General features: G+C 63.4%; 50 protein-coding genes and 2 pseudogenes (1 of these 52 running past the window's edge). 20 read left to right on the forward strand and 32 right to left on the reverse strand.

The features are described from left to right. Window positions 1-273, forward strand: a 273-nt coding sequence (locus tag AB4Z38_RS09415) for an HNH endonuclease (protein WP_441429461.1), incomplete at its 5' end; no start/stop codon positions are given. 66 nt (window positions 274-339) lie between these two features. Continuing rightward, window positions 340-1,095 (forward strand): ArsR/SmtB family transcription factor, encoded by a 756-nt coding sequence (locus AB4Z38_RS09420; RefSeq protein WP_284981318.1) that lies wholly within the window; start codon window positions 340-342, stop codon window positions 1,093-1,095. Between the two features lie 28 nt (window positions 1,096-1,123). Here the strand turns inward: AB4Z38_RS09420 and AB4Z38_RS09425 are convergent, their stop codons facing one another. Both AB4Z38_RS09425 and AB4Z38_RS09430 read right to left on the reverse strand, forming a co-directional pair. After that, entirely contained in the window at window positions 1,124-1,477 is a 354-nt protein-coding gene (locus AB4Z38_RS09425; protein ID WP_441429462.1) for a GNAT family N-acetyltransferase, read from the reverse strand. A 116-nt stretch (window positions 1,478-1,593) separates the two neighbouring features. After that, entirely contained in the window at window positions 1,594-2,430 is an 837-nt protein-coding gene (locus AB4Z38_RS09430) for a pullulanase X25 domain-containing protein (RefSeq protein WP_441429463.1), read from the reverse strand. Between the two features lie 239 nt (window positions 2,431-2,669). On the opposite strand from AB4Z38_RS09430, the gene AB4Z38_RS09435 reads away from it, so the two are divergent. Further along, window positions 2,670-3,092 carry a YybH family protein gene (locus tag AB4Z38_RS09435; protein ID WP_441429464.1) on the forward strand — a complete coding sequence of 141 codons (423 nt, stop codon included), beginning with the start codon at window positions 2,670-2,672 and terminating at the stop codon, window positions 3,090-3,092. A 45-nt stretch (window positions 3,093-3,137) separates the two neighbouring features. On the opposite strand, the gene AB4Z38_RS09440 is transcribed toward AB4Z38_RS09435, so the two are convergent. Then, window positions 3,138-4,163, reverse strand: coding sequence for an adenosine deaminase (locus AB4Z38_RS09440; RefSeq protein ID WP_441429465.1), 1,026 nt, complete (start codon window positions 4,161-4,163; stop codon window positions 3,138-3,140). Window positions 4,164-4,296: 133 nt separating this feature from the next. On the opposite strand from AB4Z38_RS09440, the gene AB4Z38_RS09445 reads away from it, so the two are divergent. Next, window positions 4,297-5,202, forward strand: coding sequence for an MSMEG_6728 family protein (locus AB4Z38_RS09445; protein WP_441429466.1), 906 nt, complete (start codon window positions 4,297-4,299; stop codon window positions 5,200-5,202). Between the two features lie 87 nt (window positions 5,203-5,289). Here the strand turns inward: AB4Z38_RS09445 and AB4Z38_RS09450 are convergent, their stop codons facing one another. The 3 genes from AB4Z38_RS09450 to AB4Z38_RS09460 all read right to left on the reverse strand — a co-directional run bounded on the left by AB4Z38_RS09450 (window position 5,290) and on the right by AB4Z38_RS09460 (window position 10,073). Next, window positions 5,290-5,463 carry a hypothetical protein gene (locus AB4Z38_RS09450; RefSeq protein ID WP_441429467.1) on the reverse strand — a complete coding sequence of 58 codons (174 nt, stop codon included), beginning with the start codon at window positions 5,461-5,463 and terminating at the stop codon, window positions 5,290-5,292. 468 nt (window positions 5,464-5,931) lie between these two features. Beyond that, window positions 5,932-7,251, reverse strand: coding sequence for a sensor domain-containing phosphodiesterase (locus AB4Z38_RS09455; RefSeq protein WP_441429468.1), 1,320 nt, complete (start codon window positions 7,249-7,251; stop codon window positions 5,932-5,934). Window positions 7,252-7,595: 344 nt separating this feature from the next. Continuing rightward, window positions 7,596-10,073 carry a Tex family protein gene (locus AB4Z38_RS09460; RefSeq protein WP_441429469.1) on the reverse strand — a complete coding sequence of 826 codons (2,478 nt, stop codon included), beginning with the start codon at window positions 10,071-10,073 and terminating at the stop codon, window positions 7,596-7,598. A gap of 98 nt (window positions 10,074-10,171) precedes the next feature. Between AB4Z38_RS09460 and AB4Z38_RS09465 the strand changes: the two genes are divergently transcribed. Then, window positions 10,172-10,468 (forward strand): hypothetical protein, encoded by a 297-nt coding sequence (locus AB4Z38_RS09465; RefSeq protein WP_269998052.1) that lies wholly within the window; start codon window positions 10,172-10,174, stop codon window positions 10,466-10,468. A 78-nt stretch (window positions 10,469-10,546) separates the two neighbouring features. Here the strand turns inward: AB4Z38_RS09465 and AB4Z38_RS09470 are convergent, their stop codons facing one another. From AB4Z38_RS09470 to chvE, 6 genes and pseudogenes are all read right to left on the reverse strand, one after another. Next, window positions 10,547-10,984: a CBS domain-containing protein gene (locus AB4Z38_RS09470; RefSeq protein ID WP_441429470.1), complete on the reverse strand. Its 438-nt coding sequence runs from the start codon at window positions 10,982-10,984 to the stop codon at window positions 10,547-10,549. Window positions 10,985-11,116: 132 nt separating this feature from the next. After that, on the reverse strand, window positions 11,117-11,575 hold the full coding sequence (locus AB4Z38_RS09475) for a nucleoside deaminase (RefSeq protein WP_441429471.1): 459 nt from the start codon (window positions 11,573-11,575) through the stop codon (window positions 11,117-11,119). Between the two features lie 42 nt (window positions 11,576-11,617). After that, a pseudogene (locus tag AB4Z38_RS09480) lies at window positions 11,618-12,882 on the reverse strand (IS110 family transposase). Between the two features lie 302 nt (window positions 12,883-13,184). Then, window positions 13,185-14,450, reverse strand: a complete 1,266-nt coding sequence (gene mmsB / locus AB4Z38_RS09485) for a multiple monosaccharide ABC transporter permease (protein ID WP_059388110.1) — start codon at window positions 14,448-14,450, stop codon at window positions 13,185-13,187. After that, window positions 14,450-15,982 (reverse strand): multiple monosaccharide ABC transporter ATP-binding protein, encoded by a 1,533-nt coding sequence (gene mmsA / locus AB4Z38_RS09490; RefSeq protein WP_441429472.1) that lies wholly within the window; start codon window positions 15,980-15,982, stop codon window positions 14,450-14,452. Before mmsA ends, mmsB begins: the two co-directional genes overlap by 1 nt. Window positions 15,983-16,073: 91 nt before the next feature. Further along, window positions 16,074-17,189 carry a multiple monosaccharide ABC transporter substrate-binding protein gene (chvE, locus tag AB4Z38_RS09495; RefSeq protein WP_441429473.1) on the reverse strand — a complete coding sequence of 372 codons (1,116 nt, stop codon included), beginning with the start codon at window positions 17,187-17,189 and terminating at the stop codon, window positions 16,074-16,076. Between the two features lie 165 nt (window positions 17,190-17,354). Between chvE and AB4Z38_RS09500 the strand changes: the two genes are divergently transcribed. Next, window positions 17,355-21,047, forward strand: a complete 3,693-nt coding sequence (locus tag AB4Z38_RS09500; RefSeq protein WP_441429474.1) for a TM0106 family RecB-like putative nuclease — start codon at window positions 17,355-17,357, stop codon at window positions 21,045-21,047. 26 nt (window positions 21,048-21,073) lie between these two features. Here the strand turns inward: AB4Z38_RS09500 and AB4Z38_RS09505 are convergent, their stop codons facing one another. From AB4Z38_RS09505 to AB4Z38_RS09550, 10 genes are all read right to left on the reverse strand, one after another. Then, entirely contained in the window at window positions 21,074-21,889 is an 816-nt protein-coding gene (locus AB4Z38_RS09505; protein ID WP_441429475.1) for a triose-phosphate isomerase family protein, read from the reverse strand. After that, a complete protein-coding gene (locus AB4Z38_RS09510) occupies window positions 21,840-23,189 on the reverse strand; it encodes an MFS transporter (protein WP_441429476.1) in 1,350 nt (449 codons plus the stop codon). The genes AB4Z38_RS09505 and AB4Z38_RS09510 overlap by 50 nt, the downstream gene beginning before the upstream one ends. 62 nt (window positions 23,190-23,251) lie before the next feature. Continuing rightward, window positions 23,252-24,019, reverse strand: coding sequence for an SDR family NAD(P)-dependent oxidoreductase (locus AB4Z38_RS09515; protein ID WP_441429477.1), 768 nt, complete (start codon window positions 24,017-24,019; stop codon window positions 23,252-23,254). A gap of 25 nt (window positions 24,020-24,044) precedes the next feature. Beyond that, window positions 24,045-25,031, reverse strand: a complete 987-nt coding sequence (locus AB4Z38_RS09520) for a 3-hydroxyacyl-CoA dehydrogenase family protein (protein ID WP_441429478.1) — start codon at window positions 25,029-25,031, stop codon at window positions 24,045-24,047. Window position 25,032: 1 nt separating this feature from the next. Beyond that, the gene (locus AB4Z38_RS09525) at window positions 25,033-25,515 is read right to left on the reverse strand and encodes a ribose-5-phosphate isomerase (protein WP_441429479.1); all 483 of its coding nucleotides are present in this window, start codon (window positions 25,513-25,515) and stop codon (window positions 25,033-25,035) included. Further along, window positions 25,512-27,266 (reverse strand): dihydroxyacetone kinase subunit DhaL, encoded by a 1,755-nt coding sequence (gene dhaL / locus AB4Z38_RS09530; protein ID WP_441429480.1) that lies wholly within the window; start codon window positions 27,264-27,266, stop codon window positions 25,512-25,514. The genes AB4Z38_RS09525 and dhaL overlap by 4 nt, the downstream gene beginning before the upstream one ends. Window positions 27,267-27,270: 4 nt before the next feature. Beyond that, a complete protein-coding gene (locus AB4Z38_RS09535) occupies window positions 27,271-28,293 on the reverse strand; it encodes a sugar phosphate isomerase/epimerase family protein (RefSeq protein ID WP_441429481.1) in 1,023 nt (340 codons plus the stop codon). Window positions 28,294-28,482: 189 nt separating this feature from the next. Continuing rightward, window positions 28,483-30,192: an MFS transporter gene (locus tag AB4Z38_RS09540; protein ID WP_441429482.1), complete on the reverse strand. Its 1,710-nt coding sequence runs from the start codon at window positions 30,190-30,192 to the stop codon at window positions 28,483-28,485. Window positions 30,193-30,330: 138 nt separating this feature from the next. Beyond that, window positions 30,331-31,029: a GntR family transcriptional regulator gene (locus tag AB4Z38_RS09545; protein ID WP_441429483.1), complete on the reverse strand. Its 699-nt coding sequence runs from the start codon at window positions 31,027-31,029 to the stop codon at window positions 30,331-30,333. A 144-nt stretch (window positions 31,030-31,173) separates the two neighbouring features. Further along, on the reverse strand, window positions 31,174-32,244 hold the full coding sequence (locus AB4Z38_RS09550) for an alkene reductase (RefSeq protein ID WP_441429484.1): 1,071 nt from the start codon (window positions 32,242-32,244) through the stop codon (window positions 31,174-31,176). Between the two features lie 563 nt (window positions 32,245-32,807). Between AB4Z38_RS09550 and AB4Z38_RS09555 the strand changes: the two genes are divergently transcribed. Genes AB4Z38_RS09555 through AB4Z38_RS09575 form a run of 5 tightly spaced genes read left to right on the forward strand, consistent with a single transcriptional unit; the run spans window position 32,808 to window position 36,184 of the window. Beyond that, a complete protein-coding gene (locus AB4Z38_RS09555) occupies window positions 32,808-34,346 on the forward strand; it encodes an alpha/beta hydrolase (protein WP_441429485.1) in 1,539 nt (512 codons plus the stop codon). Continuing rightward, window positions 34,241-34,924, forward strand: coding sequence for an alpha/beta hydrolase (locus AB4Z38_RS09560; protein WP_441429486.1), 684 nt, complete (start codon window positions 34,241-34,243; stop codon window positions 34,922-34,924). Before AB4Z38_RS09555 ends, AB4Z38_RS09560 begins: the two co-directional genes overlap by 106 nt. Further along, complete coding sequence (locus AB4Z38_RS09565; RefSeq protein ID WP_441429487.1) at window positions 34,921-35,580, forward strand: hypothetical protein; 660 nt, start codon at window positions 34,921-34,923, stop codon at window positions 35,578-35,580. The genes AB4Z38_RS09560 and AB4Z38_RS09565 overlap by 4 nt, the downstream gene beginning before the upstream one ends. Then, window positions 35,580-35,828 (forward strand): hypothetical protein, encoded by a 249-nt coding sequence (locus tag AB4Z38_RS09570; protein ID WP_441429488.1) that lies wholly within the window; start codon window positions 35,580-35,582, stop codon window positions 35,826-35,828. The genes AB4Z38_RS09565 and AB4Z38_RS09570 overlap by 1 nt, the downstream gene beginning before the upstream one ends. Continuing rightward, on the forward strand, window positions 35,828-36,184 hold the full coding sequence (locus tag AB4Z38_RS09575; RefSeq protein WP_441429489.1) for a hypothetical protein: 357 nt from the start codon (window positions 35,828-35,830) through the stop codon (window positions 36,182-36,184). Before AB4Z38_RS09570 ends, AB4Z38_RS09575 begins: the two co-directional genes overlap by 1 nt. Before the next feature lie 87 nt (window positions 36,185-36,271). Here AB4Z38_RS09575 and AB4Z38_RS09580 read toward each other — a convergent pair whose 3' ends face one another. Next, window positions 36,272-38,062, reverse strand: a complete 1,791-nt coding sequence (locus AB4Z38_RS09580; RefSeq protein WP_441429490.1) for an NAD(P)/FAD-dependent oxidoreductase — start codon at window positions 38,060-38,062, stop codon at window positions 36,272-36,274. 185 nt (window positions 38,063-38,247) lie between these two features. Between AB4Z38_RS09580 and AB4Z38_RS09585 the strand changes: the two genes are divergently transcribed. Then, entirely contained in the window at window positions 38,248-39,564 is a 1,317-nt protein-coding gene (locus AB4Z38_RS09585) for a GAF domain-containing protein (protein WP_441429491.1), read from the forward strand. Between the two features lie 10 nt (window positions 39,565-39,574). Here AB4Z38_RS09585 and AB4Z38_RS09590 read toward each other — a convergent pair whose 3' ends face one another. Both AB4Z38_RS09590 and AB4Z38_RS09595 read right to left on the reverse strand, forming a co-directional pair. Next, entirely contained in the window at window positions 39,575-40,510 is a 936-nt protein-coding gene (locus AB4Z38_RS09590) for a hypothetical protein (protein ID WP_441429492.1), read from the reverse strand. A gap of 6 nt (window positions 40,511-40,516) precedes the next feature. Continuing rightward, window positions 40,517-41,155: a DUF6318 family protein gene (locus AB4Z38_RS09595; RefSeq protein ID WP_441429493.1), complete on the reverse strand. Its 639-nt coding sequence runs from the start codon at window positions 41,153-41,155 to the stop codon at window positions 40,517-40,519. Window positions 41,156-41,518: 363 nt separating this feature from the next. Between AB4Z38_RS09595 and AB4Z38_RS09600 the strand changes: the two genes are divergently transcribed. After that, a complete protein-coding gene (locus AB4Z38_RS09600) occupies window positions 41,519-41,971 on the forward strand; it encodes a DUF488 domain-containing protein (protein WP_441429494.1) in 453 nt (150 codons plus the stop codon). On the opposite strand, the gene AB4Z38_RS09605 is transcribed toward AB4Z38_RS09600, so the two are convergent. Both AB4Z38_RS09605 and AB4Z38_RS09610 read right to left on the reverse strand, forming a co-directional pair. Continuing rightward, entirely contained in the window at window positions 41,968-42,927 is a 960-nt protein-coding gene (locus tag AB4Z38_RS09605) for a hypothetical protein (protein ID WP_441429495.1), read from the reverse strand. The two genes, AB4Z38_RS09600 and AB4Z38_RS09605, sit on opposite strands and share 4 nt — an antisense overlap. Window positions 42,928-43,087: 160 nt before the next feature. Continuing rightward, a complete protein-coding gene (locus AB4Z38_RS09610; protein ID WP_441429496.1) occupies window positions 43,088-44,839 on the reverse strand; it encodes a purine-cytosine permease family protein in 1,752 nt (583 codons plus the stop codon). Between the two features lie 234 nt (window positions 44,840-45,073). Between AB4Z38_RS09610 and bioB the strand changes: the two genes are divergently transcribed. The 6 genes from bioB to AB4Z38_RS09640 all read left to right on the forward strand — a co-directional run bounded on the left by bioB (window position 45,074) and on the right by AB4Z38_RS09640 (window position 50,645). Further along, window positions 45,074-46,102, forward strand: coding sequence for a biotin synthase BioB (bioB, locus tag AB4Z38_RS09615; protein WP_441429497.1), 1,029 nt, complete (start codon window positions 45,074-45,076; stop codon window positions 46,100-46,102). Window positions 46,103-46,236: 134 nt separating this feature from the next. After that, window positions 46,237-46,344 carry a biotin synthase auxiliary protein BsaP gene (bsaP, locus tag AB4Z38_RS09620; protein WP_441413097.1) on the forward strand — a complete coding sequence of 36 codons (108 nt, stop codon included), beginning with the start codon at window positions 46,237-46,239 and terminating at the stop codon, window positions 46,342-46,344. Next, window positions 46,341-47,651, forward strand: coding sequence for an adenosylmethionine--8-amino-7-oxononanoate transaminase (locus AB4Z38_RS09625; protein ID WP_441429498.1), 1,311 nt, complete (start codon window positions 46,341-46,343; stop codon window positions 47,649-47,651). The genes bsaP and AB4Z38_RS09625 overlap by 4 nt, the downstream gene beginning before the upstream one ends. Before the next feature lie 8 nt (window positions 47,652-47,659). Then, on the forward strand, window positions 47,660-48,850 hold the full coding sequence (locus tag AB4Z38_RS09630) for an 8-amino-7-oxononanoate synthase (RefSeq protein WP_441429562.1): 1,191 nt from the start codon (window positions 47,660-47,662) through the stop codon (window positions 48,848-48,850). Further along, the gene (gene bioD, locus AB4Z38_RS09635) at window positions 48,847-49,545 is read left to right on the forward strand and encodes a dethiobiotin synthase (protein ID WP_441429499.1); all 699 of its coding nucleotides are present in this window, start codon (window positions 48,847-48,849) and stop codon (window positions 49,543-49,545) included. The genes AB4Z38_RS09630 and bioD overlap by 4 nt, the downstream gene beginning before the upstream one ends. Continuing rightward, window positions 49,542-50,645: a cytochrome P450 gene (locus tag AB4Z38_RS09640; protein ID WP_441429500.1), complete on the forward strand. Its 1,104-nt coding sequence runs from the start codon at window positions 49,542-49,544 to the stop codon at window positions 50,643-50,645. Before bioD ends, AB4Z38_RS09640 begins: the two co-directional genes overlap by 4 nt. 177 nt (window positions 50,646-50,822) lie before the next feature. Here the strand turns inward: AB4Z38_RS09640 and AB4Z38_RS09645 are convergent. Further along, a pseudogene (locus AB4Z38_RS09645) lies at window positions 50,823-51,142 on the reverse strand (winged helix-turn-helix domain-containing protein); the annotation flags it as partial. Window positions 51,143-51,239: 97 nt separating this feature from the next. Here AB4Z38_RS09645 and AB4Z38_RS09650 point away from each other — a divergent pair. After that, complete coding sequence (locus AB4Z38_RS09650) at window positions 51,240-51,707, forward strand: very short patch repair endonuclease (protein WP_441429501.1); 468 nt, start codon at window positions 51,240-51,242, stop codon at window positions 51,705-51,707. Here AB4Z38_RS09650 and AB4Z38_RS09655 read toward each other — a convergent pair. The 4 genes from AB4Z38_RS09655 to AB4Z38_RS09670 form a co-directional block, all read right to left on the reverse strand. After that, window positions 51,649-51,885, reverse strand: coding sequence for a PLDc N-terminal domain-containing protein (locus AB4Z38_RS09655; RefSeq protein WP_441429502.1), 237 nt, complete (start codon window positions 51,883-51,885; stop codon window positions 51,649-51,651). The two genes, AB4Z38_RS09650 and AB4Z38_RS09655, sit on opposite strands and share 59 nt — an antisense overlap. Before the next feature lie 81 nt (window positions 51,886-51,966). Further along, window positions 51,967-53,157 (reverse strand): 5-methylcytosine restriction system specificity protein McrC, encoded by a 1,191-nt coding sequence (locus AB4Z38_RS09660; RefSeq protein ID WP_441429563.1) that lies wholly within the window; start codon window positions 53,155-53,157, stop codon window positions 51,967-51,969. A gap of 91 nt (window positions 53,158-53,248) precedes the next feature. Beyond that, window positions 53,249-55,483: an McrB family protein gene (locus AB4Z38_RS09665; protein ID WP_441429503.1), complete on the reverse strand. Its 2,235-nt coding sequence runs from the start codon at window positions 55,481-55,483 to the stop codon at window positions 53,249-53,251. 142 nt (window positions 55,484-55,625) lie between these two features. Continuing rightward, on the reverse strand, window positions 55,626-57,059 hold the 3' portion of the coding sequence (locus AB4Z38_RS09670; RefSeq protein ID WP_441429504.1) for a DUF5107 domain-containing protein. Its footprint extends 498 nt past the window's final position; the window shows 1,434 of its 1,932 coding nt (coding positions 499-1,932); its start codon lies off the right edge, out of view; the stop codon is at window positions 55,626-55,628.

Raw genomic sequence — 57,059 nt, forward strand, 5'->3', positions numbered from 1 at the left:
GCCATCATCGCCCGCGACCAAGGCTGCGCCTTCCCCGACTGCACCATCCCCGCACCCTGGTGCGAAGCCCACCACATCACCTACTGGTCCAACGGCGGCACCACCGGAACCGAGCAAGGCACCTTGCTGTGCAGCCACCACCACCACGTGATCCACAAAGAACAATGGACCATCACCACGGACAACGGCGTGGCATGGTTCAAACCCCCACCCCACGTCGATCCCCGCCAAACACCCCGACGCAACCACCACTTCAGACCCACCAGAACATAAACCCGCCCGGGATGAACCCACCCGAATCCGTTGACATGTGACCAAATGGTCACCTATTCTGAATCCATGGACGCCGTCTTCAAGGCACTCTCCGACCCCACCCGCAGGGATCTGCTCGACGAGCTCTTCCGCGAGGACGGGCAGACGCTGAGCGCGCTTGAAGCACGGTTCGACATGACCCGTTTCGGGATCATGAAGCACCTCAAGATCCTTGAGGAAGCCGGGCTGGTTGTGACCCGCCGTCGTGGTCGCGAAAAGCTCCACTACCTGAATCCGGTACCCATCAGGCTCGTCCACGACCGCTGGGTGAGCAAATATGCAGAACCATGGGCCGCTGCGTTGAGCGACCTCAAAACCAGATTGGAAAGTCCCGTGGAAAAGATCTTCGAAATCTACATCAAGACCACTCCGGAACGGCTTTGGGAAGCCATCACGGACAGCGACACCCGCAGCAAGTACCAGTTCGGCAACACCCACACCGCCGACTGGACACCGGGTGGGCACTACGAGATGCACAACCCCAAGGCCAACGGAATGGTCCTCGGCGAAGGCGAAAACGTGGAGGTCGACCCCCCGCGCCGGCTCGTCCAGACCATGCGCGCCCTTTGGGGCGAGGACGTCAAAGCAGAGGGCACCTCACGCGTCACCTGGGAGATCGAACCCGTCGGCGACTCCTGCCACCTGACCGTCACCCACAGCGACTTGCGCGAAGGCGGCAACGACCAGATCTACGGCGGTTGGCCGATGATCCTCTCCGGCCTGAAGACCTGGCTGGAGACCGGCGAGGTACTCACGACCCCGGGTTCATTGATGTATTTGTGAGGGTCGACGGCGGCGCGACCCGCCGTTTTCAGGCCCTGGCGGCCGGAGCGAGGGCTGCGTTGAGGTAATCCAAGTGAGCCAGTGTCGGGGCAGTCGCGTTCGCCGCATATTCGGGGTGCTTGGTGAGAAACTTCTTGATGAAAGGGCACACAGGCACGATCCCGAGCCCCTCGCTCACAGTATCATTCAAGGCCACTTCGGCGAGCCTGCCCGCCAGCCCTTGTCCGCCGAACTCCTCGTTGATCACGGTGTGGTAGAAAATCCGCTGGGGGGACCCGCCGTCGTCGTACCCTTTGTACGCGGCCTTCCCGATCACGTGGCCATCAGCGAGCACTTCAAAGCGCTCGCGGTCAACGTTGTGGCGGAAAGTGGGATCGGTCATCGCTAGCTCCTCGGTTAGGTCCTGTTGACCTACCCTAACCTCGGAGCCGGTGCGCTTTGTTCCCAGGTTTTCTCCAAGCCCAAATTTGGACTTGGAGAAAACCTGGGGGTTACCGCTTAAGCAGTGACGATGTCGCGCGTGGCGTGGTCGTACGTGAAGGTGATCTTGCCGCCGTCGTGCTTCAGCTCGTGGTTGGCGCCATCGCGCGCACCGAACGCGCCGTAGTTCTCGTCCCACGAGCGGTTGAGCGCGATCTTGTAGGTGTAGAAACCGGCAGGCAGCGTGGCCGCGAGGGTCCACACCTTACGACGGGAATTGAACTTCATCTGCACCTCGTCGTACTGCGGAGCCCAGTCCTCCGGCGCGCCGAGAATCGTGTTGAAGTCACCGGCGATCGCGACGGCGGACGGCTGCTCGAGCTTCTCGACGGCGGCAGTCGCTTTGGGTGCTGCAGCTTTCTTAGGCGCTGCCTTGGCGGCCGGTGCCTTAGCCTCGGGGGCTTTGGCGGCGGCTTTGGCCGCAGGCGCCTTCTCTACCACGGGAGCCTTCTTTGCTGCGGGCTTCCTGGCAGCAGCCTTCTTGACGGGGGCCGTCGGAAGCGGGGTATCTTCCGGGACGGGGGTGCCCTCGGCCAGCGCCGTGACGAACTCATCCGGCTTGGCGAAAGCGACCGTGGCACGAAGCCCGTCGTCGGTGATCGTCCAGCCCGAACGGCCCTTGACCAGCCAGCCGGCCTTGACCAGCTTCGCCGTCTCGGTCGTCAGGCTCTTGTGACCGCGTGGAATGCCTCCACTGAGCAGCTCACTTTCGCGCTCATCCAGCGGGACACGGACAATCGCCTCTGCCAGGATCTCGCCGGCATTCAACGACTTCTCGGACCACGTTCCCTCAGCCAAGACGTCCAGGACGGTCTTGAGGCGGGCACTGCTTTTTTCGACGGTGGACTTGGCCACTGGGTCTCCTTCAACGGCGAACATTCCTTCAGCAGTCTGCCAATGTTCTGTAAACTCTGGCGACTATTCTGGGTAAACACCGTGTGTCGTGTCCCACTATTACGCCCAAACGGTTGGCAAGTGATGGAGGGGTCTCGGATACCGGTCGGTAGCTCGCGGTTGGGGTAGTCTCGATAGCCCCTGAACGCTAGGATTCGCGTACTGCTCCAGATGCCTCAATGAGTCAGAAGGTGGGATCAATGAAGCTTGACGAGGTCGTTGACCAGTTTTATCAAGCGCTAAGCCAGTTTGCTAAAGGCAACCCGGAACCTGCCAAGGCAATTTTTTCCCACAGCGGGGAGGTGTCTCTTGCGAACCCTTGGGGCCCTCCGGCCGTCGGCTGGGAGCGAGTATCAGTGGCCCTCGATTCAGCTGCGGCACGGTTCAAAGATGGACAGGTCACCTCTGTTGATTCGCTCACAAAGCACGTCACTTCAGACCTTGCCGGCTTCCTGGACATAGAACACTGGCAGGCAAAGGTCGGAGGAGGAGACGAAATATCGCTCTTTGATCTGCGGGTAACGAGCATTTACCGCCCTGAAGGCGACACTTGGGTGCTCGTGCATCGCCACGCAGACCCGATCACCACGCCGCAGCCGCCGGACGCCGTGCTGCGAAAATAACACCGGGATTCACAGCGCCCGTTTTCACGCTGTGCCCAGGACTGATTAACTGACGGAAGCCTTCTCCCATTCGGAAACCTCAGCCAACAGTTCAGCCTTCCGAGCCTCGTCCGCGAACGATGAACGCACCGAGTTCGCGGCCAGTCGGGCCCGATCCGCAACAGACAACCCGTGAACGGCGACCAGCTGCGCGAAGTTGTCGTCCACGTAGCCGCCAAAGTACGCGGGATCGTCCGAGTTCACGCTGACATTCAGCCCGGCAGCCAACATCGCGGGCAGAGGGTGATCGGCCAGGGTATCCACAGCGCGCAGCCGGACGTTGGACAGCGGGCACACTGTCAGCGGAACCTGCTCGGCCACCAACCGTTCCACCAGGGCCGCATCTTCCATGCATCGGATTCCGTGATCGACCCTCTCCGCGCCAAGCAGATCGAGCGCCTCGTAAATATAGGAAGCAGGGCCTTCCTCGCCCGCGTGCGCGATCCGCCGCAGTCCGGCCTCCGCCGCGCGGCGGTACAGTCGCTCGAACTTCGACGGCGGATTGCCCACCTCGGCCGAGTCCAGGCCGATCCCAGCAATCGGCGCCTTCACGGCAAGAAGCTGGTCCAAAACCTCCAGCGCAGATTCCTCGGACATGTCCCTCAGGAACGCGGCAATCAGGAGCGTCGAGACGCCGAACTCCTCCACCGACGTCGCGAGTGCGGACGCCACGCCGTTCACGCACGTCTCCAGGGCCACCCCGCGCGAGATGTGCGCCTGCGGATCCATCATGATCTCGACGTGCCGCACGCCACCGGCCGCGGCACGTGCCAAATAAGCCCTGGTCATGTCCGCAAAATCCTGCTCGGTGCGCAACACGGTCATGTTGGCGTAGTAGAGATCCAGGAATGACTGCAGATCGGTGAACTCGTACCGTGCGCGCAGCTCGTCCAAATTCGCGTACGGAAGCTCAATCCCGTTCCGTTCCGCGAGCGCGAAAATCAGCTCGGGCTGAAGCGTCCCCTCGATGTGTAGGTGCAGTTCGGCAACCGGGGGTGCCGCCGTCGTCGTCGATTCGCCAAAAGTTTCCACCCGACAAGAGTAGGACGAATACTGAACCCGCCGGGCGTTCAACGGCGATCATCAGGCCCCCGATAACACAAGCGAGGGGAAGACCACACCGCGTCAACTTGGATCTGCGCCCTTCGGCCCCCAAACTGAAAGGATGCAGACCTTCCTCCCGTTCCCCGATTTCAAGCAAAGTGCTGCCGTCTTGGACACCGCAAGGCTTGGCAAGCAGCGTGTCGAAGCACTGCAGATCCTTCGCGCACTCGTGATCCCCGAGTTCGGCCGGCCCTCCCACCCCGCTATCCGCATGTGGATGGGCTACGTTCCCGCCCTTACTCTCTACGGCTTGGCCATGGTGGACGAATGGGTCGCCCGCGGTAACCCGGACAACACCCGCGCCAGCATCACCGAGTTCGCACCCCAGGCAGCCCACCCGGACTATGTCTCCAGGATTCCGATGCCGCCGTGGCTGGGCGACGCCGATTTCCACCTAAGCCACCGATCCAAGCTGCTCCAGAAGGAGCCCCGCTTCTACGCCGAGCTCTTCCCTGACACTCCGAATGACTTGGAGTACCTTTGGCCTGAGCCAAGCCACGAGTTCATTCCCGAAGACCCCTACGACGACTTCATCTGGGTCCTTCGCGCCCCGGTGGGCGACGTCGAACCCGAGAAGATCGACAAGGTGGGGATGCCGGCAGCGGGGAAAGCCAAGGCCGCCAACAGCGACGGCGACGGCTACCAATTCGTCTACGCTTCGGAAACGTCACGCCGCCCGGGCAAGACCGCCCGCAAGGCCCCGAAGCAGCTGGTGAAGAAGCCCACCCGCAACCGCCAGCGCCAGGACGAGGCGTTTCGGACGCTCCCCGGCAACACGCCTGTCCTTGTCCCCGTCGAGGGTGGCGCCAAGTTTGCCTTGGGCAAGATCCTCGGCCGGCCGATCACCCTGGAAGACGGCCGTTTCGGCCGCAACTTCGAGGTCACCAAGATCATCGACCGCACGGACTTCGACTATCCGGCCTTGTTGCAGGATCCGCGGGCGTTCTTCCCGATCCCGGCCCCTTAGCGGGTCGAGTTAGACGCGAACGACGGCGGCGCTCGGGTTCCAGACGAAAGGAACCCGGGCGCCGCCGTCGTTTAAGTGCGGCTGCGGCTACTTGTTCTGCCGACGGACGAGCGCCCGCATAACCAAGATCTCGTAGGCCACAAGGGCAACGACCCAAGTGTAGTCATACCAGCGGGCGTCGAATCGAACGAGCAACGCCAGCAGCCCGAGCGCGGCAGCCAACTGGGTCGTGATGATGGCCGACCAAGGCGTTGTTTTCACCTTATCCACAAGAAATGACCACCCCTCCTGCCGCGAAAAGGACACCCGTGCAGTAGTAGTCATATCGTCCCGTCGACATAGGGACAATGGCGCCGCCGGGTGCCTTTTTGTTTGCCAGGAAGTGTCCACCGGGAGAGTCGCCCCGCGCTGTCACCACAACCGCAATGACGCTTTGCATTTTCTTCCCAATGCCCATGTTCTCTCCCCTTTGAGTTGTAGCAAGTGAGTGACCATCGTAAGTTGCATTTGTTAGAGGAAAGTTGCGACTAGGTGCTGATATTGCCGAATTGAGGAACCGGAGCGCCGCCGTCGTCGTTCAAGGGCTGCTGCCTCTGGGGCATAGGCCGGAATGGGTGCCCGCCGCCGGGAGCCGGTCCGGGGCATTCTCCCCATCTTTCAGGCTACGAAGCCCCCAAAGGAGGTGACTCGCCGTGTCGCAAGCGCTTTCCCACACCAATAGAGGGGAAATTACTGCACCCACTGTACCCAGTCATCCGTCCGCACCGACGGCCGCCCGAGCAGATAGCCCTGCCCGGCCGTCATGCCGAGCTCGACTACCGCGCTTAACTCGGCTTCGGTTTCGATCCCTTCAGCTACCAGATCGGCCCCGATCTCCTTCGCGAAGCCGACCATAGCCGCCCCCAAGGCCCGCTGGCCCGGGTCCGTGTCGATGCCGGCGATGATCTCCCTGTCCAGTTTGATCACATCGGGCTTGAGAAGCAGGACGTGGCGCATGGACGCAAAGCCGGCACCTGCGTCATCAACGGCGATCCTCAAGCCGCGGCAGCGCAAAGGTGCAAGTGCCGCTGCGAGGGGGCCGTAGTCAACAACATGGTGGTGTTCTGTCACCTCAAGCACTATCCGTGCCCTCGATATTCCGGAGTCCGCGAGAATTTCGGGGAGTCTCTCGTCAAGGCATGCCCGGGGTGAGAGATTCACAGAAACCGACAGCGTGGGCGGCAGCCCCTTCGCAGCCGCGAGTGCGGTCTCGAGGGCAAGAATCTCAAGCTCAACATCCAGTCCGACGGCACTAGCCTCAGCAAACCACATCTCAGGGGAAATGCTCGGAGAGCCCGGGAACCGGGTCAACGCTTCAGCCCCGATGATTGAGCCTGTTTCCAAGGAGCGGATCGGTTGGAAGGCAGTCAACAAGGAACGGCCGGCGAGCGTCGCTTCGATCCGGCTCCTGATCTCGCCGGTAGCCAGCGAGTCCGGTGTCCGGGGATCGAGGGCCCTGCTGGTTCCTTCGAAACCGTTGGGTCGGCCGGCGGCGTCGCGAAGCGCCCTTCCTGAAACTTCGACCAGGACCTTGTTGCCGTCCTTGTGGCGGCACACGGCCCGAAGTCCGGCCCAACCGGCAGCTTCGTCCTGGCTCGAAGTCCTGAATTGCAGGGCGTCGGCCAGATCATCAGGAGCGATAATCAGGCTGAAATGCCTACCCAACAGTTCGGAAGGCTCGTACCCGGTCAATTCCACGCCCGCCGGGCTGGAGAAGGTGAAGCGCCCGTCGGGTCCTATTGCCCACAACCACTCCCGGCTGGTGGTTAGAACCGTATCCATCAGGCGAGTGGCTTGGGACGCCTCAGCCCGTTCCCGGAGCTGTTGCCGTACCAAAGAAACTGCCCCGAAAACCACGACTGGAACGACGAGCAACACCACAACGTCCGGAATCCAAACAGGCCACCCAAAATCGTCCCAAGGATCCTCGCCAATAATGAAAGGAAGGCCGGCCGCCACGGCAACACCTAACTCCATGACGATGATGGCCAGCAGCCACCATCCGGGCATGGCCGGCTTGGACCGTAAAATAGGCAGGCGGCCGAGCAGCTTTTGCGTGGCACCCGTATCCGGCTCACGAGGTGTGTTCTCCCGACGTCGGACACTCCGCATCAGCAGGTACCCGGCAGCGATTGACAGTTCTTTTTCGGCTTGCGGATTCGGATCACGTGTCCCCCTGGCACACGAACAACGGATGCTTAGTACATACTGCCACTCATACTTCGAGAATCAGCAGTACTTCCCCGAAGCGCTCTGCTCGAAATCCCGGGTGTGGGCCCTTCGCTGCGTTCCAGAACGCAGCTGTCGGCCCCCACCCACGAGTGGCTAACAGGTATCGGCAAAAGAGAGCGCGGCTACTTCCCCAGTCCAGCGCGGCGCAGCGCTTCCGCCATGGCCGTGTTGACCGGCGCCTGAGGAGCAGCCTTTGCGGGAACCGCTGTACGCCCGGGCGCGCCCCTGGCCGGAACGGCGTTCCGACCTGACGTGGCCTGTCCAACCTGCGCCGCCGGTCGCCGATCGCCTCGCTCGCCCCCGCTGCGCCGCTCGCCGCGCTCAAGCTCACCGCCTCGTGAGCCGCGGTCACGCCCGCCGCCACGCGAACCGGACCCGCCCGCGGTGCCTGGCTCGTCGTCGAGCCTGAGGGTGAGCGAAATCCGCTTCCGCTCCGGATCCGCCTCCAGGACCTTCACACGCACGACCTGTCCGGATTTCACGATCTCGCGGGGATCGGACACGAACTTGTTGGCAAGCGCGGACACGTGGACCAGGCCATCCTGATGCACTCCGACATCAACGAAAGCCCCGAACGCCGCCACATTGGTGACGGTGCCTTCCAGGATCATGCCGGGCTTGAGGTCGGAGATCTTCTCGATGCCTTCGGAGAACGTCGCCGCGGCGAATGCCGGACGGGGGTCGCGGCCCGGCTTTTCGAGCTCGGACATGATGTCGCGCACGGTGGGCAGGCCAAACGTCCCGTCCACGAAGGCCTGAGGATCCAGCGAAGACACGGCAGCTCCACTCGCGGCGGCGACGATCTTCCGAGCCACCGAATACGCTTCGGGGTGGACGCTGGACGCGTCGAGCGGTTCCGCTCCCCCGGTGATGCGCAGGAAGCCCGCGCACTGCTCAAACGCCTTCGCACCCAGCCGAGGCACCCTCTTGAGGTCGGCACGCTTGGCGAACGGGCCGTTCTCATTGCGGTACGCCACAATGTTCTCGCTCAGGAGCGGCCCGACGCCGGCCACCCGCGCAAGCAGCGCGGGCGAGGCCGTGTTCACGTCCACACCCACCGCATTCACGCAGTCCTCGACGACGGCGTCCAGCGAACGGTCCAGCTTCGCAGCCGTGACATCGTGCTGGTACTGCCCCACACCGATCGACTTCGGCTCGATCTTCACCAATTCGGCCAGCGGATCCTGCAAACGCCGAGCGATGGACACTGCCCCGCGCAAGGACACGTCCATGCCCGGCAGTTCCGCGGCCGCGAGCGCAGACGCTGAGTACACGGACGCACCGGCCTCCGACACCACGAGTTTCTGCAACGTGGGACCGCCGGATGCTGCCAGCGACTTGGTGAGCTGCGCGGCGAGCTTGTCCGTTTCGCGCGACGCCGTACCGTTGCCGATCGCCACGAGCTCGACGGCGTGCTGCCGCGCCAAGCGCTCCAAGGTCACCAAGGCCTCGTCCCACTTCTTGGCCGGGGCGTGCGGATAGACGGTATCGGTGGCCACGACTTTGCCTGTGCCATCGACGACGGCCACCTTAACGCCCGTGCGCAGTCCCGGGTCCAAGCCCAGGGTGGCACGGTTTCCGGCGGGGGCGGCGAGGAGCACGTCGCGAAGGTTGGCCGCGAAGACCCGGACGGCTTCGTCCTCGGCCTGGGCGAACATGCGGCCGCGCAAGTCGTTGCTCAGCCGGTCCAGAATGCGCGAGCGCCAGGCGATCTGCGCGGTCTGGACGAGCCACGAATCGGCGGGCCGGCCCCGTTCGGCGACCCCGAGGCACTTGCCCACGGCGTTCTCGTACCGGCCGCGCGCGGCGGCCAGGGCGTCGTCGTCGGCTGGTTCTGCCTCGGCGAGATCCAACTCAAGGACCCCGTCGTTCTCGCCGCGCAAGAGCGCGAGCACGCGGTGGCCGGGCATGCCGGACGGCACCTGGGAGAACTCGAAGTAGTCCTTGAACTTCTGCCCCTCGGTTTCCTGGCCCTTCTTCACGCGCGAAACCATCCGCCCCTGCGTCCACAACCGCTCGCGCAGCGTCTCGGCAAGATCGGGGTCCTGGGATACCCGCTCCACGAGGATCGAGCGGGCGCCGGCGAGCGCCGCGGAGGCGTCGTCGATGGAGTGCTCGGCGTTCAAGTACTTGGCGGCCTCGCGCTCGGGTTCGAGCTGCGGGTTCGCGAGCAGCGCATCGGCGAGCGGTTCGAGGCCGGCCTCGCGGGCGATCTGCGCTTTGGTGCGGCGCTTGGATTTGAAGGGCAGGTAGATGTCTTCCAGCCGGGACTTGGTATCGGCCCCGACGACGGCGGCCTCCAGTTCCGGAGTCAGCTTGCCTTGCGCGGCAATCGCTTCAAGGACCGTTCGACGGCGGTCCTCCAGGTCCCGCAGGTATCGGAGCCGTTCCTCGAGCTCGCGCAACTGGGTGTCATCGAGCGTCCCGGTGACTTCCTTGCGGTACCGGGCGATAAACGGGACGGTGGATCCGGCGTCGAGCAAGTCAACCGCGGCCTTGACCTGCCAGGACTTCACACCGAGTTCTTGGGCGATCAGGGCGTGGATGGCGGCGTCTGCGGACTGGGGCTGTGCTGACTGGGGCTGGGGAAGATGGGTCACCCTGACATTTTGCCCTACCTAAAGACGGCGCGGAGTGCTGTAGTGGAAAGAGCCGCCGTTGATCCGGTCAGGAATGCTACTCAAGGAAGAGGCGCATCATGCAAGAACTGCTCATCATCCTGCAGGACGGCTTTGACGCAGATGACGTAGAAGTCACCGTCAACCACAAAGAGGCCCACCACGAGCGCGACGTATCGACCAGGGAGATGCTAGGAATGGCGGCGGAGATCTCCGTGGAGTTGCCCGCGAAGGGATCCACCGTGGGCGTCGAGGTCACGAGCCGTCAGTTGAGCGCAAGCAAGAAACTGCATGGAAAAGCAAAGAGCCTGCTGGTTTCCATCGAGGACGGGGAACTGGTGATGCGGGAAGGCACCGGGCGGGAAGCGTTTCTCTAGCTTCTGCTACTTCTTGACCCACATACGGAAGCGCCACGGCCCGAGGGCCGTGACGCTTGATGGGTGCGGAAGTTGCGGTTAGCCCAGTTGCGCCATGGGGGTCCTGGCGGAGATGTGCTCCACCAATTCGCCTACGCGCTCCTCGGTGTAGTTGCGGGCGATGTCGCCCTGGCTGATGATGCCCACCAACTTGTGGTCGGTGATGACCGGAAGGCGCCGGATCTGGTGCTTTTCCATCAGGTCGATGGCGGCGTCGACGCTGGCATCGGCATCGATCCAGATCGGCGTGCCTTGGGCGAGATCTGCCGCGGTCAGCCGGTCAGCATCCAATCCCTCAGCAACGCATCTGACCACAATGTCGCGGTCGGTGATGAATCCTTTGAGCCTTCCATCGCTGCCGCAGATCGGCAGGGAACCGACGTCCAGATCGCGCATCAGGACAGCCGCGTCACGCAGCGACTGGTCTTCCTTGACGCACTGGGCGTTGGTGGTCATGAATTCGCGCACAACACTCATGAGTCCTCCTTGATCGATTGGGTATCGACGCGGACCCCCCGGCACCGACGCCGATGCTGTCAGCCTACGCTTGGGGTCTGGCTGTGGCCAGATGCTGTGTGCTCCCGCTGGATTACTCGTTGCTCCGCCGGATTACTCGGCGATGTCCTCGGCCCACAGTTCCGGATTCTCTTCCTGGAACGTACGCATCATGTCCACGCAGCGCTGGTCGTCGAGGACCACAACCTCGACGCCCCGGGACCGCAGCAGCTCGAATTCGCCGCCGAACGTGAGGGCTTCCCCCACCACCACGCGAGGGATTTTGAACTGGATGATGGTGCCCGTGCACATGGCGCACGGTGCAAGGGTCGTGTAAAGGGTGGTGTCCCGGTAGCTCTTCTGCCGGCCGGCTGCGCGGAGAGCCGACATTTCCCCGTGCGCGATGGGATCGCCGTTCTGGACGCGCTCGTTGTGCCCGCTCGCGATCACCACGCCACCACGGGCGAGCGCTGCGCCGATGGGAATGCCGCCTTCGTGAAGGCTCTTTTGGGCTGCCCGGTACGCGGCTTCGAAGGCGGCGTCTTGGGAGGTTGAGGCGTCAGACTGGGTCATTCGGAGCCTGCTTTCCGGGGGGGGGTGCCTCTATGGTTTTCGTCAAGTCACTGAGGGTGTTCGTGGTTCGTAGAAGGTGCCGTCTCTGAGCATGGCGTAGAGGGTGTCGCAGCGGCGGCGGGCGAGGGCGATGAGGGCTTGGTTGTGGCGTTTGCCTTCGGCCCGTTTTCGGTCGTAATACGCCCTCGACAACGGGTCCTTCAGTGCGGCGAACGCGGAGAGGAACAGGGCTCTTTTGAGGATTTTGTTTCCTTTCCGGGATGGGTGGTCGCCGCGGATGGATGACCCGGATCGCCAGGTTACCGGTGCCAGGCCCGCATAGGAGGCCAGGTGTCCTGCGGAGGCGAAGTCTTTGCCGACGATCTCGGTGAGGATCCGTGCTGCGGTCCTGACGCCGACCGCCGGAAGCGACGTCAGGACCGGGTGAAGAGGGTGGGCCTCCACGAGGGCTTCGACCTGAGTGAAGACGGTGTCCCGCGATTCGCGGATGTCTGCGAGCATCCGGGCGAGCTGGGGTAGAACGATCGTCGCGGCGTTCGTTCCGACCACGGTCACTGTTTGCTGGTCCAGCGCATCGATGATCTCGCCTGCAAGGCGTTCACCCATCCTGGGCGCGAGCCTTATCAACCTTTTCCCGATCCTGCGCCGGCCGGCGTGGCGGAGCGCTTCGGGGGTCGGCCAGGTCCGCAGCAGATCCAACACGGCCGGGTGGTCCAGCCGCGGGCCAAGGACACGCTCCAGTGCCGGGTGGATCTGCGTCAGCAGCCCCCGGATCCGGTTCGACGTCGCGGTGGCCTGTTTGGCCAGGTCGTCGTCGAAGCCGCAGAGCATGGTCAGTTCGGCGAGCTGTTCGTCGGCGATCTGGATAGAGCGCAGCGTATGCGGCATGGTCCGGGCCGCTTCGGCGATGATGAACGCGTCCCGGGCATCGGTTTTCGATTCCCCGGGGTGCAGGTCCGCGATCCGGCGCATCGCCAGACCGGGCAGGTATCCGACGGTGACACCGGCGGCCTGGGCAACCGCGACGGGGAGTGCACCGATCGTGGCGGGCTGGTCAACCACGAGCAGGATGCTGCCGTGTTTATTCAAAGAGTCAAGGATCTCGCGCAGCCTGAGCTCGTCGTTGGGCAAAGCCTTGTCGAAGAGCTTCTTCCCCGCCCGGTCCACGGCAACGGCGTGGTGTTCGCCCTTGCCAACGTCCAGGCCAATGAAGACATCAATACTTTCGTGGTTTCCGATCATCTGTACCTCCCAGTCGCAGCAGCTGATACCTGTGCTGGACTGTCCGCGGTGTCAGAGCCCGGCATCCACGTTACGCACGACGATCCCAAACTGTCCTGCCTCTATTAGCGGTCTCTCCGGCACCTACCGGACCCCGGTGACAACACCCCCCGGATCATTGACGACTGGGGGCGGCAATCATGCCGGGGCCAGCAGGCCAGCACACCCTCATCCTGCAACAGGACTGGGGCTACGAAAAAGGTAACGGGGGGGGAACGGGTGGGCTTTGCGAGTGGGACGTGGCCTGCCGTGTTGACCCCAGCGTAGCGCTGAAAAGCGCAGGCCCCCGGCTGTTGGGCCGGGACCTGCGCTTTTTGCCCATCCTCGCTTAGGCGCTTGCGACCGGTGTCCTGGTCTTTGCCTCGCTGGGGGCGCTTCGGGGGGTGGTCTTCCTCCGTTGGCGGCCGCTCCCGTTCGACCCGCCCGCGCGCCGCTTGTTGAAGACATCGAAAGCGACGGCCGCCAAAAGTACCAGGCCCTTGATCAGCTGCTGGTATTCGGTTCCGACGCCAAGAATGGACATGCCGTTGTTGAGGATGCCGATGATCAAGCCGCCGATTAGGGCGCCCATTACCGTTCCAATGCCGCCGGTGACGGCAGCGCCTCCGATGAAGACCGCAGCGATCGCATCAAGTTCGAAGCCGTCCCCGGCCTTGGGATTGGCCAGGTTCAGCTGCGCGGTAAAGACCAGGCCGGCCAAGGCGGCCAGAACACCCATGTTCACGAACAGGGTGAATGTGACCCGTTTGACCTTGACACCCGAGAGTTCTGCTGCGAATCGGTTGCCGCCGATCGCGTAGATGTGGCGGCCCCAGACCGAGTTGGCCATCACGGCTGAATAGGCGACGGTGAGCAGGCCGAGCACGATAAGCACGATCGGAGTTCCGCGGTAGCCTGCGAGCAGGTAGGTGATGAGCAGGATCAGCAACGCGGTGAAGACCATCTTGCACACAAACCAGGCGAACGGCTCGTCCTCGAGGTTGTGCTTGCGGCGCGCCGCCCGTTGGCGCAGGTCCTGCACAACCAGAGCAATGGTTGCGACGATGCCGATGATCATTGTGAGTGGCTCAAGGGCGGAGGTGCCGCCCCCTAGGTCAGGAAGGAAACCGCTGCCCAAGGATCGAAACTCGTCCGGGAAAGGGGAAATCTGCTGGTTCTGCAAGGCGATCTGAGTTAGCCCGCGGAAGGTGAGCATACCGGCGAGGGTGACGATGAAGGCCGGTATGCCGAAGTAGGCGATCCAGAAGCCCTGCCACATGCCAACGAGGGCGCCGATCGCTAGGCAAAGGATAATGGCGAGCCACCAAGGCACGCCCCACTGGGTAATCATGACACCTGACATTGCTCCGACGAAGGCGACCACGGACCCGACGGAGAGGTCGATGTGTCCGGCGATGATAACCATCACCATGCCAATGGCGAGAATGAGGATGTAGCTGTTCTGCACGATCAGGTTCGAGACGTTGATCGGAGCCAGCGTGATGCCGTTGGTGCTGACCTGGAAGAACAGGATGATCACAATCAGGGCGATGAACAGGCCGACTTGGCGCAACTGGCCGGCCAGGTAGTGCAATGCGGAGCGAAGCGCAAACATCAGGCTTCCTTTTCTAGGGTCATGTATTGCATCAGGTACTCGGCGGTGGCCTTTTCCCGTGGAATGTTGGCGGTGATCCGGCCCTCCGAGAGGGTGTAGATCCGGTCGCAGATGCCCAGCAGTTCGGGCAGCTCGGAGGAGATGACAACGATGCCCTTACCCTCGTCTGCCAGCTGGTTGATGATCGTATAGATCTCGTATTTGGCGCCGACGTCGATTCCTCGGGTGGGCTCGTCCAGGATCAGTACATCTGGGTTGGCGAACATCCATTTCGACAGGACGACCTTTTGCTGGTTGCCGCCGGAGAGTTTTCCGGTGACTGCGGCGACCGTAGCTGCCTTGATTTTCATGCTGCGTCGGTAGCCTTCGGCGACCAGGTTCTCCTTGTTGCTGTCTACCCAGCCCCAACGAGAGAGCTTGTCCAGGGCGGCGCCGGAGACATTACGCATGACGTTGTCAAGCAGGTTCAGTCCATAGTGCTTGCGGTCCTCGGTGGCATACGCGATGCCGTGCTTAATCGCGGCGGCCACGGTGTTGGTTTTTATCTCTTGGCCGTTTTTGTAGACGTGGCCGCTGATCTTCGCCCCGTAGCTGTGGCCGAAGATACTCATCGCGAGCTCCGTTCGTCCGGCGCCCATCAGTCCAGCGATGCCGACTATCTCGCCGGCGCGAACGTTGAAGCTCGCGTTCTTAACCACCTGCCGGCTCTGGTCCACCGGGTGGTGCACGGTCCAGTCCTCGACCCGTAGGATTTCCTCCCCGATGGATGGCTCGTGTTCGGGATAGCGGTGGTCGAGGTCCCGGCCCACCATTCCCTTGATGATGCGCTCCTCCGAGATGTCATCGCTGTGCATGTCAAGAGTCTCGATGGTCCGGCCATCGCGGATAATGGTCACCTTATCCGCAATGGCTTTGATCTCGTTGAGTTTGTGGCTGATGATGATCGAGGTGATGCCTTGGGCCTGCAAGTGCTTGATCAGGCGCAGCAAGTGTGCCGAGTCCTCGTCGTTCAGTGCTGCGGTCGGCTCGTCAAGGATGAGGAGCTTCACCCGCTTGGAAAGTGCTTTGGCGATTTCGACCAGCTGCTGCTTGCCCACGCCTAGATCCGTGATCTTGGTGATCGGGTTGTCGTTGAGGCCCACGCGCGCGAGCAGTTTTGAGGCCTCGAGGTTTGTCTTGTTCCAGTCCACGAAGCCGTTCCTGGCCTGTTCGTTGCCAAGGAAGATGTTCTCGGCGATGGAAAGATAGGGGCTCAGGGCAAGCTCCTGATGGATGATCACGATGCCTGCGGCCTCGGAGCCTTTGATATCTTTGAATTCGCAAAGCTCGTTTTCGAAATGGATTTCGCCTTCGTAGGTCCCGGCCGGGTAGACACCGGAAAGTACCTTCATCAGCGTTGATTTGCCGGCCCCGTTTTCACCGCAAATCGCGTGTACATGGCCCCGCTGGACCTCAAGGGAAACATCCTGGAGGGCCTTGACCCCCGGGAATGTCTTGGTGATGCCGCGCATCTCGAGAATATTCGTCGTCACGTCAAGTCCTAGCTTTCGCGTTTCACGCTGTGGATCTCAAAGGTGTGGTGGTGGCGGAAGGAGCCCGCCACCACCACGGTTCAGGGCTGGACTACTTCAGGTCCGACTCTTTGTAGTAGCCACTGTCGACAAGGACGTTCTGATAGTTCTCCTTCGTGACGACCACTGGCTGTAGCAGATAGGTCGGTACGATCTTGGCCTTGTTGTCGTAGCTCTTGGTGTCATTGGCCTCGGGAGTCTTGCCCTTGAGCAGGTCATCGGCCATGGTGACGGCCTGCTTTCCAAGGTCGCGGGTGTCCTTGAAGATCGTCGAGTATTGCTGGCCGGCGATGATCGACTTCACCGAGGCGGCCTCCGCGTCCTGGCCTGTGATGACCGGCAATGCCGAGGGTGAATAGCCCGAAGCAGTCAGTGCTGAGATGATGCCGATCGAGAGACCGTCATAGGGAGAGAGGATTCCCTGCACCTTGGCGCCGCCGGAGTAGGTGCTGGCGATCAGGTTCTGCATGCGCTTCTGGGCCGTCGCCGGATCCCAACGCAGCGTGGCGATCTGAGTAAAGCCTGTCTGGCCGCTCTTGACCACAAGGGTGCCGTCGTCAATGTACTTCTTCAATGTCTCCATGGCGCCGTTGTAGAAAAAGGTCGCATTGTTGTCGTCAGGGCTGCCTGCGAAAAGCTCCACATTGAATGGGCCCTTCTTCCCGGTTTCCTTGCCGTCCTTATCGAGGATCCCCAGCCCGGCCAGCAGCGAGGTGGCCTGCTGGACCCCGACCTTCTTGTTGTCGAATGTCGTGTAGTAGTCAACGTTCTTGTTGCCGTTGATCAGGCGATCGTACGCGACCACCTTGATGCCGGCCTTGGCCGCGTTGTCCAACTGGTCGCTGAGCGCCGTTCCGTCGATCGCAGCGATGATCAGCACCTTGGCGCCCTTGGTGATCATGTTGCTGATCTGCTGAACCTGCTGTGGAATCTTGTCGTCGCCGTACTCAAGGTCCGTCTTGTAGCCCATCTTTTCCAGCGAAGCCTTGATGGCATCACCGTCCTTGATCCAACGTTCGGAGGTCTTTGTCGGCATCGCAATGCCCACCAAGGATCCGCTGTTGTCCGCTCCGCTGCTTTGGGCACTAGCGCCGCGGCTGCCACAGGCGGCAACGCTGAGGGCCATACTGACGGCGACAGCGCCGACAATAAGCTTCCGTAGTTTCACTTTCAGTCCTTCGATTGCAGTTGACGTCGTTGTCGAGAAAACCCCGAAGATCACCCCCGGTTGACCTGCGTCACATGTTAGCGCTAACAAGGCCAGTTGGGCAACCACTTACTGTCGGACCGCACTGATAGCTTGGCTTCATCAGCTCAACGGTCTGGGGGCAGGGTGTTTTTTCTCGATTCAGAAGTTTCAGGGCACGAGCAGGACTTGGTGTTTTCCGCCAGCGACCTCGTGACCGCCTCCACGTGCGAGTACCAGTTGCTGCGCAAATTGGATGAGAAGCTGGGCCTGTCGCAGAAGCCGGCATTCGACGTCGACGAAATGCTGGAACGGACCGCCGCGCTCGGCGACATTCACGAGCACAGGGTGCTGGACCGTTTCGTGGCCGAGTTCGGCACCTGGGATCCGCTGGCGCGCACGGGCGTGTTCGACGTCGTTCCCGCCGATGCGATGGACCGCGCCACCCTGAAAGCCAAGCATGCGGAATCCATCGAGGCGTTGCGATCCGGCGCGGATGTGGTCTTCCAGGCCGCATTCTTCGACGGCCAGTTTCACGGCCGGTCCGATTTCCTCGTCAAGCAGCCGGATGGGAGCTACGCGGTGTACGACACCAAGCTCGCCCGCCATGCCAAGGTCACGGCGCTCCTGCAACTGGCTGCTTACGGCGAGCAGCTACTCAAGGCGGGAATCACTCCGGCCCCGGATCTGACCCTTGTCCTTGGAGCCACGATCCAGCGGGACGCTGCTGGGCCGAATGCTATTGGGCCGGACGGCCGTAGCGGCTTCGACTACGTGCACAGCAACCACCGGCTCGCCGATGTCCTGCCGGTGTTCCGTGAACGCCGGGACCGCTTCCTCGCCTTGACGGACGCGCACCGATCGCGGCTGGAGCCTATCCAATGGAGCGCTCGCGGAGTCACCGCGTGCGGTCGTTGCGACTACTGCAAAGAACAAGTGCGCCTCCACCGGGATCTGCTGATGGTGGCGGGGATGAGAATCACCCGGCGCAAGAAGCTCATGGAAAGCGGCATCCTCACCATCGACGCCCTTGCTGAGATGCCCGACGCCGCGGATTCCGCCACACGGCGCCTGCAGGAACAAGCCCGACTGCAAACCGGAACAGCCACACCCGATGGCACCGTCAATTACACCGACAAGACCGGCACCGCGAAAAGCATCAGCTATTCCGTCCTGGGGTCAAACTCCTTGGCCCGGCTCCCCCGGCCCGACGCAGGAGACATTTTCTTCGACTTCGAGGGAGACCCCCTGTGGCAAGACCCCGTCACCGGCCGCTGGGGACTGGAGTACTTGTTCGGGGTCATCGAAAATCCGACGGAGCCGGGCGAATCTCCGGTGTTCAAGCCCTTCTGGGCACATTCCCGGGCTGAGGAACGGCAGGCGTTCGTCGACTTTCTTGACTACGTGGAAGAACGCCGCATGAAGTATCCGGACATGCGGATCTACCACTACGCCGCCTACGAGAAAACCGCGCTGCGGAACCTGTCGGTCATCCACACCGTGGGCGAAGCCGCCGTGGACAACCTTCTCCGCGAAGGCGTGCTGGTGGACCTCTACGACACCGTGCGGCACAGCATCCGCATCTCTGAGGACTCCTACAGCATCAAGAAACTCGAGCCCTTGTATATGGGCGAACACTTGCGTTCCGGAGACGTGACCGACGCCGGAGCCTCCGTGGTTGCCTACGCCGACTACTGCACGGCCCGGGATGCGAACCGCGACGATGAAGCAGCAACGATCCTCGCGGGGATCTCCGACTACAACGAATACGACTGCCTCTCCACTCTCGAACTCCGGAATTGGCTTCTGGGTCTGGCCTCGGAACGCTCCATCGAACCCGGTCTTCCGGCCGCATCGGGACCCGAGCTACCCGCGGAGACCGAGCCCGACAAGTACGAGGCCGCGCCCGAGGAAACAGCCCTCCTCGACTACCTTGCGGAATTGCCGGACGATTCCCTCCGCTCCGACGACAACCGGGCGGTGGCCATGGTGGCGGCCGCCGTCGGCTTTCACCGGCGTGAGGACAAGCAATTCTGGTGGGGACACTTCGACCGCCTGGACCGGCCAGTCTCCGAATGGGAAGACACCAGGGACTGCTTCATCGTGGAAAGCGGCGAAGTGCTGGAAGACTGGGCCAAGCCAACTCCGCGCAGCAATCCGGCACGAAAGGTACGGCTGCTCGGACGCGCCGCCGACGGCTCCGGTTTCGCGCCCGGCAAGAAGTACTTCCGGATGTACGAGCCGCCACTCCCCGAGGCCTTCCTCGGCAAGAACGAAAGCGCTCTCGGCAGATCGGGAATTTCCGGCACGGAGGTGATCGAGATTGGCGATCCCGACGACCTTGATGACGGCGGCACGCTTTCGGGGCCCGACGACGGCGCCTCGGATGTCGTGACCATTTCGGAGCGACTGCCCAAGGGCGCCGACGAATACGCGCAGCTTCCCATGGCTTTGACGCCCGATGCTCCAGTCAACACGGACGGGCAGCGGAAGGCCTTGGGCGAACTGGCCATCAAGGTTCGTTCCAGCCTGCCGTCATGGCCAAAGGATCCGGCCTTGGACCTGTTGCGCCGGATCGCCCCGAGGCTGGCCACGCTTCCGGAACTGCCCGTCGTCGGATCCGGCGACGATGCATACGTGGATGCCATAACCGCCGCCGTATCGGATCTGGACCAGTCGTACCTTGCCGTGCAGGGCCCGCCCGGAACGGGCAAGACTTACGTTGGCTCGCACGTTGTCGCGCGGCTGGTGCGTGCGGGGTGGAAGGTAGGGGTTGTTGCACAGTCCCATGCCGTCGTGGAGAACATGCTGCACGCCGCAGTACGGGCAGGGGTGGACCCCGCGTTCATCGCCAAGGAAATGAAACACGACGACCCCGTCCCATGGGACAAGCAGGCCAAGGACGACATTGAGCGGCTGCTGGCCTCGCCCGGAGGCTGCCTGATCGGCGGCACCGCGTGGACCATGACAGGCCGGACCGTTCCTCCGGGATCCCTGGACTTACTGGTGATCGACGAAGCCGGCCAGTTCTCGCTCGCCAACACCCTCGCCGTGAGCCGGGCAACGAAGAGACTCCTGCTCCTCGGCGACCCGCAGCAACTCCCCCAAGTCACCCAGGGCAAACACCCCGAACCGGTCGATGAGTCCGCACTCGGTTGGCTTGCCCACGGCATGCACACGCTGCCCGCGGAGCTCGGATACTTCCTGGCGACATCGTGGCGTATGCACCCGGATCTGTGCGCTGCGGTATCTGAGCTGTCTTATGACGGCCGGCTGCATTCAGCACCAGCTGCCTCCAGGCGGCGGCTTTCCGGAGTTCCGGCCGGCGTCGAGTGCGTCTACGTCCCGCACAGCGGAAATTCCACCCAGTCTCCGGAAGAGGCTGCCGAGGTAGTCCGCCAAGTCAGGGCGCACCTTGGCCTGGATTGGCTGGACCCGCGGGAATCACCCGAGGAGCGGCCGCTGGCTGAAAAGGACATCCTCGTGGTGGCTGCCTATAACGCCCAGGTCCAGCTCATCCAGCACGAACTGAGAGCGGCCGGACTTCGCGGTGTGCGGGTCGGGACCGTGGACAAGTTCCAGGGCCAGGAAGCCCCCGTGGTGATCGTGTCCATGGCTGCGTCCGCTGCCGCCGAGGTACCGCGCGGCATGGAGTTCCTGCTCTCGCGCAACCGGATCAATGTGGCGGTGTCGCGCGGTCAGTGGCGGGCCGTCGTCGTGCGCTCACCGGAGCTGAGCAACTACCTGCCAACCCACCCGGAAGGGCTGGAGCACCTGGGCGGTTTTGTGGGACTGTGCCAGCGTGGCAACCCAACTGACTCGCATTTGTTGTCGCTATGAGGTCTGAAAACGACAACTAATGCGAGTCAGTTGGGCAACCCCAGCGCCTGACCCAACCCCAGCGCTTCGTCCAAGACCGCCCCGAAGTTCGCGGCGTCGTGGGCAAAGCGGCCTAGGAAAAGTCCGGACACGCCCCGCAGTTCAGGCAGGAGCCCCGGTTTGGCCGAGCCGCCGTAAATGATCGGCAGCCCGGCGAGGCCATGTTCGGCGAGCGATTGGCGGAGGTGAGCGACGACGTCGGACACGTAGGCTGCGCCGGCCGGCTCGGCAGCGCCGATGGCCCACACCGGTTCGTACGCAATAACCAGGCGGGCCGCCGTCGCCCAATCGTCCCGCACAGCGGCAGAGATCTGCTGGAAGACGAACGACGCCGACACCTCCGGATCGGCGACGGCTTCCTCGCCGACACACAGCAGCGGGGCCAACCCGGCATCCATCGCGGCCCGGACCTTCAATGCGACCACGGCGTCGTCCTCGGCGAAGTGCCGGCGTCGTTCCGCGTGTCCGATCTCCACGAGCCGCACACTCAGCTCCGCCAACAACGACGGTGACACTTCACCCGTCCACGGACCCTCAGCCCAGCCACAGTTCTGCGCGCCCAGGAGGAGCGGAGAGCCTTCTAGTATCCGGGCCGCCTCGGGCAACATGGGGAACGACGGGATCACAAACGGGACCACCCGCCCGGCCACCAGGGCCGGACGGGCGTCCACTTCACCTCGCAGTTGCTCCAGCCAAGACATGCTGTGCCGGTAGCCCATGTACATCTTGGTGCTGACTCCGATGTACAACGGGCTACTTGCCCAGAAGATCGTCGGCCTTGTTCCTGAAAGCCCGGGTGCCATACATCATGGCGGCCGCCAGGAAGGGCAGGATTCCGAGCGCGTAGACCCCGGCGGATCCGGTGGGGTCTGCCGTGGCGCTGTTGACCGCGGTCCGCAGGATAGGAGCCACGAAACCGCCCAGGTTCCCCAGCGAGTTGATGAGGCCGATGCCCGCCGCGGCTGCGGAACCGGCGAGGAATGCCGTGGGGTACGCCCAGACGACGGGCCCTACTGCGAGGAAACTGCATACCGCGAGCGTGATGAAGATCAGTCCGAGCACCGGCTGGTGGTTGGTCCCGGCCCAGGCCGATCCGAGGATGCACAGACCCGTCGAGGCGAACAGCACCGTGCCGAACATGCGGCGCTTGGCGACGGTGTTGGCTGCCCGGCCGATCAGGTAGCAGGAAAAGATACCGAAGAACCACGGAACCGCGATCAGCAGGCCGACGGCGAGGCCCACCTTCTGGCCTGTCAGCGAGGAGACCTGCTGCGGGAGGAAGAAGGTGACGCCGTAAACGGCGATCTGCAGGCAGAAGTAGATGAGGGTGAAGTACCAGACGCGACCGTTGCGCATCGCTGCGAATACGCCCCGCGGTCCGGTTTCATCCTTGACCGTGTCTTCCTGCGTCATGATCTCCTTGAGCGCGAACTTCTCGTCGACGTTGAGGAACTTGGCCTTCTCCGGGCCGTTGATCAGGAAGAAGAACGCCGCAATGCCAGCGAGCACGGCCAAGATCCCCTCGGTGAAGAACATGACCTGCCAGCCACGGACGCCCGGAAGCTGGTCGCCGATGTTGATGAGCCAACCCGAGAGCGGGTTGCCGATCATCTGGGAGAACGGCTGGGCGAGGTAGAAGATCGCGAACATCTGCACGCGCACTTTGTTCGGGAACCACTCGGCCAGGTACATGATGACGCCCGGGAACAGGCCCGCTTCGGTTACGCCGAGCAGGAACCGCAGGATCACGAAGGACGTCTCACCCTGCACGAATGCAAAGCAGGCCGAGACGATACCCCACGTGATCGCGATACGGGCGAGCCAGATCTTCGCACCGACCTTCTTGAGCAGCAGGTTGCTGGGGATTTCAAAGATCGCGTAACCGATGAAGAAAATACCGGCACCGAGCGCGAACGCCCCGGCCGAGACGCCTTTGTCGGCGCCGAGTGCGGCTTCGGCGAAACCGACGTTGGTGCGGTCGAGGAAGGAGACCACATAGAGGATGACCAGCATCGGCATGAGCCGGGTGGCAGCCTTGCGGATCGCCGATTTCAGAACCGGCGAATCCAGCATCTCCTTCGTGGATGAAGTGGCAACGGACATCGAAACTCCTCTTTGAGTAATGACTGTTGAGTAATCAGTGTTGAGTAATCAGGCTTCAGGCATTAGTGCATGTACAGTCCGCCGTCGACATTCAGCGTCTGGCCCGAGATGTAACCGGAGTCTTCGCTGATGAGGAAGGCGATGGCGGCGGCGATGTCCCGGGTGGAGCCAACGCGGTTCACCACGAGGTCCTTGGTGAGTTCGTCCTTGCGTTCCTGGCTGAGGGTGCCGCCCATGATGTCGGTGTCGATCGGGCCGGGAGAAATGGCGTTGACGGTGATGTCGTACTCCCCCAGTTCTCGGGCGGTAGCGCGGGTCAGGCCGATGACGCCGGCCTTGGCCACCGAGTACGGGGTCTTGGAGAACGTCCCGCCGCCGCGCTGTGCGGAAACCGAGGAGATGTTCACGATGCGTCCGATGCGGTTCTTGACCATGGATTCGGCCACGCGGCGGGTGGCGTAGTGGACGCCGTTGAGGTTGATGTTCAGGACACGGTTCCATTCGGCTGGCTCGAGTTCCAGGTACGGAATCGGTGAGCTGACGCCGGCAACGTTGGCGAGGGCTACGATCTGCGGCAGCTCGGCTTCGAGCGTGTCGATCGCCGCACGCACGGATGCTTCATCGGCCACGTTGGCGCCCACGCCATAGGCCTGCACGTTGTACTGGGCGGCGATTTCCTTGGCGATGCTCTTGCAGAGGGCGTCGTCGAGGTCGATGATGCCGATGTTCCAGCCCTGTGCGGCCAGGTAGTTGACGGTGGCCCGGCCGATGCCGCGCTCGGAAACAGCGCCGGTGACGATTGCGGTGCGTTCTGCGGGGAAGGTGCTCATGGGTGTTCTCCTGTGAATGTCGGGACTAGTTGATGGGGGCCGGGCCGAGCTCGTCGAGGAGCTTCTGCATGGCCACGTAAGCCTTGTTCCGGTAAGCGATGAGTTCGGGCGTGCGTTCCGCGGGGACGTTGAGGAAGCCTGCCCCGGTCTTGGTCCCGAGCTTTCCTGCCTCCACGAGGTCGCTCAGGATCTTCGGAGTGGCGAAGCGTTCCGGGAATCCGGTCTGTAGGGATTTGTAGCAGAAGTTGTAGACGTCCAGCCCGGCCATGTCCGCGATCGCGAATGGACCAAAGAACGGCAAACGGAAGCCGAACGTCGTACGGACCAGGGTGTCTACGTCGTCGGCCGTTGCGATCCCTTGCTCCACCAACTGCGCCGCCTCGTGGAAAAGCGCGTATTGCAGCCGGTTGAGCACGAAACCGGTGACGTCCTTGACGACGGCGGTTTGCTTGCCGGCCGCGTGGACCAGTTCGCGGGAAGCCGCCACGGTCTCCGGCGTGGTGCCGGCGTGGGGGATGATCTCGACGCCGGGGATGAACGGCGACGGGTTGGAGAAGTGGACGCCAAGGAATCGCTCCGGGCCTGCCACGGCCTCGGCGAGATCGGCGATGGAGATCGTGGAGGTGTTGGAGCCGATCAGCGCGTCCGGACGGGCGGCGGCGCTGATCCGGGCGAGGGTCTGGTGCTTGATGTCGAGGACCTCCGGCACGGCTTCTTCGATGAAGTCGGCGTCCGCCACGGCCTCTTCGATGTCCTTGGCGGCCCACAGATTGGCCTTCAGGATTGCCGTGGACCCTTCAGGAAAGAGTCCCGCGGCCACGAATTCATCCGACTCCACGAGCAACCGGTCGTAGTTCTTCTGCGCGATTTCCGCGGACACATCCGCCAACGCCACGCGTGCCCCTCCGAGGGCCAGGACCTGCGCGATCCCGCCGCCCATGTAACCGGAGCCGACGACGGCGATCTTCCGGGCCGCCGTCGCGCCCGCGGGAGTTTTCTGGAATTCAGTCATGTCACACTGCCTTTGTGTAATCGGGCTCGTAGGAGCAAATGGCGTCCACCTTGGCGGCGGAAGGTGATGTTTCGTCGAAGTGGTGGCCCAGCCATTCGTCCACTAGTTTCTTGGCCAGTTCCAAGCCGATCACCCGCTGTCCCATGGTCAGGACCTGGGCGTTGTTGCTCAGGACCGAGCGCTCCACGGAGTAGCTGTCGTGCGCAGTGACGGCCCGGATTCCGGGAACTTTGTTGGCCGCGATGGCCACGCCCAGGCCCGTGCCGCAGATCAACAGGGCGCGGTCCGCCTGGCCCTCGGCAACTTTGCGCGCGGCTTCCACGGCAACGTGCGGGTAGGCCGTGGAGTCGTTGGCGCCGACGCCTACGTCGGTTACGGACGCCACCCGGGGATCGGCTTCAAGCAGTGCCATGAATGCCTGCTTGTATTCGACGCCCGCTTCGTCATTGCCGACGACAATCCGCCAGCCTTCTGGGTTAGTCATGCTCGTGCTCCGTTTCCTGCCGGGGGCGCCAGCTGTGAACCGCCCAGCTGCGCATCGATATGTTGTGAGATCCTCGCCGTGATCAGCCCGAAGGAGACCGCGCCCGGATCAGGGTGGCCCAGGCTCTTCTCGGCGAGCGGACGGGCCCGGCCCTTGAGCGGACGCAAACGCGCCGTCTCAGCTGCCGCGGACTCGGCCGCCGCAGCGGCAGCTGCGAGGGCCCGGTCAACCGGGGCTCCGGCGTCGAACTCTGTGAGGAACGCGTCCCGGAACGGCAGCAGCGCGTCCACCATGGTCTTGTCGCCGGGTTCGGCTTTGCCGAGCTCCGTGATCGCGTCCACAAAGGCGGTGACCGCAGCCGCCGCGTCCTCGCCCGAGTAACCCGCCTTGTTGCCGAGCGCCTGTCCGGCCGCAATGATCGCCGAGCCCCACAGCGCGCCCGAGGTACCGCCGGCGCGTTCGCTCCAGGCCTCCCCCGCCGCCGTCAGGATCCGTCCCACCGAGGCTCCGATTGCCGTCCCGCCTGCGTTGAAAGCCGCGTCCACGCCGCGTCGCATGCCGATGCCGTGGTCGCCGTCGCCGGCAATCGCGTCCAGCTTGCCGAGTTCTTCTTCATGCTCGACGACGACGTCCCGCACCTGGGCGAGCACGGCCACGGCCTGCCGTCCAAGTTCGGCAGCAGCTGCGGTGGGCTGCTCGACGTCGGACTCGTCCACCGCGGTGACGCTCGCTGGGTTCCGGGGCGGGCGGGGCGCAAGGTTGCCCTTGCGGAAGGCGGGGGTGTCCGCGGGTGCTGCCCAATACTGCTCGAGCTCCTCGTCCAGCCACAACAGCGTCAGCGAAAGACCGGACATGTCCAGGCTTGTCACGAGCTCGCCGCATTCGGGTTCCACTACCGTGAGTCCTGCTTTGCCGAGGAGCTTCTCGACCTTGCCGAAGAGCAGGAAGAGTTCGTCGTACTTGACGGTGCCGAGGCCGTTGACGATGGCCACCACGCGGCTTCCGGCGTCGTCGGGCTTGTCATTGAGGAGTTCGGAGACGAGCAGTTCGGCGAGCTCGGACGCCGTGGGCATTTTGTGCTCGGAAATGCCCGGCTCACCGTGGATGCCCAGACCGAGGGACATCTGGCCCGCCGGAACGTGGAACAGCGGATCCGAGGCTCCCGGAAGGGTGCAACCGTCGAAGGCCACTCCCAGCGAGCGTGTGCGGTAGTTCGTCTTGATCGCCAAGCGCTCGACGGCGTCGAGGTCCAGCCCCGCTTCGGCCGCGGCGCCGGCGATCTTGAAGACCGTGAGGTCGCCCGCGATCCCCCGCCGCTTTTCGATCTGGTCCAACGGAGCGCTGGCGATGTCGTCGGTAACAGTCACGGTGCGGGTCTCGATGCCTTCCGCGTTGAGCCGCAACTGGGCCTGGCCGAAGTGCAGCACATCTCCTGCGTAGTTGCCGTAGCTGAGCAAGACGCCGCCCCCGGCGTTGGCTGCTTTGGCCACGCGATATACCTGGCCCGCCGCCGGGGAGGCGAACATATTGCCGCACGCCGAGGCAGTTGCCAGGCCCGGCCCGACCAGTCCGGCGAAAGCAGGGTAGTGTCCCGAGCCGCCGCCCACCACCAAGGCGACCTGTCCGGTAGGGACTTCGGTGGAGCGGACCACTCCGCCGTCCACCCGGGCAACATAGCCGCGGTTGGCGGCGACGAATCCGTCCAGGGCATCGTCCGCGAAGTCTGCGGGGTTGTCGAAAATCCTCGTCATGGTTCTAGACGCCGGCCAGTTGGGAGGCTACTGGCTGGCTGGAGCCGGAAGGCTGCTGCCGGCCCTGGGCGACCTGGCTCTGGCCGAGGACGTAGTTCTCTGTCTTCGGAAGGACATGTCGCCGGAGGTATTCCTGGTTGCTCGCCGTGACGCTGAGCCCGTCGCCGCCGTAGTGCTCGGTGCACAGGATGCCCTGGAAGCCTACGGACAGCGCGAGTTTGAAGGCTTCGCGATAGTTGATGAGGCCGCTCTCCATCGGTGCAGGCATGGTGATGTAGCTGTCGCGGGCCACGTCTTCGTCGCGGATGTAGTTCTTCATGTGCCAGTAGTTGGAGTACGGCAGGGTCTTGGCCACCATTTCGCGCCAGTCCTCGATGGGACGGTGGAGGCGGATCAGGTTGCCGAGGTCCGGGTTGAGGCCCACGTTGTCGAGCCCGATGTCCTGCACCAGCCGGACGGAGGAATCGGCGGTGCCGAGGTAGGTGTCCTCGTACATTTCGAGGGACACGAGGATGCCGGCTTCCGCGGCGTGCTCACCGAGTTCCCGCAAGCGTGCGACGGCGTTGCCCCAGGCTTCCTTGTCCCCCACCGGATCCTTGTAGCCTTCCACCGTCCAGAACCACAGCTGCTTTTGCTGCTCGGCGGTGATGGCCTGGTGGAGTCCGAAGGAGACCACCTCGCAGCCTAGTTCGGCTGCGGCGTCGATGGTTCGGTGGCTGTACGCCAGGTTCTCGGCCCAGTCGCGGGTGTGGATGATGCTGCGGCGGATGGCCGATATGACCGGGATGCCAATGCCGACGTGCTCTGCGGTCTGTTTGAACTCGGCAAGGCGTTCCTTGCTGAGGTCCCCAGGGCGGACCCAGCTGTCCGTGAGGTCTGCGTTGGCGAATCCTGCGTCTTTGACTTCCTGCAGGACCTCGGCCCAAGCGGAAGCGTCGGCGTCGTTGATGTGCTGCCCCGTGGCGTCAGTGCCGGGGAACTGGAGCAGGGCCGCGGTGATGGGCCAGGTTTCGGCGGTGTAAGCCATAGTTTCACTCCTTCGTGGAATCCTGTTTCCTATAGGATTTACTATCTAAGGAAGACTGTCAACATATTTATGTGGACTTCCGCAGGCCGGCCCACCCTTGCCGCACACTTGCCCCGCGTCATCGAAGATCCTATATGTCTTACATATGTTTGTGAAGGGGGTCAGCGCTCCAGCGGACGTTTGAGTGGCCTAGGAAAGAGACTTGCCGCCGCGCAGGGCCGAGGCAAAGGCAGCGACCAGGCACGCGGCAATCGCAAAGGCGAACGCCACGGCCAACCCTTCGGCGAACGGGCCGGAAATCAGGCTCGGAAAGAAGGAGCGGCCGGTCAGGAAGGCCGCGTCCTTGGCCGGGAGGGCGCTCAGCACTTTCGGCCCGAGCAGTGTCTGCACGGGGTTGTAGCCCAGCAAGGAGGAGAACAGCACAGACACCGGGGGCAATTGGGCGACCTTTGCGGCATCCGCGGCAGCCACCCCGTGCGCCGTCAGGCCAGAGGTCAGTGTCTGCGGCAGCGTCCTGGCCAGCCCGGTGATCATGAGCGAAAAGAAGATACCGATGGAGAGCACCATGGCCGAGTTTTGGAACGTAGTGCTCATGCCCGCGCCCACACCGCGGCGATTGGGCGGCAACGCGTTCATGATGCCGGCCCGGTTGGGTGCGGCGAACAACCCCATGCCGAGGCCGTTGACCAGCAATGCCAGCGAGAAGGGCACGTAGCTGAAGTTCACAGGCAGCACCAGCAGCCACAGGAAGCTGGCCGCTGCCACCACCATGCCCAAGGTGGCCAGCAACCTGGCCCCATGGCGGTCGGATAGCCAGCCGGAGACCGGGCCCGCGATCAGGAACCCCGCAGTAAGGGGCAGCATGTAGATCCCGGCCCAGAGCGGCGTGGTCTCAAAGCTGTAACCGTGCTGGGGTAGCCAGATCCCTTGGAGCCAGATGATCAGGATGAACATCAGGCCGCCCCGGCCGATGCCGGACATCAGGGAGGCCAGGTTTCCGGCGGTGAAGGCACGGATACGGAACAGCGCCAGATGGAACATGGGCTCGTCTATCCTCATCTCCACCCAGCAGAACACTGCCAGCACCGCGGCGCCTCCTATCAGTGCGGTGAGCACCCATGGGTTGGTCCAGCCCATGGTGTTGGCGCCGTACGGTTGGATGCCATATGTGATGCCTACCAGCACGGCGACCAGACCCACCGCGAAGGTTGCATTGCCCCACCAGTCCAGTTTGGCCGGCTGCCTGATCCCTGTGTCATACAGGCTCAGGTAGGCCCAGACGGTGCCCGCCAGCCCTACCGGCACGGAGACGAGGAACACCAACCGCCAGTCCAGCGGTCCCAACAGCCCGCCGATGATGAGGCCGAAGAACGACCCTGCGATGCCGGCCACCTGGTTCAGGCCCAATGCCAGGCCACGCTGGTCGACCTCGAAGACATCCGTGATGATGGCCGTGGAATTGGCCATCAACATGGCGCCGCCGACGCCCTGCAGGACGCGCATGATGATCAACCAGAGCACGCCCGCTGTGCCGGAAAGCCACGTGAGGGACAGCAGAACGGAGAACACTGTGAAGACAGCGAAGCCGGCGTTGTACATTTTCACCCTGCCGTACATATCGCCGAGCCGGCCAAAGGTAACCACCAACACCGCCGTGACCACCATGTAGCCCATAACCAGCCACAACAGCATGCTGGTGTTGCCGGGAGCCAGCGGCTCGACGTGGATGCCACGGAAAATGTCAGGCAGGGCGATCAGCATGATGGAGGAATTGATGGTCGCCATCAGCACACCCAGCGTGGCGTTGACCAGGACTGTCCACTTATAGTGCGGGCTAGCAACCGCGCGCTCCATGCGGGCCTGGCGTTTGCCCCTGACGATTTGGGCCTTCGTTGCCATCACAACCGCCCCTTCCCGGCCAGGGGGCCGTTTCGGGATTGTTACTTCACTAAAAACCCTAAACCCGGAGGCGGCACCGGGAACCACCCAGTGGCGACAACTTTGTTTCTCCCGGGGCGCCGCGTGCCAGACGGTAACTTAATCGACGGGCGCGTCGGCAATAGCCCTGGCCCGGACCTTGTGCACGTGGTCGGCCATGGCGGCTGCGGCTTGCTCCGGATCCCCGCTGGCCATGGCCTCGAACACAGCCTGGTGCTCGGCGATGGCCTGCTCGGCATCGGTGATGCCCACTCCCCCGAACAGCCGGAACCGCTGGACCTGTCCGCCTAGGGCGGTGTAGGCCGAAAGCATGAATTGGTTGCCGGACTGCTCGGCGATCAGCTTATGGAAGCGCTCATCGGCCTCGAGATAGTCCCGGAATTCCATGAAAGAGGGGCCTCGGGGAGCCGTCTCCAGGTCCTTCACAGCCCCTCGCAAATCCGCCAAACCCTCCGGAGTGATCCTGCTGCACGCCAGTCGGGCATTCACTGGCTCAATCGCAAGCCGGGCCTCCATGAGCTCCGCAAAATCTTCGCGAGTGAAAACCGGGGCCACCCTGTAACCCTTAAGCGCAACTCGGCGGACCATGCCTGTGTGTTCAAGCCTCGCCAGCGCCTCGCGCACGGGGGTCGGGGAAACGTCCAATTCCCGCGCCGTGCCGTCGATGCTGACCGCGGCTCCTGGTTCGAGCCGGCCGTCCATGAGCCACGCGAGAAGTTCCTCGTAGACGTGGTCGGCGAGAACCTGGCGGCTGACGGGTCGGCCGGGGGCGCGGTCCCGTGAGGAAGCGAGTTTCATAGACAAATCCTATAGGAATGCTCTCTTCGTGGCGGCTTCGGACGCTCTAGGCCAGCCCTGAAGCCCGGCAGGACGGGGGCCGCGAGGCGGTTAAACCGCGACGGCGGCACCTTTCCCAGGTGCCGCCGTCGGGATTCGGGGGATCTAGTTGGCGTAGAACGGGTAGTCGGTGTACCCCTTGGCGCCTTCACCGTAGAACGTGGACGGATCCGGCTCGTTGAGCGGGAGGCCCTCACGCCACCTGCGCGCAAGGTCCGGGTTGGCGATGGCCGGGCGGCCGACCACGACGGCGTCGGCATGCCCGTCGGCCACAAGTGCCACTGCTTCATCCAGTGTGGTCACGTCACCGAAGCCGGTGTTCACCAGGAACGTGCCATTGAAACGCTCGCGCAGGTCCTGGACAAGCTCACCCTTGGGATCATGGTGGAGGATGCTGAGGTAGGCGAGGTTGAGCGAGGCGATGGTGTCCACCAGGACGTCATAGGTGGCGCGGACATCGGCGGGGTCGGTCTCGGCGATCCCCTGGACCGAGTGCTCCGGGGAAATCCGGATGCCGACCCGGTTGGCGCCCAAGGCTTCAACCACCGCGTTGACGGTCTCGATCACGAAGCGTGCGCGGTTTTCCGGGGAACCGCCGTAGCTGTCAGTGCGGACGTTGGTGTTGGGAGCCAGGAATTCGTGCAGCAGGTAACCATTCGCCGAGTGGAGTTCAACGCCGTCAAATCCTGCCTCGACAGCATTCCGGGATGCCGTGACGATTTCCTGGATCACCGAGGGAAGTTCATCGGTACTCAGTTCGCGGGGCACCGGGTAAGGTTTCTTGCCATTCGGGGTGCGAACTTCGCCGTCGATGGCCACGGCACTCGGTGCCACGATCTCGTGACCGCCGGTGATGTCCGGGTGGGAAACGCGACCGCCGTGCATGATTTGGGCGAACATCCGGCCGCCTTCGGCATGGACAGCGTCGGTCACCTTCTTCCAGCCTGCGATCTGTTCCTCCGTGACGAGGCCGGGCTGCCCCGGGTAGGACTGGCCGGCCGGCGTCGGGTAGGTACCCTCGCTGACAATCAGCCCGAGGGAGGCGCGCTGCCGGTAGTGTTCCACAACCAGCGGGCCGGGAACGCCTTCGGCGCCCGATCGGACACGGGTCAGCGGCGCCATGACCAAGCGGTTAGGAAGTTCAAGCTCGCCGAGAGTCAACGGGGAAAACAACATGAGCAGTGCCTTTCAAACGGGAACAGGTCCAGTGGGGCCAACTGCCACGCGCCTGCAACTATTCCTGCTGAGACGGGGATCACACGACGACGGCGGCGCCGCGCCTGCGCTTTCAAACCCATCCCGCCGCGGGCGCTTGACATGGCAGTCGGCCGACGATTTGTTACTATGGACGAGATTTAATACATTTGATGGATAAACCAAGGTTTGACTGGCCGTTTGGCCGACCGGCTTTCCATTTCCTGTTGTGGGTCTGATTCTTTGGGAGGGGCGGCGCCGGTGTCTGATCTGCTTGTTGAGGTGCATGCGTTCGAGGGAGCCAGTGCTGCCCTTGGGAAGGCTGCGGAGGGCGTAAATTGCGCCGGGTCCATGCCCTCAGGAGATGTCGGGCACCCGGTACTTACCCAAGCGTGCGGGGAAGTCAACCTCGCCTGGGCCGTGCATGGCTCCGCGCTGCACGCGAATTTGGAAGAGGATCGCCAGCAGGTCAGAAGAGCCGGGGCGGAGTTCACCCGGGTTGATACCCTCCTTTCAGAACAAACGAAGAGCGGGAAGGCCTGAGGATGGCTTGGGGGGAACGCAGGCCGGCTGACTGGTCCTTGCTGGGCGGGACCGACCCCGCCCCGGGTAGCGCTGAAGACGTCCAGCGGGCTTCCGTTGCCTGGGCGGGAAACGCGGGCCGGTTGGCGGATGCACAGGATGGCCTCACCCGAACGGTGATGGCTGGCGAGGGTGCTGCGGTGTCGGCTGTTCGGACGCTTCTTGAGAGGGATGCTGCCCTGATCGGGATGTACCGGGTGGCGTGTGAGGACATCGCCCGCGCCTTTCAACGTTGGGCGGCCAGCCTGGCCGGGTTCCAAGTTGAAGCAGCCCGCCTACTGTTCCAGGCCGTGCAGGCCCACGACGATGAAGAAGCAGGCTACAAGCTGATCGACGCAGGCAAGGCGGAACGAATCCACGCCGCCGGCCAGCGCTCTCTGCTTGAGGGCATCGCCCAGGCTGCGGCCGAAACTCTGGCCCCGGCCGTCACGGAGATCTTCTCCGACTCCCGTGGCGAGGCGATGGTGGATGAAGCCCGCGAACGGTTGGACGCTCTGCGCCGCCAAGCCGAGGAACTGCGTAACCGTTACGACATCGAAGGCCGGCGTGTCGCGGGTTCGCTGCACATCCCTGCCGGGCCGGTGACCCAGCAGGCTGGCCTGGGCATCACGGACAGCCGAGCCGGCAGCGGCTACTTCGCCGCGCTGCTGGCATTGCGGAAGGACCCGCGGTACGCATCCCTGAACGCCCTCCATGCCAAAGCCGCACAAGGCGACGTCGCGGCCCGGCAGGATTACTTGGCGCTGCTTGCGCGGCTAAGCCCCGCCGATCTGGTGATCTACGGGATGACCAACCCGGACCGTGCCCGCAACCCATTGGCCATGGCAAACAACACTGCCCATGTCAAAAGCTGGTGGGATGGGCTCGCCCCTGATGCCCGGGCGCTACTGACCGCCACCGTTCCCGGGATCATCGGCAACCTCAACGGAATCCCGTACAGCGTCCGGAACACCGCCAACCGCCAACTCATCCAGATCCTCACCACCAATCCGCCAGCCGACGAAGCCACGCGCAAAGCCATAGAAGGCATCAATAATTCGCTGAGCTACGACGATGGTTCGCCGCGAACGGACAGGTTCGTGGTGTCCTTCGATCTGAACAAAGGAAAACCCCTCGCCGCAGTCGCGATTGGCGATCTGGACACCGCCGGGAACGTGACCTGGAACATCCCCGGCATGGGCACCACGGTGGCGCCGGGCGGCATCGATGCCTGGACTATGGGCGCCCAAGCAGTCTATGACCGACAGCAGAGGCTGCTCGCGAGATTTGGTCCTGTGGGGATGACAAACGCGGTGGTGTCCTGGGTCGGATACGACACCCCGGGAATGTTCCCAGACAGCATGGACGTCTTCGCCAGCGATAAGGCCTGGGCCGGTGCGGACAAGCTGCCGCCGCCTTGGACGGATTCCATGAAACCCGGGACATTGGCGATGGTGCGGGGGAGCCGAAGGTCAACGTCCTGGCCCATTCCTACGGCACCACCACGGCCGCCTACGGCTTGACCAAAACGGTGCATAACGTGGACACCGTGACGTTTTTCGGCTCCGCCGGCATTGACCCGAACGTTGTTCCAAGTGCTTCGGCGCTCCACGTGGCGCCAGGATCGGATGGCAACCCAGCGGTGTACGCAACGCAGGCCAGCAGGGACGTGGTGGCACCGGTCGGGATCGGCGGTTCCATCGCGGGCGCTGGCTGGGACTGGTTCAATGACCCCATTGGAGCTGGCCCCCGCTTCGCCGATTCGATCGTCGGCCATCACCCGCAACAACTGCGTGTCCCGCCAACTTTCCCCGGCCTCTGGCCGGGAGCCCATGTGTTCTCCTCCGATGGAGGCTTCGACCCCGACAGCGGGGAAATCCTCGAGCCCACCGACGGTCACCAAGCCACCGGTGACGGATCATGGGGACCGGCCAATGTCTCCGGCGGTCACGGCTACCTCGATCCGAAAACCGAATCCTTGGACAATATCGCCCTCGTCACCACCGGCCATGGAGACAAAATCCACCCCTCGTCATGGCTGCGGATCACGGCCCACACCGGCGGGAAAACCCAGCAAATCTACCCGGAGCCAACAAAATGACCAGAGAACAGAACATATTGACCACCTTCAGCAACGCCCGGAGCCGGGGTCCTGCCAGGAACACGGCGCCTTCCTTGGTATCGGCGCTCATCGCCGCCCTGCTGCTGTTCGGCGTCACGGGCTGTGCCATCCTGCCAGGAAGAACAAACCCCATGACATCCGACCCCGACCGCCCCTACAACGGAACCAGAACCGCAGACACCGTGCGCAACGATTTCTACGACACCATCGATGACACCGTCAAACAAACCGGACTCACCTTTCCCGACTGGAACCGTGCAGACCCGAAACGCATCAGTCGAGACACATGTGCGATCGGATCCAAGGCGGGCAAACAATTCTCGATCGATTTGCGGGGCGGGGCGAGCCCGGACCCGAAAGCCGCGGTCGAGAAAATCCGAGCCTACTGGGAATCCAAGAACTGGACCATCGAATCGATCATTGACCATACCGACGCCCCGAACCCCGGCATGCAGATAGCAGCGACATCCCCCACCGGCATCCTCGTCGTCTACAACCCCACGAAGAACAACACCAATCCCGGAAAAACCACGGACTGGTCAAGCATCAGTGTCGAGAGCGACTGCACCCTGGACCCCTCCCTCAACGGCGTCCCGACACCAAGAACGAGCCCACCGCCGAGCACCGGTTCCTGATGACCCGGACCGCCCCTGTCCTCGTCAGCGCCTTGGTCATCGCCGCCGTCCTGTTGCTGTTCGGCGTCACCGGCTGCGCCATCCTGCGAGGAGGAACTAACCCCGTGACACCCGACCCTGCCCGCCCCTATGACGGCACCAGAACCGCAACGGCAGTGGAAAAGACTTCTACGACGCTATCGATGACACCATCAAGCAGACCGGGCTCGCCTTTCCCGGCTGGAACCGGGCAAGCGAAGACGGAGTGATGCTAACCACGTGTGCGGTCAGGTCCAAGTCGGGCAACCAATTCTCGATCACCCTGCGGGGTGGGGCGAGCCCGGACCCGAAAGCCGCGGTCGAGAAGATCAAGGGCTACTGGGAATCCAAGAACTGGACCATCGAAACGATCATTGACCATACCGATGCGCCCAACCCCGGCATACAGATAGCAGCGACATCCCCCACCGGCATCCTCGTCGTCTACAACGCGATAAAGAATAATTCCGGAACGGTCGATGACAACAAGTGGTCGCGTATCAGTGTCGAAAGCGACTGCACCCTGGACCCCTCCCTCAACGGCGTCCCCACCCCAAAAACCAGCCCACCGAGCACCAACCCCTGAGGCGGCACTCCCATGTGACCAGTCCTCCCGGCAGCGTCACAAAGCGAGTACTCGGGCACTAGGGGACGCCGCCGGAAGTTCCGCCTTTCAGCGCGTGTGATGCGATGGCTGGATTTCGTACACCGGGGTCGGCAATCCTTCCGCCCTGGCCTTGAGCTGCAGGGCCAGGTAGTTGGAATAATGCCGGCTTTGGTGCAGGTTTCCGCCGTGGATCCAGAGGTTTGGCACGTTGGTGGGCTTCCACATGTTGCGCAGCTCCCCTTCCCAGGGGCCGGGGTCCTTGGGTGTGTCGGAGCCGAATCCCCAGCATTTCCCAACGGCGTCCGCCACCTCGGGCGAGACGAGGTCGGCGAGCCAGCCATTCATGGAACCGTAGCCGGTGGCGTAGATGATCACGTCGGCTTCGAGCTCGGTGCCGTTGTCCATCACGACGGCGTTGCCCGTGATCTTGCTGACTTGGCCGTTCGCGAGTTTCACGCGTCCGTCGATGATCAGCTGGGATGCGCCGACGTCGATATAGTAGCCGGAGCCGCGTCGCAAGTACTTGAGGAACAGGCCCGAGCCGTCCACTCCAAAATCGAGATCGAAACCGGCCGCCTCAAGCTGGGAGTAGAACTCGGCGTCGCGCTCCGCCATCTGCTGGTAGACCGGGATCTGGGCCTCTGGCAGGATCCGGTACGGCAAGGAAGCGAAGAGAAGGTCGGCTTTCTCGGTGGTGACTCCGTTGGCGAGTGCCTTTTCCGAGTAGAGATCGCCGAGTGCCAGGTCCATCAGGGACTCACTCCGGGCGATGTGCGTGGACGAGCGCTGGACCATGGTGACGTCGGCGCCGTGTTCCCAGAGGTCCGCGCAGATATCGTGGGCCGAGTTGTTCGAGCCAATCACTACGGCCTTCTTGCCCGTCCAGTCTCCCCCGCCCGGGTGCTTGGAGGAATGGTACTGCTGCCCCAGGAAGCTCTCGGCGCCGTCGAACACGGGGACGTTCGGGTAGCCCGAGACGCCCAAGGCGAACACCAGCTGTTTCGGACGCAAGGTGACTGGTTCGCCGTCGCGCACGACGCTGACTTCCCACTCGCCGCGTTCCTCGTCCCAGCGGGCGTTGTTGCACTCGGTCTTGGACCAATAGTTCAGTTCCATGATGCGGGTGTAGTGCTCCAGCCAATTGCCGATCTTGTCCTTGGCCGCGAAAACGGGCCAGTCGTCCGGGAACTTCATGTAGGGCAGGTGGTCGTACCAGACGGGGTCATGCAGGTGCAGCGACTTGTAGCGGTTCCGCCAGGAGTCGCCCGGGCGCTCGTTCTTCTCGACGATGATGGTGGACACACCGAGCCTGCGCAGCCGCGCTCCGAGGCCGATCCCGCCCTGGCCACCGCCGATGATCACAGTGTTGGGCTGCTCCTCATAGCCAAGCTTGGCTTCCTGCTCTTCCTTGAGTTCGAGCCAGGATTTACGGCCCTTGCTGATGTGGTGGGCCACTCCTTGCTCCCGGTTAGGGCCCTTCTTTTCCTCGAAACCCTTGAGTTCCTGCATCGTGGTGAGCAGGGTCCAGCACTTGCCGTTGCGCAGCCGAAGGTGCGCGTGGCCACGGGCCTGGGCGGTTTCAAAGTCGAGCCAGGCCTCGGTGTTGGCCGCATCGCCAGTGGCATCTTCGGCGAGCCTCCAGTTGCTTGGCCGCACGTTCGGGAGCGTGGCGTCCAGCATGCGTTTGATCTCGGCCTTTCCTTCTAGGGTCTTCAAGTTCCACGTGAAGGAAACGAAGTCGCGCCAATACGATTCGTCCTCGAACAATTCCAGTGCAGCCTCGGTGTTGTTGTTGCGCAGCGCCTCATCGAACTGCGCCAGCCAAGCCCCGGCTATGCCGTTTGCGGTCTCAGGCATTTCTCCTCTTTCCATCGCTGACGATGAGCCAATTCCCGGTTCCATGGCAGCTGCCCGGAGAGTGACTCGCATCACAAGTAGATGCCACAGGGGGTTACAATCGGGTGACACGCGCTCCTCACCTGCTCCCACGCGGGTTTGGGCCGTTCGATCCAGCGATTCAATGGCGAGTTGGGAGTTTGCGCATGCGTCACGGCCCGAGCACGCTGTTCCCGGATCCGGGACTGCGATTTTCCTCGCCCGTGGAGTACGCCAAGACCCTCCGCACCGCCCACGAAGCTACATTGTCCGGAGCCCCGCACCCCCTCCTGCCTGCATCCCTTGTCGAGTCTTGGCGGCGGTCCATTGCACTGGGCATCAACCCCGATCAGCACAGCCCGGCCCACCGCCACGAAATCGCCGAAGCCCGTTCGCTCGGATCCACCCACCGCCTGGCCAGCGTGGTTCCGGCGCTCTCGCAACTGCTTGCCGATGAGTCCGCCACGGGCCGGCACCTGCTGATCGTCACCGACCACCACGGCGAGGTGCTCTGGAGGATCGGCAGTGGTTCCGCGCTGCGGCAGGCCGATTCCCTCGAATTCGTGGAGGGCGCCGATTGGTCCGAAGCCGGCGTCGGTACCAACGCGATCAGCGAGGCCCTCATCTCCGGGAACGCCGCCCAACTCTTCTCCGCCGAGCACCTCGTCCGGACCCACCACGATTGGGCATGCACCGCGGCGCCCATCCGCGACCCCTTCACCGGTGATATCGTCGGGATCCTGGATGTTTCGGGGCCCATAGATTCGGTGACGCCGGACAGCCTGCGGATGGTGCGTTGCGGCGTCCGGCTCGCGGAGGAACTATTGCGTTCGGAAGGCGCGACGGCGGACCCGAGTCGGCGCGTCGCCGTCGGGCACCCCCGTCCCGGTACCGCTTCAACGCTGTTCTTGCGGCTGCTCGGCGACAAGCCGACAGCAGCGCTCGACGGCGGCGGGCCGCTTCCGGTGACGCTGCGCCGTGCGGAGATCCTCGCGTTGCTCGCGTCCAGGACGCAGGGGTGGAGCGCCGACGAGCTCGCCTATCAGCTGCATGGCGAAGACGGTGCCGCCACGGCCATCCGGACGGAGATGCACCGGATCCGCGCGCTGCTCGGCAACGTGGTGGAGGCGAATCCGTACCGTTTTGCCCCCGGCGTGACAGTGCTGACAGACGCCATGCTGGTCGCCGAGCATTTGCGGGCCGGGCGGGTGCACGATGCCGTGGCCGCCTACTCCGGGCGCATCCTGAACCGTTCAGCGACCATGGCCATAGAGCTAATGCGCGACGAGTTGGACCAGGCCATCGCCGCGTCCGTTCGGGCAAGCGGCGACGCGGAACTGATCAGCCGTTGGTGCTCGACGGACATGGGCTCGGACGATTCCGAAGCCGCGATGGCCTTGGCGAGGCTCATGGCTCCGGGCGATTCACGGTTCCAGCTGGTGCTGGCACGAATGGACAGGATCGACAGGGAACTTCGGACGTAGGCGCTTCGCTTTAGGGGACGCCCGGGCAGCCCTCGCCCCGCGGATTCACGATGCAGTTGTCAGCATAGTTGCGCGTGATCGACCTCCAGACGCTCAGCTTCTGTGACGGCGACGCGAACTGTCCTGTGCCGGGAATCGGCACGTTCGGGCCACCGTTCACGGAGTAGGTGCCCCGGAAGGTGGTAGTCACGGACAACTGAAAGTCACCGGTCTGTTGATACACGTGGCTTGTTCTCGTCTTTTGGCCCCACTCCGCTTCCGGAAGCGGTCCCCCGGCAAAGGGGGTCGGGCCGAGACTGTTGCCGTCCCCGTAGTCGTAGGTGTACTCCACGGGGGTTGCGACTATGTGGACTCGCTGGCCGAGGAGTGTCACATCGAATTGCTGCTCAACGGCGTCCGCGAAGATGTTGGTTTCAGCGCCCTTGAGCGTGTGCGGGCTAGGCTGCGCGGTCAGGTCCGCCGGCTTGAGCGGAAGGTTGCGGAAGTCGCTCTCAATTCTCTCCGCAATCCTCTGCAAGAGATCCTCTGGCTTTTGGTCGTACAGGCAGGACGGACCATTGTTGCCCGATTTCCAGTCAATCCACGTGGGATTTGGAATCGCCTTCGGCGCGACCTTCCAGATGACTGGAGTTCCAGATTTCCCACCAGGCTCGCGGGGCGGGCATTGCACCTGTCCGGGTAGGCACTTCTTATCGAAGTCATTGTCGTCGACCTGGCATTGGAGATCTGCCTTGTATTGGTTGGGGTCGTCGCTGACGAAGTTTGGAGGGGCGGGGATAAATTCGCCCGATTGAGGGTCGCGGATCCACCTGGCCGAGACGTCGATTCCACCTTTTTGAATTCCCGCCGATACGCGGTCATCGTCAGCGGCTGAGGCGAGTGTGGCTGGAGCGACGAACACCGCGGCCAGAACAATTGTCCGTATGGTCGACTTTCGCAAATTCATGGCGCACTACTGAATCAATCCGAGGTCTTTGACCTTCCAAGACCCTGATTCGAAAGCACCAATCATGACTATCGCCGAGTTCGATGCCGGCGTTGGAGGCTGCCCCACGCTTCCATCCGCATCGTAGTAGTCAATCTGGCTTTGGATCGTCTGTATCGTCACTTGCTGAGAAAGCGCCTCGGATTTGAAGTTTGCTTCAACCGACGGAGTTGTCATCTTGCCACCGACAACCCATCGTCCTTTTACATACGCGGACTCGAGACCCTGTCTTATTCGATTACAGAAGAGGCACTCCGCGGATGTCATGGCTGACCAAGCGGCCATGTCCCCAGTCTCATAAGCGTATGAAAGCGCTTGGAACCAGTACCTAGCAAACGCCTCCACGCCTTCCTTGCTGTTCGCCTTCGCGGCCTCCGGCAGCACGGGAATGGGCACGTTCTCGGCTTTCCCCTTGGCGTCCGCGGGTTTGTAGACAGCCGCCGGCGTCGGAGAGGGCGTGGCAGTGGCAGTGGGACTGGCAGAAACTGTGGGTGACGCAGACTGCGGCTGGGTACTGTTCCCGCAGGCGGTCAGCGTCAACGCCGCTGCAAGGCCGACAATGACGAAAAGGCGGCTGCGAGCAGAAAACGAAGTGCGTGGAGTCATGGTTTGCTATCCCCAAATAGTTTTCAAGACTAAACGTTTCCCAAAATGATAGCTTACTTCCCCATCTTGGCGGGAAAGTTATCCACAGGTGCCGACTTTGCTCCACCAGCGCGGCATGGCAGAAAGCGTAAAGGAGAGGAGGCGCAAAATCCCCGCCGGACACAAGCGGACATACTTCCGTGGCTGCGGCAGGTCTCTCCAGCGACCCCTTGCAGCGATGGGCAGAACCCTCGCGCAGCGCTCGTTAGCCATCGCCGCCACTGTATTAGGCCCCGGCTATCCAATGGAGGCGACGAGGCAATACGACCAGTCCCCCGAGCCGCAGTGAAATCTCAGACTCGTGTCGCGTGAAAGAATGGGGTGATGTGGACGGAGACCAGCGGGATCATCGGCGTGGGCTACGAGGGGCATGATATTTCCTCGTTCATCGCGTTTCTTGAGCCTTGGAAGATCGATGTACTTGTCGACGTGCGCCTGAACGCCATCTCGCGAAAAAAGGGATTCTCTAAGACCGCGCTCTCATCGGCCTTGGCCGAAGCCGGCATTCGCTACGAGCATCTTCCAATCCTGGGCAATCCCAAAGACAACCGCGACGGATTCTGGTCCCCTGGTACCAATGCAGCGAAGCAAGCTTACGCGCGGTATCGCGAGCTGCTGCGTGCCGCTCCGGCCCATGCTGCGCTCATGAAGCTCGCCAAACTCGGGACGAGCGAACATGTGGCACTGCTCTGCTTTGAAGCCTCAGAGACTTGCTGCCACCGTCGACTCATTCTGGAAGCGGTTGAGGCTGAAGCTGCGGCGCTGGCTCACATTTAGTTCGGAGACTGAGACCTGTAGACCCCGATAACGCTGAATGCCAAGGGATGCTTTAACTGATTGCCCACGAAGAACAAGGGCCGACGATCAGGAGCACACATCTCGGTGAAGAACTTCTTGCGAATCTCAGACATCGCCGTCGAGTCATCGAGATGCTTGAGCCTTCGCTCCAGTGCGACAAGCTCCCAATCAAGCAAGCCTTGGAAATGCCCTCGACAATTCACATCCTCGCAGAAGTATGAGTACTTCCCTTCGAACCGAGGCGCCTCCAAAAGTTCCACTTTGGGAGCATCGCCGAATAGATCCTCTTGACCAAGGTTCACCTTTAGTTTCTGCATCTGCTCGGGAGTCCAGCCTTGATGAAGGGTCAGTTTGAAATCTCGAACCTCACGCGGGCGTACGACGGCGAGCGAGGGGAACTCCCTTCCTTCCCTCTGAGCCCCGAGTATCCCGCACATGGTCCACTGCGACGAAAGCGGAGACACATACCGGTGGCGCGGTTTCCATGGCTTTAGGTGCATAATCGCTTGTATTGTTGAACGATCCGGAATGTAGCTTTCGCTTCTCGGGTCCTTCATTGCAGGTTTAACTTGCACCGTTATCAAATCGTATTTTGTGAACTTGAGGTATTCCTCCATTGACCGGAACGGAATGGGATATAACCTTATCCATTCGGGGCCCGTGTCACGCATGCGGATGCCTGCAACACATACGGTGTCTCCATAGGCTGCCGACGGTTGGGGCGCGGCCTTTACGACAACCAAGACCTCTGCTCTATCCCAGCGGCTGCCGGTTTCCTTCGGGTAGTAGCTCCGGCCCTCGCCATCGAGTGGCAACTGATCAAACATTCGTTCCCCCAATCCTGTTTCAATAATTATGCACAGGAGAACCGTTGTTTGTTGTTGAAAAGTTGTGAATCCTGCCGCAAGTTCACCACGTTCGTTGGTTCGGTTCACTAATGGCATTCTGCACATGTAAATCTCAACCGATCAGGATCCGAATGCTCTGGATGCCGGAGGAGAGGATTCGGCAGTGGGTGGCTCGAGCGCGCATTTCAAAGGATGTCCAAAGGAGGCCGGCACATTCATGCGCCGGCCCCCCAAGAATCTAAGGAGCCTACTCTTGAGCCGGCAGGACCAACTCCCCCGACTTATCCGTCGACAAGGCGAGCGAAGAGATGAACTGCGGCTCGCCGTCGGGCCCGTCCTGGGCTGACCGGACCATGTCCGGACGCTCGAACTCCAGTCCCGTGACGTGGCACAAAAGCTTGGCGTCGCTCGGGTTGCCGTCGGCGTCGAACATGGGCAGCTCGATTCCATCGTCGGAGCGGCGCAGGTAGTACTTCCCGCGGGTCAACATTGCCAGCGCCGGCGGCAGCACAAGGGCCAGCCCGACGGCGAAGATCGGCGAGTATGGCTGAACAGCCGAACCGAAAGCACCGAAGAACACGGCAATCGAGACAACGGCAGAAACCAGCATCGAGATGAAGCCGACCGGGTTGACTGCGTAAAGCATGCCGCGCCGGAACTCGGGAACCTTCGGCGAAATCTTGAGCAAGTATTTGTTGATGGCAATATCGGACGCCACCGTAACCACCCATGCCATGGCGCAATTCGCGTAGAAGCCAAGGATGGTATTGAGGAATTCGAACATGTTAGCTTCCATCAGCACTAGCGCAATCACCAGGTTGACCACCACAAACACCATGCGTCCCGGGTAGCTCTTGGTGACACGCGTGAAGCTGTTCGTCCACGCGAGCGAGCCGGAGTAGGCGTTGGTCACATTGATCTTGATTTGCGAAATGACCACGAGCACCACCGCCAAGGTCATCGCTAGCCAGGCCGGCATCATTTCCTGGTACACGCCAAGGAACTGGTGCACGGGCTCGTTCGCGTGGACGGAAGCGGCTGGATCCAGGGTGGCGATCAGATAGATGGCAATGAACATGCCCACGATCTGCTTGATCGCGCCGAAAATCACCCAGCCCGGTCCGGCCAGGATCACGGCTCGCCACCAGGCACCGCGGTTCTCGGCGGTCTTGGGTGGCATGAAGCGCAAGTAATCAATCTGTTCCGCGATCTGCGCCATGAGCGACAGGCAGACACCTGCAGCCAGCATCACGGAGGCCAGGTTGGTGCCTTCGGCCCCGGATTTGCCCGTGAACGCGAAAAAGTCCCCGATGCTGTCCGGGTGCGAAATCACCAAATACCCCACGGGAACCACCATAAGCAGGAGCCACAACGGGGTGGTCCACACCTGCAATTTGGACAAGGCTTTCATCCCGTAAATCACCAAGGGAATGACAATAAGCGTGGACGCCGCATAGCCGAGCCACTGCGGGATGCCCAGCCCAAGTTCCAGGCCTTGCGCCATGATGGAACCCTCGAGCGCGAAGAAGATGAACGTGAACGTCGCGAAAATAACGTTCGTGACTACCGAGCCGTAATAGCCGAATCCGGAGCCCCTCGTGATGAGGTCAAGGTCAATGTTGTAGCGAGCCGCGTAATAGGCCAAGGGAAATCCGGTGGCGAAAATAACCACAGCCGCCACCACAATTCCGAAAATAGCATTCACGGTGCCGTAAGAAATTCCGATATTCGCGCCGATGGAGAAATCAGCCAAATAGGCGATTCCACCGAGCGCACTCGTCGCGACCACGCCCGCACCCCACTTGCGGTAAGACCGTGGCGCGAACCTGAGGGTGTAGTCCTCCAGGCTCTCCTTCGCTGCGCTCATCGCATCGGCATTGCCCGTCGTGCGGCTCCCGGCGCCTAGCGTCTCGGAAGGTTCGACGACGGCGAGCCCCTCCGGTGAGCCGCCCGCCGTCGGGGGTTCAAGCACTTGCGTTGTCTTCGAATCGTCAGTCATCCCCGCAACTTTCCTCGTCTGAACATGTTTCCCCTCTGAACATGGCCTCGACGCTATCGACGGGATGGAACCACGGAGTCACCACGGTGTTTCCGGGCTGTAACTTATCCAGCGAGTCGGACGCCAAGATTGCGGCTCCGGGTTTGTGGACGTCCAACAAAATCACCGCCCCACAAGCCCACTACCGTCGTGAAGGAACGCACCATCCCCCGCAAGCAACGGCCGAGGAGCATCATGACCACCCAGCCAAACCCAAGGCGTACGTCCACCTTTCCGATTCTGGAAACAGCCCGCGAGCAAGTCCTCGCGAACGGCGAAGGCCTCAGCGAATCCCAGCTGCTCGAGATCCTGGAGCTTCCGGACGAGGCCATCCCGGAAGCCCTGCAGCTTGCCCACGAAGTCCGCCTCGAGCACTGCGGCGAGGACGTGGAAGTAGAGGGAATCATCTCCATCAAGACCGGAGGGTGCCCTGAGGACTGCCATTTCTGCAGCCAGTCGGGTCTGTTTGACAGTCCGGTCCGGGGCGTCTGGCTCGACATCCCCGAGCTCGTGAAGGCCGCCAAGGAAACGGCAGCCACCGGGGCTACGGAGTTCTGCATCGTTGCTGCCGTCCGCGGCCCGGACATCAAGCTCATGAACCAGATCAAGTTCGCGATCGACCGCATCAACGCGGAAGTGGACATCAACATCGCGTGTTCCTTGGGCATGCTCACCCAGCGTCAAGTGGACCAACTCGCCGAATGGGGCGTCCACCGCTACAACCACAACCTCGAAACCGCGCGCAGCTACTTCCCCGAAGTCGTCACCACCCACACCTACGAGGAACGCCTGGACACCTGCAACATGGTCAAGGCAGCCGGTATGGAACTTTGCTGCGGAGCCCTGATCGGCATGGGCGAAAGCACCGCCCAGCGAGCCGAACTCGCGAGCCAGCTCGCGGCCCTCGAACCCCACGAAGTCCCGCTGAACTTCCTCAACCCGCGCCCCGGGACGCCCCTCGAAAACCAGGGAATCATGGACGGCAAGGACGCTCTCCGCGCGATCGCGGCGTTCCGCCTCGCCATGCCGCGGACCGTGCTGCGTTACGCCGGCGGACGGGAACTTACCCTGGGCGACCTCGGCACGCGCGAAGGCCTCATGGGCGGCATCAACGCCGTCATCGTCGGCAACTACCTCACCACCCTCGGCCGCCCCGCCGACGCCGACCTCAACCTCCTCGTGGAACTGAACATGCCCATCAAGGAACTCCAGAAGTCACTGTGAGCGCAACCGTTCCAAACACTGACACGGCAAGCTTCTGCGGGCACTGTGGCGGACCCGCCTCAGTAGGCGAGCCGTTAACGCAAGGCAAGCGCCCGACGTCGGACGCTCACCAGAGCTGCCAACAGCGCCTCGCGATGGAACCACCCCGCTATTGCGCTGTTTGTCGCCGCCGCATGAAAGTCCAGGTCACGCCGCTCGGCTGGACCGCGGAATGCTCGCGCCACGGACGGTTGACAACATGAGCGTCATCCGGCGTGACCGGGCAAGCCTTTGGCATCCGTATGCTCCGGCGTCGGGCGCGCTGCCGTTGTGGGAAGTCGAAGACGCCGACGGCGTGACGCTGCGGCTCCGCGACGAAACCGGCCGGCCCCATGAGGTGCTCGATGCCATGTCCTCCTGGTGGGCAGTCATCCACGGCTACCGGAACTCCGTCCTGGACGCCGCGGCGAAGCGCCAACTAGACGCATTCAGCCACGTGATGTTCGGTGGCCTCACCCACGAGCCCGCCGTCGAACTGGCCGAACGGCTCGTGGCCATGGCCCCTTCTGCCGCAGATCGGCCACGGCTAGAGCGGGTCTTCCTGGCGGATTCCGGATCGGTGTCTGTGGAGGTGGCGCTCAAGCTGGCGGTGCAGTTCCAGACGGCTTCAGGGTTCCCCAAGAGGCAACGCTTCCTCAGCATCCGCGGCGGATACCACGGAGACACCTTCGCGGCGATGGGAGTCTGCGACCCGGTGGACGGAATGCATTCGGCGTTCCCTGGCCTGCTCGCCGCCAATGTGTTCGCAGCGAGGCCGCCCGCCGCAGGCGCGCCCCCTGAGGAAATCGCAGAGTGGAAGGCGCACGTCGAGGACCTGGCGGCGGATCACGTAAATGAACTGGCCGCGATCATCGTGGAGCCCGTGCTTCAAGGCGCCGGCGGCATGTTCGTCTACGACGCCGGGTGCCTGTGCATCCTCCGCGACATCGCCGATCGGCACGGGATCCTCCTGATCCTGGACGAGATCGCCACTGGTTTCGGCCGCACGGGCGAGCTTTTCGCGGCGCAACATGCCGGGGTGGTTCCGGACATCATGTGCGTCGGCAAAGCCCTCACCGGCGGTTATCTCACGCTCGCCGCGATGCTCTGCACGGGCGAGGTGGCGGCCCGCGTCTCGAGCGGGGCCGCGGGTGCCTTGCTGCACGGACCCACGTTCATGGGCAATCCTCTCGCGTGTTCCGTGGCCAATGCGAGCTTGGGAATTCTCGACGACGGTGCCTGGCGCAGCGATGTGGCCCGGATCGGCTCGGGCCTCGCGGTCGGCCTCGAAGCCGCCAACGCGTTCGACGCCGTCAAGGGGGTCCGCACGATCGGCGCCGTCGGCGTCCTCGAGTTGAACACGGAAGTGGACGTCGCCGCAGTGACGACCGCCGCCGTCGGGCACGGAGTGTGGCTGCGGCCGTTCCGGAACCTTGTTTACGCAATGCCGCCCTACATCAGCTCCGCCGAGGAGATCCGGCGGATGGCCGAAGGCATGGTGGCGGCCGTGGCCGAGGTGCACGGCCCATGAGCAGGTCCATGAACGCGTGGTTGGAACAGCAGGCCGCGGTCCGCGAGCGCCGGGGCCTCGTCCGCACGCCCATAACGCGCCTCGGCGGGGACCCGGAAGTGGATCTGGCGAGCAACGACTATCTTGGCCTCGCGACGGACCCCAGGCTGGCAGAGGCTGCCCGGGAAGCGATCGGCCGTTGGGGAACCGGTGCCACGTCCTCGCGGCTGGTTGCCGGAACTACGGCGCTGCACCTGGAGCTCGAATCCGAGCTCGCGGACCTGACAGGCATGGAATCCGCGTTGGTCTTCTCGTCCGGTTACTTGGCCAATCTGGGCGTCACGACGGCGCTCGGCGGCCCCGGAACCCTCATTGTGGCCGACGAACATTGCCATGCTTCGCTGATTGACGGTTTTCGCTTGAGCCGTTCGAGGGTGGAAACTGTTCCGCACAACGATCTCGACGCAACCGGGCACCAGCTGCGCACCCGCGCGGAACCGAGGGCCCTGATCGTGGTCGAGTCCATCTACAGCGTCTACGGCGACGCCGCCCCGCTCCCCCAGCTGTTAGCGCTGGCCGAAGAGCACGACGCCATGCTCCTCGTGGACGAGGCCCACAGCCTCGGTGTTGCGGGCCTCGGCGCGTTTCAGGGTCACGGCTCGGTGGCTGGAACGGACCTTGCCGCCCACCCCAACGTGGTGTTGACCGCGACGCTTTCCAAATCGCTCGGCAGCCAGGGAGGTGCCGTCCTGGGCAGCGCCCTGCTCCGCGAACACCTCGTCAACAGGGCGCGTAGTTTCATCTTCGACACCGGGCTCGCACCAGCGTCGGCCGCCGCTGCACTCGTCGCCGTCGGAATCATCCGGGCTGAACCCTGGCGTGCGGCGGCCGTCCATCGGAACGCTGCCAGTCTCACGGCGGGACTAGCGCCCGCGCTACAGGCGCCGACGCTACAGCGGCGCGGCGCCGACGTCGGGCCCGCTGGCGCGCCGCTTGAAACAGCCGGTGCCGTGCAATCCGTCCCCATGCCCTCTGCCACTGCGGCACTTGCGGCGAGCCAGGCGGCACACCGGGCGGGTGTGCGCGTCGGCTGCTTCCGCCCGCCATCGGTTCCCGACGGCGTCTCGCGCCTCCGGCTGACGGCCCGCGCCACCCTGACGCCCCACGACATCGACTACGCGTGCGCAACGTTGCGCCGCATCCTGGAGGAAACGCCATGAAACTGCCACACATAGTGCTGGTCACCGGAACGGACACCGGTGTCGGCAAGACTGTCGCGACGGCGGCGCTTGCGTCCGCGCTGCAGGCCGAGGGCCGCTCGGTGGCCGTGTACAAGCCTTGCCAGAGCGGCGATATGGCGGGTGATTCCGACTGCACCGAAATCACCCGCTTGGCCGGACCACTCACGGCCGAGGCCGGCGTCGTGCTTCAAGAATCCCTCGCCCCGGTGCCCGCAGCCGCACTCGACGGGATCACGTTGCCCCCGATTGCGGCACATGCCGAACGCGTCCGCGAACTGGCCAGCACGCATGACCATGTCCTCGTGGAGGGTTCCGGCGGTCTCCTCGTGGAGTTGGACGCCGACGGCGGCACGCTGGCAGATCTGGGCAGTCACGTTGGAAGTGATGCGACTTTTGTAGTGGTTGCCCGCCCCGCTTTGGGAACCCTGAACCATACGGCGCTGACACTCGAGGCCCTGGAACGCAGGGACCTGGCCATCCATGGCGTGATTCTGGGAACCTGGCCGGACGACCCGGGCGTGCTGGAACACGGCAACCGGGCGACGCTCGGCGCGTTGCGGCCGCTCCTAGGAGTGCTCCCCGAGCGCGCCGCGGACCTCCCTCCCGTGACGTTCAAGGCGGCGAGTGTGCACTGGCTGAGCGGTTTGAACTCCTTGAGCGGGGCCCGGTCATGAGCGCCGCTTCTGCCAGCGCCCAGACGTGCCCGTATATGGTGCTGCGGGAGCCCGCTGCAGTGCGGGGGGTCCTGCACCGGCCGGAAGACTTCAGTCCCGCGAATGCCCTCATCGCTGTGACACCGTTGTCCGGACCGTCCTTGCGCGTCCTGCAGCGTGCCCGCTTCGCCTTGCCGCCGGTGCTGGCCAGCAACCACACCGATTCCCATGCAGGTATCCGCAAGGTCGTGGCCGGGTTCTTTACCCCGGCCACGGTCGGTGCTTTCGAGCCACGTATCCGCGGCATCGCGCGGGATGCAGGTTCCGACGCGGCAGCGCTCTTGAATGCGCACGGACAGGTGGATCTGGTGCAGGCCGTGGCCGCTTACCCGCCGGCGATCGTGATGCTGGAGCTTCTGGGTCTTCCGGTCCGCGACCTTCCGGAGCTCAAAGCCTGGAGCCTGGACTCCCTCGAACTCTTCTGGGGCTGGCCGGATCCCGAGCGGCAACTGGAACTGGCACACAGCGCGGCGGGGTTCTACGGCTGGCTGCGGGAACTCGTCCTCGAGGCCGTGGCGTCTCCCGGGCGGAATCTCTTCAGTTCCTTGGCGGAGCACGGTCTCAGTACTCCCGAGATCTGTTCACTCGGTTACTTCCTGCTCATCGCGGGGCAGGAAACCACCACTCAGCTCATCAGCACGGCACTATTCAGGCTTGCCGAGGGATCAGTCGGCTTTGCCTGGAAGGACGCCCCCTCCGGCACCGTGGCGCGGGATCTCATCCGGCACGTTTTGGCTACGGAATCTTCCGTTCCTACATGGCGTCGGGTTGCCGCAGAGGACACGGTCCTCGACGGCGAGCGCATCCCGGCCGGCGCCGAAATCCTCTTGGAACTCACGGGGAACCACTCGTTGTCAGAGCAAGGTCCTGCGGCCTACGGGCTGGCCTTCGGCTCAGGGATTCACCGTTGCCTCGGTGCGAAGCTCGCGGAACTGGAGGCCGCCGTCGTCGTACAGGAAACTGCGGCAGCGCTGCAAGGCGTTCGTTTGGCAGAACCGAACCCCGAGTGGCTCCGCCTTTTGTCCTTCCAAGCGCCGCGGACGGTGGTGGTCGGCTGCTGACCCAAATTCCCGAACGCTCGCTCACATCTGACCCCAAATTCCCGAACGCTCGCTCCCATCTGACCCCAAATTCCCGAACGCTCGCTCCCATCTGGTGAACGCAAGCATCTGCAGGGACGCGTCCAGAAAATGAGCGCGTCTTTGCCACAGGATTTACTTAAGGATTGCCGAAGGCGTTCAGGTCCTTGCCGGAGCCAGCCGATAGCCCACGCCGCGCACTGTTCGCAGCAACGCGGGTTCTGGGCGTCGTCGCCGAGCTTGCGGCGAAGATTGCCAATGTGGACTTCGACGGACCGTTCGTCGGCGTCGCTCGTGTAGATCCCGACGTCGTAAGGTTCGTTCCGGAGGCGGCGCACAAGGTCCGCTTTGCTCAAGTCCGTGCGGCCTGCTTCAAGCAAGGAGTACAGGAGGTCGAACTCCGTGGGCGTCAGCCGTAGGTCCTGGCCGTCGATGGAAACGGTCCGTGTCAGGCAACGCTCGCTCACAAACAAGCCATTTCCAGCCAACCCTCGCTTACAACTTGTGAGCGAGCGTCACGCCAAACGCCCCGATACGTGAGCGAGCGTCCGAGGGGGCGCTGCGTAGACTGAGGATATGGGCGAGAGCCGCGACCTGCTGACGCCTGAGCAACGCAGCCTGAATATGTCCAAGATCCGGGGCAAGAACACCAAGCCCGAGCTCTTGGTCCGTCGGCTACTGCATGCCAAGGGTTACCGGTACCGGCTCCATGGCCGGGCCGCGGGCGGGAAGTTGCCCGGCAGCCCGGATCTCGTGTTTGCAGGCCGGCGCAAGGTCATATTCGTGAACGGATGCTTCTGGCACTTCCACGATTGCAAGGCCGGCCAGCACGCACCGACCGGCAACGCGGATTTCTGGGCAGCCAAGCGCAACCGGACCCGGGAGCGCGACGCCGGACAGCGCGAACTGCTGAGGGCCTCCGGATGGGAGGTTCTCACCGTGTGGGAGTGCGAACTGCGCGACCGTTCGGCTTTGGAGAATCAGCTCACGCAGTTCCTCGACGGCGGCCGAACAGGAAGTAGCTCAGCGGCCCAAAGAAATTGATGAAGCTTGCGGCCCGCCATACCGCTTTGTTTCCCCTGATCTGGGCCGCGGGGGTCTTGGAAATGCTGCGTTGTGCCGCGACGAGCAGCGCCAACTGTCCCGCACCCACCACGAGCACGCCCACGCGTTGCCCAGGGGTCATGTCCTTCCAGGACTTCTTCTTTTTCTTGCCGTGCATGATGCCTCCATCTAGGGAATGACTGCTTTCTCAGGCTAGTCCGACTCCGGCACTGACGGAACTGCCAAGGCTCCGGAAGCGTTACAGGCGCGCCTGGCGCACCACTTCTCCCCAGGACTGCTGGGCCAGGTCCGTGACGGCGGCAAGGATCTCCATCGGTGGCCGCGACAAGTCCAGCGGGTACTCCACAATGTCGATGTCCGTGTTGAGGATCCGCCGCAGCTTCATCTCTCCCTTGCCGGCGTAGACCAGCCACGCCGTGGGCACTTGCAAGGCAGTGCAGTAGGCCAGGAGTTGGTAATGGTCCGCGTTCAGCGATGCCCCTGAATCCGTGGCCGCGGCGTATTTGGAGTCGTACACCACCACGGGCCTGCCACCCAGGAAATGCACGGCGTCGGGGCGCACTGTCAGCCGGTCCGAATCCCGGACGGCTTCGTTGAGGGTGGCGCCGTATTGGAGCCGCATTTCACCGGGATGTGCCCGCATGGCCGCCCGCAAAGCCACACCCACGAATTCCTCAAACACAGTGGACATGTCCACTACAAACGACGCGGTCTGCTGCTTCCCTTCGCCCGCTTCGGCAGAGGCATTCCGCAGGATGAGCTCGGCCAAGCGGAGGACGGGATGGTAGCGGAGATTCATCCGATTTGCTTGCCACCGCGGGAGGGGCGCCCCCGACTGCAGCCGCGTGACGGCGTCGAGCTTTCCCTTGAGCTGCCGCAAGCGGCTCAGGACGTTCTGCCGCACGCCAGGAACCTTGCCCATCCGCTCGAGCGCAGCACGCACGATACGGTTCTCGGCAATGTCCTCGGTGAATTCGTCATAGGAGACTTCCAGAGGAACCAGCATCCCGGGGCGGCGCGAGATCTGGTCCGAGATCCGGATGCGGCCCTTGACCGTCCGGAGGGACTCGTCCACGGTGAGATAACCCTGCAGCGGACCCCTACTGAGGGCCCGCTCCGCCAACTGGGCGAGGGACTCGGCCAGGGCGCTCCACAGGTCCTTGTGCTCGACGGCGGCCACGGAATCCTCGCGGAAGCCCTGGTCCCCGGCGTAGCTGAGGAGGAACAGCAACCGGTTCAAGCCCAGGCGGTCCTTAGGCCGTACCTCGAACTGGACGGTCGGCGTCCGCACAGACCCGACCTTGCCCACAGGCTCGACGCGATAGAGGCCCATCCCCATGGGTGAGGCCTTCGCAAGCCCGCTCGAGTTGAGGAGGGCAGCGGCATCCGGATCAAGCTTTTCCACGATGCCACCGGAGAGCTCGTCCATGACGATGTGCCGCACAGCCGGAGCCTTCGTGGAAACGCGGGCCGCAGGCTTTCCGATACCCGGGGCGCGGGCCGGCCGCGGCGGCGCGGTCTTAGCGGACCGCAAGTCGACCCAACAACTGGTCAAGACCGAAGCGCTCCTCGAGCTGGGCCCGGTTCAACTGACCGTGGTAGTGCTCCTCCAGGAGTGGCATGAGTTCGTACTTCCAGATCCGGCGCAGCCCGGCGGGGTTCTGGGCCGCGTTCTTCATGAAGTAGGAGGGGCCGATCATCAGGTCCCGATCCCAGTCGTCGATGGAGTCATTCAGGGCGTCAAGCAGGTCCGCGTTGAGGGTGTCCAGGCCGCGGGCCGTGAGGAAGCGCCGGAGCGAACCGCGGATCGGTTCCACCTTCGGGTGCAGTTCCACGAACGCGAAGCGACGGCGGATGGCCGCATCCATCATGGCGATAGAGCGGTCCGCCGTGTTCATGGTGCCGATGATGTAAAGGTTGTCCGGCAAGCTGAACGGTTCGTTGGGGCTGTACTGGAGGTAGATGCGGTCGTCGCGGTATTCCAGCAGGAAGTACAACTCACCAAAAACTTTCGCCAGGTTGGCCCGGTTCATCTCGTCGATGATGAGGAAGTACGGCTTGTTGGAGTTCCCGGGCTTCGCGGCTTCTTCCGCGAGGCGCCGCAGCGGTCCGGCCACGAGCTTGAACGAAACCTGGCCGTCGTCGGTCTTGTCAGGCCGGTATCCCTCGAAGAAGTCCTCGTACGCGTACGACGGGTGGAACTGCACCAGCTTCACGCGCTCATCGGTGCTGTCGCCGGCGAGTTCGGCGGCCAAGTGCTTGGCGAGGTAGGTCTTTCCCGTTCCCGGAGGGCCGTAGAGCACCAGTTGGCGGTTCTCCTCCAGGAGCTCGGCAATCTCGGTGAGCGGCTCGAGCTCCATGTGGAGAGACGCCGCGAACTCTTCAGTGAGGGGCCGGAACCCTTCAATTACGGGCTCGACGACGGCGTCCGGGGCGGCGGTTTCCTCGCCGTCGGATTCGGCTTCGGCGGGCAGGAGGGACTGCAGCGACTGGATGACCTTGGTGACGTCCACGACGATCCCAGAAGTGGAGAGCTGGCGCTGGACGTGCCGCGGAGCCTCGGCAATCGGGTGGGTCTCATCGAACCAACGCACTTTGCGGCGGAGCCGGCGGTTGTCCTCGTTGTGTTCCGGTTCGCCCAGGACCACGCCGATCCTGATGGCTCCGGAATTCTGGAACAGTGCGAGGTCGCCGGGCTTCATCACGGTCAGGAACGCGAAAACAGCGGTCTTGGTGTCCTCCCGCTCCACATAGCCGAGGTGCTTGTAGTCCTCGTCGACGGCATGCTGGACCAGGCCTGCTGTCACGCCGGGGGTGAGTTCGCGGAGGTGTTCGACGTCGAGCGTTGCCTTTTCCTCGTCCCGCCACGCGGCGAGCAGCTCGGCGGAGTCCTGGTGAGTGCGCAGCAGCCAGGCACGGCGGCCGGGATCTCCCACTTTGCGCCACTGGCTGACGAGCTGGCGGTCGTACCAATCGATGCGCTGGCCGGCCTGTTCGTCAAGGTACAGCCGGATGCGGTGGACGTCCGCCGTGATGTCGGTTTCCGTTTCGCCGTGGGCGCCGCCAACGAGCGAAGCGAAAGCGTCCCGGATTTCGCGACGCTCAACGTCCGCGACAACGGGCTCGAAGTAGCTGGGCCACGCCAAGTATTCGATGCTGCGCCGGATGGCCGGCTGGTCCTCGGGGGTTGCCGCCGCGAGTTCGTGGAATTTCAGCGGATCCTTGAGGGCCTTGCTGATACTCGCGTTGGACTGGTCGTCAACGTGCGCCACGAAGCGGCACAGCCAGGTGAGGTGGTCCCAGATGGTCCAGTTGAATTCCGCTGTCCGGTCACGGATGACGCCGTGATCGGTCATCCCCTGGTACAGCTCCTTGGGGAGTTCGAGCTCCGGATCGAGCCAGGACGCGGCTTCGGCAACGCGGGCGCGCTTCACCTTGAGCGATTTGACCTCGTGTGCCAGAGGCAGGGACTGCAGGAAGAGGAGTTCGACGGCGAGCAACTTGGCCTCGCGCGAAGCCCCTTCCAGGTTTTGCCGCAGGTTGGTCATCATGGGCGCCTTGGCGTCTCCGACGCCGCGTTCCAAGCGCTCCAGGAGCTCGCCGGCGGCGTCCACCGTCCAGGTGCGGGTACTGGCGTCGAGCGCCGAAGCCTTGCCTTGCAGACCCGGGCCCAGCACGAACCACGCCGCATCTTCGATCTCCTTGGAGATACCGGGGGCACGGGTCAGTGGGGTTTTGGTGGAGGGAGTCACCATGCCAACTTACATGGTTTGTCTTGGTGCTGGCATCAGCAAAGCCGGCACCCCCGCCACATGCGTCCCGCCTCACGTGTTCTGCCACACGCGTCCCACATCTTGCCTCCTACCGCATGCGTACCCCACCGGTCCACCCCGGAAGTCAGTGCATCCCGAAGCGGTAGCTGGCAGGCACCGGCTCCCCGGGGCACACTTCCTGCCACAGGCCGGCGATCCCGTCTTCACCTTCCCGGATGTCCGGTATTTCGACGCCGTCCCGCAACATCCGTGCGGCCTCCTCGCCTTTGCCGACGCCAGCGAGGGCGAGCGCCGTCAGGAAGCGGACGCGTCCGACGTCGGACATTCCGGCAGGTGCCTCGCTCGCCAGGGCGAGCGCTTGGGCGGGATTTCCGTGCCGGATGCTGAGGGTCATGGCTTCGCTGAGCAGTGGGATGTTGGATGGCTCCAGCCGGCTCGCTGCGGCAAGTTCAGCCAAGCCATCGCCTGTTGCGCTGGTGGCAAGCAGTGAGAGGGCCCGGCCCCGGAGGGCGAGGACCCTGGAACGTGGCGAGAGGGCATCGGCAACCAGGGCGGCGTCGTATCCGGCGACCGCACCGGCGAGGTCCTGGCGGGCGTGCTTCATCGTGGCCAGGTGGAACTGCGCTTCCGCCCCGCCATCCTTTGCCAGAAGTTCTTCCCAATCGGCTCCAGCCACGAAACTCCCGGCGCCCAGGAAACTCGCTCCGTCCAGCAGGCTGTGCCAAGGGCCTGTTTCCTCGATCGCTTCAGGGGTTGCCTCATCAGCGAAGGGAGTGCCGATTTCGTCCAGCCACCCGCGGCCTGAGTGCCGCCGTCGGGCACTCTCCAAAGCACCCCAAGCGCTCCCGCGCACCAGCATCTCGCCCGGGGGCAGCGCATAGTTCCGCGCGGCTTCCGCGAGGGCGATTTCGAGCTCCGCGTCCGGGACAAGTTCTTCGAGCCGGGCACTGGCGTGGGTCACGGCAGCATCCCAATCCTCGCCGTGGGAGGTTGCGGGATCCAGCTTCGCATTGCCGTAGGCCTCCACCCAGCTCCACTCGGCGCCGGCAGGCATGGCCAGATGCTCGAACTGTGTTTGCGCCAGACCGGCCTGGATCTCCGCGTAAGGCCCGGCTCCGGGACTGAGCCATTCCTGCCAGCGCTTCCCGCCGTCGCCCTGGCCCCAGACGAACAGCTTCTTCCCGCGCAGGAGGCTTGTGGACAGCATGGCCAGGCCGTCGCCGTCGTGGTCTACAGCGGCGATCCAATGCCGGTGCCCAGGCTGGATGTCGAAGAAGAAATCCGCGGCGCGCGGGCTGTTGACCAGCCATGTGGCATCCGCGCCTTGGTGTTCCGTGGGCCGAACGCGGGCGATGTCGGTGGTGTAATCGCTGCCGAATGCCTCCGCGGCGGGCGCGATCACGCGCGTTTCAGCCGTCTCGGGAACCGCGGCATTGCTCCACCAGTACATGGGGACCTCGTGGTCATGGGGGTTCCTGATCCGGACCGCCGTGAGGAGCACCTCCGAGTCCTCCGGAAGCCACATGTCCACTTGGAAAACCACCTCGCGGAGGCGTTC

This window comes from Arthrobacter sp. 2RAF6 (genome assembly GCF_052115205.1).
Classification (GTDB): domain Bacteria; phylum Actinomycetota; class Actinomycetes; order Actinomycetales; family Micrococcaceae; genus Arthrobacter.

Bases quoted from the DNA above. Each gene is read 5' to 3' on its own strand.
- AB4Z38_RS09660 (WP_441429563.1), bottom strand. From the start codon at position 53,157: ATGGACGAGCTCTCCGGTGGCATCGTGGAAAAGCTTGATCCGGATGCC.
- bioB (WP_441429497.1), top strand. From the start codon at position 45,074: ATGACCACCCAGCCAAACCCAAGGCGTACGTCCACCTTTCCGATTCTG.
- bsaP (WP_441413097.1), top strand. From the start codon at position 46,237: ATGGAACCACCCCGCTATTGCGCTGTTTGTCGCCGCCGCATGAAAGTC.
- AB4Z38_RS09585 (WP_441429491.1), top strand. From the start codon at position 38,248: ATGCGTCACGGCCCGAGCACGCTGTTCCCGGATCCGGGACTGCGATTT.
- AB4Z38_RS09525 (WP_441429479.1), bottom strand. From the start codon at position 25,515: ATGACTAACCCAGAAGGCTGGCGGATTGTCGTCGGCAATGACGAAGCG.
- bioD (WP_441429499.1), top strand. From the start codon at position 48,847: ATGAAACTGCCACACATAGTGCTGGTCACCGGAACGGACACCGGTGTC.
- AB4Z38_RS09600 (WP_441429494.1), top strand. From the start codon at position 41,519: ATGTGGACGGAGACCAGCGGGATCATCGGCGTGGGCTACGAGGGGCAT.
- AB4Z38_RS09520 (WP_441429478.1), bottom strand. From the start codon at position 25,031: ATGACTGAATTCCAGAAAACTCCCGCGGGCGCGACGGCGGCCCGGAAG.
- AB4Z38_RS09650 (WP_441429501.1), top strand. From the start codon at position 51,240: ATGGGCGAGAGCCGCGACCTGCTGACGCCTGAGCAACGCAGCCTGAAT.
- AB4Z38_RS09655 (WP_441429502.1), bottom strand. From the start codon at position 51,885: ATGCACGGCAAGAAAAAGAAGAAGTCCTGGAAGGACATGACCCCTGGG.
- AB4Z38_RS09595 (WP_441429493.1), bottom strand. From the start codon at position 41,155: ATGACTCCACGCACTTCGTTTTCTGCTCGCAGCCGCCTTTTCGTCATT.
- AB4Z38_RS09425 (WP_441429462.1), bottom strand. From the start codon at position 1,477: ATGACCGATCCCACTTTCCGCCACAACGTTGACCGCGAGCGCTTTGAA.
- AB4Z38_RS09610 (WP_441429496.1), bottom strand. From the start codon at position 44,839: ATGACTGACGATTCGAAGACAACGCAAGTGCTTGAACCCCCGACGGCG.
- mmsB (WP_059388110.1), bottom strand. From the start codon at position 14,450: ATGTTTGCGCTTCGCTCCGCATTGCACTACCTGGCCGGCCAGTTGCGC.
- AB4Z38_RS09580 (WP_441429490.1), bottom strand. From the start codon at position 38,062: ATGCCTGAGACCGCAAACGGCATAGCCGGGGCTTGGCTGGCGCAGTTC.
- AB4Z38_RS09550 (WP_441429484.1), bottom strand. From the start codon at position 32,244: ATGTTGTTTTCCCCGTTGACTCTCGGCGAGCTTGAACTTCCTAACCGC.
- AB4Z38_RS09665 (WP_441429503.1), bottom strand. From the start codon at position 55,483: ATGGTGACTCCCTCCACCAAAACCCCACTGACCCGTGCCCCCGGTATC.
- AB4Z38_RS09570 (WP_441429488.1), top strand. From the start codon at position 35,580: ATGACCCGGACCGCCCCTGTCCTCGTCAGCGCCTTGGTCATCGCCGCC.
- AB4Z38_RS09435 (WP_441429464.1), top strand. From the start codon at position 2,670: ATGAAGCTTGACGAGGTCGTTGACCAGTTTTATCAAGCGCTAAGCCAG.
- AB4Z38_RS09505 (WP_441429475.1), bottom strand. From the start codon at position 21,889: ATGGCACCCGGGCTTTCAGGAACAAGGCCGACGATCTTCTGGGCAAGT.
- AB4Z38_RS09465 (WP_269998052.1), top strand. From the start codon at position 10,172: ATGCAAGAACTGCTCATCATCCTGCAGGACGGCTTTGACGCAGATGAC.
- AB4Z38_RS09420 (WP_284981318.1), top strand. From the start codon at position 340: ATGGACGCCGTCTTCAAGGCACTCTCCGACCCCACCCGCAGGGATCTG.
- AB4Z38_RS09590 (WP_441429492.1), bottom strand. From the start codon at position 40,510: ATGAATTTGCGAAAGTCGACCATACGGACAATTGTTCTGGCCGCGGTG.
- AB4Z38_RS09565 (WP_441429487.1), top strand. From the start codon at position 34,921: ATGACCAGAGAACAGAACATATTGACCACCTTCAGCAACGCCCGGAGC.
- AB4Z38_RS09510 (WP_441429476.1), bottom strand. From the start codon at position 23,189: ATGTCCGTTGCCACTTCATCCACGAAGGAGATGCTGGATTCGCCGGTT.
- dhaL (WP_441429480.1), bottom strand. From the start codon at position 27,266: ATGACGAGGATTTTCGACAACCCCGCAGACTTCGCGGACGATGCCCTG.
- AB4Z38_RS09455 (WP_441429468.1), bottom strand. From the start codon at position 7,251: ATGCCCGGATGGTGGCTGCTGGCCATCATCGTCATGGAGTTAGGTGTT.
- AB4Z38_RS09535 (WP_441429481.1), bottom strand. From the start codon at position 28,293: ATGGCTTACACCGCCGAAACCTGGCCCATCACCGCGGCCCTGCTCCAG.
- AB4Z38_RS09575 (WP_441429489.1), top strand. From the start codon at position 35,828: ATGCTAACCACGTGTGCGGTCAGGTCCAAGTCGGGCAACCAATTCTCG.
- AB4Z38_RS09540 (WP_441429482.1), bottom strand. From the start codon at position 30,192: ATGGCAACGAAGGCCCAAATCGTCAGGGGCAAACGCCAGGCCCGCATG.
- AB4Z38_RS09555 (WP_441429485.1), top strand. From the start codon at position 32,808: ATGGCTTGGGGGGAACGCAGGCCGGCTGACTGGTCCTTGCTGGGCGGG.
- AB4Z38_RS09445 (WP_441429466.1), top strand. From the start codon at position 4,297: ATGCAGACCTTCCTCCCGTTCCCCGATTTCAAGCAAAGTGCTGCCGTC.
- AB4Z38_RS09515 (WP_441429477.1), bottom strand. From the start codon at position 24,019: ATGAGCACCTTCCCCGCAGAACGCACCGCAATCGTCACCGGCGCTGTT.
- AB4Z38_RS09625 (WP_441429498.1), top strand. From the start codon at position 46,341: ATGAGCGTCATCCGGCGTGACCGGGCAAGCCTTTGGCATCCGTATGCT.
- AB4Z38_RS09630 (WP_441429562.1), top strand. From the start codon at position 47,660: ATGAACGCGTGGTTGGAACAGCAGGCCGCGGTCCGCGAGCGCCGGGGC.
- AB4Z38_RS09475 (WP_441429471.1), bottom strand. From the start codon at position 11,575: ATGACCCAGTCTGACGCCTCAACCTCCCAAGACGCCGCCTTCGAAGCC.
- AB4Z38_RS09470 (WP_441429470.1), bottom strand. From the start codon at position 10,984: ATGAGTGTTGTGCGCGAATTCATGACCACCAACGCCCAGTGCGTCAAG.
- AB4Z38_RS09640 (WP_441429500.1), top strand. From the start codon at position 49,542: ATGAGCGCCGCTTCTGCCAGCGCCCAGACGTGCCCGTATATGGTGCTG.
- AB4Z38_RS09545 (WP_441429483.1), bottom strand. From the start codon at position 31,029: ATGAAACTCGCTTCCTCACGGGACCGCGCCCCCGGCCGACCCGTCAGC.